General features: G+C 67.4%; 56 protein-coding genes, 1 tRNA gene, 1 other RNA gene, 1 pseudogene and 1 riboswitch (1 of these 60 only partly in view). Of the genes and pseudogenes, 32 read left to right on the forward strand and 27 right to left on the reverse strand.

Annotated elements, in window-relative coordinates:
• The 3 genes from LGM71_RS21455 to nadC all read left to right on the forward strand — a co-directional run.
• Positions 1–469: the final stretch of an acyl-CoA desaturase gene (locus LGM71_RS21455; protein WP_059468287.1), read on the forward strand. It extends 728 nt beyond the left edge of the window; only the last 469 of its 1,197 coding nucleotides appear in the window; the start codon falls outside the window, past its left edge; it ends in the stop codon at positions 467–469.
• Between the two features lie 355 nt (positions 470–824).
• Positions 825–1,961: a quinolinate synthase NadA gene (nadA, locus tag LGM71_RS21460; protein WP_059511738.1), complete on the forward strand. Its 1,137-nt coding sequence runs from the start codon at positions 825–827 to the stop codon at positions 1,959–1,961.
• Positions 1,958–2,839: a carboxylating nicotinate-nucleotide diphosphorylase gene (gene nadC / locus LGM71_RS21465; RefSeq protein WP_226116316.1), complete on the forward strand. Its 882-nt coding sequence runs from the start codon at positions 1,958–1,960 to the stop codon at positions 2,837–2,839. The genes nadA and nadC overlap by 4 nt, the downstream gene beginning before the upstream one ends.
• Positions 2,840–2,928: 89 nt before the next feature.
• Here nadC and nadB read toward each other — a convergent pair whose 3' ends face one another.
• The 4 genes from nadB to radC all read right to left on the reverse strand — a co-directional run bounded on the left by nadB (position 2,929) and on the right by radC (position 6,132).
• A complete protein-coding gene (gene nadB / locus LGM71_RS21470) occupies positions 2,929–4,515 on the reverse strand; it encodes an L-aspartate oxidase (protein ID WP_059603954.1) in 1,587 nt (528 codons plus the stop codon).
• 180 nt (positions 4,516–4,695) lie between these two features.
• Positions 4,696–4,863, reverse strand: coding sequence for a 50S ribosomal protein L33 (rpmG, locus tag LGM71_RS21475; protein ID WP_006478046.1), 168 nt, complete (start codon positions 4,861–4,863; stop codon positions 4,696–4,698).
• A 17-nt stretch (positions 4,864–4,880) separates the two neighbouring features.
• A complete protein-coding gene (rpmB, locus tag LGM71_RS21480; RefSeq protein WP_004186391.1) occupies positions 4,881–5,114 on the reverse strand; it encodes a 50S ribosomal protein L28 in 234 nt (77 codons plus the stop codon).
• A gap of 238 nt (positions 5,115–5,352) precedes the next feature.
• Positions 5,353–6,132, reverse strand: coding sequence for a RadC family protein (gene radC, locus LGM71_RS21485; protein WP_226116318.1), 780 nt, complete (start codon positions 6,130–6,132; stop codon positions 5,353–5,355).
• A gap of 135 nt (positions 6,133–6,267) precedes the next feature.
• Here radC and LGM71_RS21490 point away from each other — a divergent pair, with 135 nt between their 5' ends.
• From LGM71_RS21490 to LGM71_RS21525, 8 genes and pseudogenes are all read left to right on the forward strand, one after another.
• Positions 6,268–6,723, forward strand: coding sequence for an FKBP-type peptidyl-prolyl cis-trans isomerase (locus tag LGM71_RS21490; RefSeq protein WP_059468284.1), 456 nt, complete (start codon positions 6,268–6,270; stop codon positions 6,721–6,723).
• 2 nt (positions 6,724–6,725) lie between these two features.
• A complete protein-coding gene (gene ispH / locus LGM71_RS21495; protein ID WP_226116320.1) occupies positions 6,726–7,706 on the forward strand; it encodes a 4-hydroxy-3-methylbut-2-enyl diphosphate reductase in 981 nt (326 codons plus the stop codon).
• A 270-nt stretch (positions 7,707–7,976) separates the two neighbouring features.
• Positions 7,977–8,815, forward strand: a pseudogene (locus LGM71_RS21500) (branched-chain amino acid ABC transporter).
• 210 nt (positions 8,816–9,025) lie between these two features.
• The gene (locus LGM71_RS21505; RefSeq protein WP_059468282.1) at positions 9,026–9,976 is read left to right on the forward strand and encodes a branched-chain amino acid ABC transporter permease; all 951 of its coding nucleotides are present in this window, start codon (positions 9,026–9,028) and stop codon (positions 9,974–9,976) included.
• 19 nt (positions 9,977–9,995) lie between these two features.
• Positions 9,996–11,165: an ABC transporter permease subunit gene (locus tag LGM71_RS21510; RefSeq protein WP_124901020.1), complete on the forward strand. Its 1,170-nt coding sequence runs from the start codon at positions 9,996–9,998 to the stop codon at positions 11,163–11,165.
• A gap of 24 nt (positions 11,166–11,189) precedes the next feature.
• Positions 11,190–11,966 carry an ABC transporter ATP-binding protein gene (locus tag LGM71_RS21515; RefSeq protein ID WP_011352945.1) on the forward strand — a complete coding sequence of 259 codons (777 nt, stop codon included), beginning with the start codon at positions 11,190–11,192 and terminating at the stop codon, positions 11,964–11,966.
• Complete coding sequence (locus tag LGM71_RS21520; protein WP_059603937.1) at positions 11,966–12,682, forward strand: ABC transporter ATP-binding protein; 717 nt, start codon at positions 11,966–11,968, stop codon at positions 12,680–12,682. The genes LGM71_RS21515 and LGM71_RS21520 overlap by 1 nt, the downstream gene beginning before the upstream one ends.
• Positions 12,683–12,999: 317 nt before the next feature.
• Positions 13,000–13,671 carry a DUF2278 family protein gene (locus LGM71_RS21525; protein ID WP_226116322.1) on the forward strand — a complete coding sequence of 224 codons (672 nt, stop codon included), beginning with the start codon at positions 13,000–13,002 and terminating at the stop codon, positions 13,669–13,671.
• Positions 13,672–13,689: 18 nt separating this feature from the next.
• Here the strand turns inward: LGM71_RS21525 and LGM71_RS21530 are convergent, their stop codons facing one another.
• The 3 genes from LGM71_RS21530 to LGM71_RS21540 all read right to left on the reverse strand — a co-directional run bounded on the left by LGM71_RS21530 (position 13,690) and on the right by LGM71_RS21540 (position 16,669).
• Positions 13,690–14,145 (reverse strand): GNAT family acetyltransferase, encoded by a 456-nt coding sequence (locus LGM71_RS21530; protein WP_175816119.1) that lies wholly within the window; start codon positions 14,143–14,145, stop codon positions 13,690–13,692.
• A gap of 13 nt (positions 14,146–14,158) precedes the next feature.
• A complete protein-coding gene (locus tag LGM71_RS21535) occupies positions 14,159–15,343 on the reverse strand; it encodes an acetylornithine transaminase (RefSeq protein ID WP_226116323.1) in 1,185 nt (394 codons plus the stop codon).
• A 294-nt stretch (positions 15,344–15,637) separates the two neighbouring features.
• On the reverse strand, positions 15,638–16,669 hold the full coding sequence (locus tag LGM71_RS21540) for a CDP-6-deoxy-delta-3,4-glucoseen reductase (protein WP_059682074.1): 1,032 nt from the start codon (positions 16,667–16,669) through the stop codon (positions 15,638–15,640).
• A 105-nt stretch (positions 16,670–16,774) separates the two neighbouring features.
• On the opposite strand from LGM71_RS21540, the gene LGM71_RS21545 reads away from it, so the two are divergent.
• Complete coding sequence (locus LGM71_RS21545; RefSeq protein ID WP_175816121.1) at positions 16,775–17,812, forward strand: NAD-dependent epimerase/dehydratase family protein; 1,038 nt, start codon at positions 16,775–16,777, stop codon at positions 17,810–17,812.
• On the opposite strand, the gene LGM71_RS21550 is transcribed toward LGM71_RS21545, so the two are convergent.
• Entirely contained in the window at positions 17,795–17,983 is a 189-nt protein-coding gene (locus tag LGM71_RS21550) for a hypothetical protein (protein ID WP_059682071.1), read from the reverse strand. The two genes, LGM71_RS21545 and LGM71_RS21550, sit on opposite strands and share 18 nt — an antisense overlap.
• 105 nt (positions 17,984–18,088) lie before the next feature.
• On the reverse strand, positions 18,089–18,805 hold the full coding sequence (locus LGM71_RS21555) for a pseudouridine synthase (protein WP_059682068.1): 717 nt from the start codon (positions 18,803–18,805) through the stop codon (positions 18,089–18,091).
• Between the two features lie 195 nt (positions 18,806–19,000).
• Here LGM71_RS21555 and LGM71_RS21560 point away from each other — a divergent pair, with 195 nt between their 5' ends.
• From LGM71_RS21560 to LGM71_RS21570, 3 genes are all read left to right on the forward strand, one after another.
• Positions 19,001–19,501, forward strand: a complete 501-nt coding sequence (locus LGM71_RS21560; protein WP_226116325.1) for a DinB family protein — start codon at positions 19,001–19,003, stop codon at positions 19,499–19,501.
• Between the two features lie 193 nt (positions 19,502–19,694).
• On the forward strand, positions 19,695–20,468 hold the full coding sequence (locus LGM71_RS21565; RefSeq protein ID WP_226116335.1) for an SDR family oxidoreductase: 774 nt from the start codon (positions 19,695–19,697) through the stop codon (positions 20,466–20,468).
• A gap of 179 nt (positions 20,469–20,647) precedes the next feature.
• Positions 20,648–21,577 (forward strand): LysR family transcriptional regulator, encoded by a 930-nt coding sequence (locus LGM71_RS21570; protein WP_226116337.1) that lies wholly within the window; start codon positions 20,648–20,650, stop codon positions 21,575–21,577.
• Between the two features lie 249 nt (positions 21,578–21,826).
• Here the strand turns inward: LGM71_RS21570 and LGM71_RS21575 are convergent, their stop codons facing one another.
• The 4 genes from LGM71_RS21575 to LGM71_RS21590 all read right to left on the reverse strand — a co-directional run bounded on the left by LGM71_RS21575 (position 21,827) and on the right by LGM71_RS21590 (position 24,503).
• Positions 21,827–21,997 (reverse strand): hypothetical protein, encoded by a 171-nt coding sequence (locus LGM71_RS21575; RefSeq protein ID WP_179955272.1) that lies wholly within the window; start codon positions 21,995–21,997, stop codon positions 21,827–21,829.
• Positions 21,998–22,162: 165 nt separating this feature from the next.
• Positions 22,163–22,247, reverse strand: a tRNA-Leu gene (locus LGM71_RS21580).
• Positions 22,248–22,339: 92 nt separating this feature from the next.
• Complete coding sequence (locus tag LGM71_RS21585) at positions 22,340–23,497, reverse strand: ABC transporter substrate-binding protein (RefSeq protein WP_226116339.1); 1,158 nt, start codon at positions 23,495–23,497, stop codon at positions 22,340–22,342.
• 64 nt (positions 23,498–23,561) lie between these two features.
• Positions 23,562–24,503 carry a CysB family HTH-type transcriptional regulator gene (locus tag LGM71_RS21590; protein WP_009689198.1) on the reverse strand — a complete coding sequence of 314 codons (942 nt, stop codon included), beginning with the start codon at positions 24,501–24,503 and terminating at the stop codon, positions 23,562–23,564.
• A 214-nt stretch (positions 24,504–24,717) separates the two neighbouring features.
• On the opposite strand from LGM71_RS21590, the gene LGM71_RS21595 reads away from it, so the two are divergent.
• The 6 genes from LGM71_RS21595 (at position 24,718) to cobA (ending at position 30,907) form a co-directional block, all read left to right on the forward strand.
• Positions 24,718–26,397 (forward strand): nitrite/sulfite reductase, encoded by a 1,680-nt coding sequence (locus LGM71_RS21595; RefSeq protein WP_124901030.1) that lies wholly within the window; start codon positions 24,718–24,720, stop codon positions 26,395–26,397.
• A gap of 25 nt (positions 26,398–26,422) precedes the next feature.
• Entirely contained in the window at positions 26,423–26,965 is a 543-nt protein-coding gene (locus LGM71_RS21600; RefSeq protein ID WP_226116341.1) for a DUF934 domain-containing protein, read from the forward strand.
• On the forward strand, positions 26,962–27,705 hold the full coding sequence (locus LGM71_RS21605) for a phosphoadenylyl-sulfate reductase (protein ID WP_151048974.1): 744 nt from the start codon (positions 26,962–26,964) through the stop codon (positions 27,703–27,705). Before LGM71_RS21600 ends, LGM71_RS21605 begins: the two co-directional genes overlap by 4 nt.
• A 75-nt stretch (positions 27,706–27,780) precedes the next feature.
• On the forward strand, positions 27,781–28,743 hold the full coding sequence (cysD, locus tag LGM71_RS21610; protein ID WP_059603846.1) for a sulfate adenylyltransferase subunit CysD: 963 nt from the start codon (positions 27,781–27,783) through the stop codon (positions 28,741–28,743).
• 22 nt (positions 28,744–28,765) lie between these two features.
• Entirely contained in the window at positions 28,766–30,082 is a 1,317-nt protein-coding gene (locus LGM71_RS21615; protein ID WP_059603843.1) for a sulfate adenylyltransferase subunit 1, read from the forward strand.
• Between the two features lie 75 nt (positions 30,083–30,157).
• Entirely contained in the window at positions 30,158–30,907 is a 750-nt protein-coding gene (gene cobA, locus LGM71_RS21620; protein ID WP_226116342.1) for a uroporphyrinogen-III C-methyltransferase, read from the forward strand.
• 77 nt (positions 30,908–30,984) lie between these two features.
• On the opposite strand, the gene LGM71_RS21625 is transcribed toward cobA, so the two are convergent.
• Genes LGM71_RS21625 through lptF form a run of 3 tightly spaced genes read right to left on the reverse strand, consistent with a single transcriptional unit; the run spans position 30,985 to position 33,637 of the window.
• Positions 30,985–31,368: a sirohydrochlorin chelatase gene (locus LGM71_RS21625; RefSeq protein ID WP_059603835.1), complete on the reverse strand. Its 384-nt coding sequence runs from the start codon at positions 31,366–31,368 to the stop codon at positions 30,985–30,987.
• 25 nt (positions 31,369–31,393) lie between these two features.
• A complete protein-coding gene (gene lptG, locus LGM71_RS21630) occupies positions 31,394–32,542 on the reverse strand; it encodes an LPS export ABC transporter permease LptG (RefSeq protein ID WP_059603833.1) in 1,149 nt (382 codons plus the stop codon).
• Positions 32,543–32,545: 3 nt separating this feature from the next.
• Complete coding sequence (lptF, locus tag LGM71_RS21635) at positions 32,546–33,637, reverse strand: LPS export ABC transporter permease LptF (protein ID WP_059603829.1); 1,092 nt, start codon at positions 33,635–33,637, stop codon at positions 32,546–32,548.
• Positions 33,638–33,759: 122 nt separating this feature from the next.
• Between lptF and LGM71_RS21640 the strand changes: the two genes are divergently transcribed.
• The 3 genes from LGM71_RS21640 to LGM71_RS21650 are packed head-to-tail and all read left to right on the forward strand — an operon-like array spanning position 33,760 to position 36,437.
• Positions 33,760–35,271, forward strand: a complete 1,512-nt coding sequence (locus LGM71_RS21640) for a leucyl aminopeptidase (protein ID WP_226116344.1) — start codon at positions 33,760–33,762, stop codon at positions 35,269–35,271.
• Between the two features lie 34 nt (positions 35,272–35,305).
• Positions 35,306–35,722: a DNA polymerase III subunit chi gene (locus tag LGM71_RS21645; protein ID WP_059603821.1), complete on the forward strand. Its 417-nt coding sequence runs from the start codon at positions 35,306–35,308 to the stop codon at positions 35,720–35,722.
• Between the two features lie 25 nt (positions 35,723–35,747).
• On the forward strand, positions 35,748–36,437 hold the full coding sequence (locus tag LGM71_RS21650) for a DUF2486 family protein (protein WP_124621596.1): 690 nt from the start codon (positions 35,748–35,750) through the stop codon (positions 36,435–36,437).
• Positions 36,438–36,580: 143 nt separating this feature from the next.
• On the opposite strand, the gene LGM71_RS21655 is transcribed toward LGM71_RS21650, so the two are convergent.
• Positions 36,581–36,910: a c-type cytochrome gene (locus LGM71_RS21655; protein WP_059603815.1), complete on the reverse strand. Its 330-nt coding sequence runs from the start codon at positions 36,908–36,910 to the stop codon at positions 36,581–36,583.
• Between the two features lie 125 nt (positions 36,911–37,035).
• Entirely contained in the window at positions 37,036–38,709 is a 1,674-nt protein-coding gene (ilvD, locus tag LGM71_RS21660; RefSeq protein WP_059603812.1) for a dihydroxy-acid dehydratase, read from the reverse strand.
• Positions 38,710–38,844: 135 nt separating this feature from the next.
• Between ilvD and LGM71_RS21665 the strand changes: the two genes are divergently transcribed.
• Together LGM71_RS21665 and lgt are read left to right on the forward strand one after the other, a co-directional pair.
• Complete coding sequence (locus LGM71_RS21665) at positions 38,845–39,762, forward strand: LysR family transcriptional regulator (protein ID WP_124901037.1); 918 nt, start codon at positions 38,845–38,847, stop codon at positions 39,760–39,762.
• Between the two features lie 89 nt (positions 39,763–39,851).
• Positions 39,852–40,742: a prolipoprotein diacylglyceryl transferase gene (lgt, locus tag LGM71_RS21670; RefSeq protein WP_059603806.1), complete on the forward strand. Its 891-nt coding sequence runs from the start codon at positions 39,852–39,854 to the stop codon at positions 40,740–40,742.
• A gap of 167 nt (positions 40,743–40,909) precedes the next feature.
• Here lgt and LGM71_RS21675 read toward each other — a convergent pair whose 3' ends face one another.
• The 5 genes from LGM71_RS21675 to LGM71_RS21695 form a co-directional block, all read right to left on the reverse strand.
• The gene (locus tag LGM71_RS21675) at positions 40,910–41,650 is read right to left on the reverse strand and encodes an SIMPL domain-containing protein (protein ID WP_059603803.1); all 741 of its coding nucleotides are present in this window, start codon (positions 41,648–41,650) and stop codon (positions 40,910–40,912) included.
• Between the two features lie 208 nt (positions 41,651–41,858).
• Positions 41,859–42,320 (reverse strand): EVE domain-containing protein, encoded by a 462-nt coding sequence (locus tag LGM71_RS21680; protein ID WP_059603800.1) that lies wholly within the window; start codon positions 42,318–42,320, stop codon positions 41,859–41,861.
• 69 nt (positions 42,321–42,389) lie between these two features.
• Positions 42,390–42,571, reverse strand: a non-coding RNA gene (gene ssrS / locus LGM71_RS21685) — 6S RNA.
• 80 nt (positions 42,572–42,651) lie between these two features.
• A complete protein-coding gene (locus LGM71_RS21690) occupies positions 42,652–42,966 on the reverse strand; it encodes a cell division protein ZapA (RefSeq protein ID WP_011885730.1) in 315 nt (104 codons plus the stop codon).
• On the reverse strand, positions 42,963–43,313 hold the full coding sequence (locus LGM71_RS21695; protein ID WP_059603797.1) for a hypothetical protein: 351 nt from the start codon (positions 43,311–43,313) through the stop codon (positions 42,963–42,965). Before LGM71_RS21695 ends, LGM71_RS21690 begins: the two co-directional genes overlap by 4 nt.
• A gap of 176 nt (positions 43,314–43,489) precedes the next feature.
• Positions 43,490–43,743, forward strand: a riboswitch (cobalamin riboswitch).
• A 697-nt stretch (positions 43,744–44,440) separates the two neighbouring features.
• On the opposite strand from LGM71_RS21695, the gene LGM71_RS21700 reads away from it, so the two are divergent.
• From LGM71_RS21700 to cobC, 5 genes are read left to right on the forward strand one after another with little or no spacing between them, the layout of a single operon-like run.
• Positions 44,441–45,439, forward strand: coding sequence for a FecCD family ABC transporter permease (locus tag LGM71_RS21700; protein ID WP_124621602.1), 999 nt, complete (start codon positions 44,441–44,443; stop codon positions 45,437–45,439).
• Positions 45,436–46,248 carry an ABC transporter ATP-binding protein gene (locus LGM71_RS21705; protein WP_226116346.1) on the forward strand — a complete coding sequence of 271 codons (813 nt, stop codon included), beginning with the start codon at positions 45,436–45,438 and terminating at the stop codon, positions 46,246–46,248. The genes LGM71_RS21700 and LGM71_RS21705 overlap by 4 nt, the downstream gene beginning before the upstream one ends.
• Before the next feature lie 52 nt (positions 46,249–46,300).
• Positions 46,301–47,356: a nicotinate-nucleotide--dimethylbenzimidazole phosphoribosyltransferase gene (cobT, locus tag LGM71_RS21710; RefSeq protein ID WP_175816129.1), complete on the forward strand. Its 1,056-nt coding sequence runs from the start codon at positions 46,301–46,303 to the stop codon at positions 47,354–47,356.
• Entirely contained in the window at positions 47,346–48,122 is a 777-nt protein-coding gene (locus LGM71_RS21715; RefSeq protein WP_226116348.1) for an adenosylcobinamide-GDP ribazoletransferase, read from the forward strand. The genes cobT and LGM71_RS21715 overlap by 11 nt, the downstream gene beginning before the upstream one ends.
• On the forward strand, positions 48,107–48,691 hold the full coding sequence (gene cobC, locus LGM71_RS21720) for an alpha-ribazole phosphatase (RefSeq protein ID WP_124621607.1): 585 nt from the start codon (positions 48,107–48,109) through the stop codon (positions 48,689–48,691). The genes LGM71_RS21715 and cobC overlap by 16 nt, the downstream gene beginning before the upstream one ends.
• A gap of 47 nt (positions 48,692–48,738) precedes the next feature.
• Here cobC and LGM71_RS21725 read toward each other — a convergent pair whose 3' ends face one another.
• The 4 genes from LGM71_RS21725 to cobU are packed head-to-tail and all read right to left on the reverse strand — an operon-like array spanning position 48,739 to position 52,163.
• Positions 48,739–49,656 carry a cobalamin-binding protein gene (locus LGM71_RS21725; RefSeq protein ID WP_226116350.1) on the reverse strand — a complete coding sequence of 306 codons (918 nt, stop codon included), beginning with the start codon at positions 49,654–49,656 and terminating at the stop codon, positions 48,739–48,741.
• A complete protein-coding gene (gene cobD / locus LGM71_RS21730) occupies positions 49,653–50,672 on the reverse strand; it encodes a threonine-phosphate decarboxylase CobD (RefSeq protein ID WP_226116352.1) in 1,020 nt (339 codons plus the stop codon). Before cobD ends, LGM71_RS21725 begins: the two co-directional genes overlap by 4 nt.
• On the reverse strand, positions 50,665–51,609 hold the full coding sequence (gene cbiB, locus LGM71_RS21735; RefSeq protein ID WP_226116354.1) for an adenosylcobinamide-phosphate synthase CbiB: 945 nt from the start codon (positions 51,607–51,609) through the stop codon (positions 50,665–50,667). The genes cobD and cbiB overlap by 8 nt, the downstream gene beginning before the upstream one ends.
• The gene (gene cobU, locus LGM71_RS21740; protein ID WP_059604003.1) at positions 51,603–52,163 is read right to left on the reverse strand and encodes a bifunctional adenosylcobinamide kinase/adenosylcobinamide-phosphate guanylyltransferase; all 561 of its coding nucleotides are present in this window, start codon (positions 52,161–52,163) and stop codon (positions 51,603–51,605) included. The genes cbiB and cobU overlap by 7 nt, the downstream gene beginning before the upstream one ends.
• Positions 52,164–52,238: 75 nt before the next feature.
• On the opposite strand from cobU, the gene LGM71_RS21745 reads away from it, so the two are divergent.
• Entirely contained in the window at positions 52,239–53,744 is a 1,506-nt protein-coding gene (locus LGM71_RS21745; RefSeq protein WP_226116356.1) for a cobyric acid synthase, read from the forward strand.
• Positions 53,745–53,817 lie beyond the last annotated feature (73 nt).

Below are 53,817 nucleotides of genomic sequence, written 5' to 3' on the forward strand. Positions count from 1 at the left end.
GGCATTCGGCCTCGCGAAGGTGAAGAAGGTCGCCCCGACCCCGCGTCTGAACAAGCCGAAGACGGTGCTCGACCAGGAAACGCTGCAGGCCGTGCTGTCGAACCGCTACGAAGTGATGGCGCGCTACGGCAAGGCCGTGAAGCGTGCGTACCGCCAGGAGCTCGCGCACCTGAAGGAACTCGGTTCGAGCGAGAAGTACCAGCTGATGCGTGGCGCGCGCAAGTGGTTCCACAAGGATGCCGACGGCCTCGACGAGCCGCAGAAGAAGCTGCTGCCGGAGATTTTCGCGAACAGCCAGAAGCTGCATACGTACTTCCAGCTGCGCCAGGATCTGGCCGCGATCTGGGATCGTTCGACCGCCTCGCGCGAACAGCTGCTCGCGCAATTGCAGGATTGGTGCCATCGCGCGGAACAAAGCGGCATCAAGGCGCTGCAGGAATTCGCGACGCGCCTGCGCCGCTACGCCTGATTCGAAATCGATTAGAATCTCAGGACGTCACAAACCCCGCGTTGGCGGGGTTTTTTCATTTGGGCGGCTGGTTTTCGAAGGGCGACCGGAAGTGCCGGAATTCGTGTGAGGCTTGGGGCGCGGCGACGTGGCGCTCCGGGTGATAGCGTAGAGGATGGGGCTGGAGTGCGCGCTGAAGCGCTGACTCGGACCGACCGCGAAGCATGGGGCCCGAGTAAGTGCTGAAGGACTTACTCGGGCCGACCGCGAAGCATGGGACCCGAGTAAGTGCTGAAGGACTTACTCGGGCCGACCGCGAAGCATGGGACCCGAGTAAGTGCTGAAGCACTAACTCGGGCCGACAGGAGATATGGAGATGCAATCGACGATCAAATCCGTCGAGTACGACCGGCCGGTCTCGGCAGGAACCGTCTGTGGCGTCGGGCAAGCGTGGGCCAAGGTGCCCGATGCACCGTCGGCCGAAGAACGCGCCGCCCTGAAGGCGCGCATCAAGGCGCTGCTCGCACGTGAAAAGGCCGTGCTCGTCGCTCACTACTACGTGGACGCCGAGCTGCAGGAACTGGCCGACGAAACCGGCGGCTGCGTCGCCGATTCGCTTGAAATGGCCCGCTTCGGCCGCGACCACGACGCACAGACGCTCGTCGTCGCCGGCGTGCGCTTCATGGGCGAAACCGCCAAGATCCTGAGCCCCGGGAAACGCGTACTGATGCCCGATCTCGACGCGACCTGCTCGCTCGATCTCGGTTGCCCGGTCGACGAATTCTCCGCGTTCTGCGATGCGCATCCCGATCGCACCGTCGTCGTCTATGCAAACACCAGCGCCGCCGTGAAGGCGCGCGCCGACTGGATGGTCACGTCGTCGATCGGCCTCGAGATCGTCGCTGACCTGCACGCACGGGGCGAGAAGATCATCTGGGCACCCGATCGCCATCTCGGCAGCTACATCCAGAAGAAAACCGGCGCGGACATGCTGTTGTGGCAGGGTTCGTGCCTCGTCCACGACGAATTCAAGGGCATCGAGCTCGACCTGCTGCGCGCCGAGTATCCGGACGCGAAGGTGCTCGTGCATCCCGAGTCGCCGGAAAACGTCGTCGCGCAGGCGGACGTCGTCGGCTCGACGACGCAACTGATCGACGCAGCCGTGAAGTTCGACGCGACGCACTTCATCGTCGCGACCGACCTCGGCATCCTGCACAAGATGCAGCTCGCGGCGCCCGGCAAGACCTTCATCGCCGCGCCGACGGCCGGCAACAGCGCGACCTGCAAGAGCTGCGCCCATTGCCCGTGGATGGCGATGAACGGTCTCGCGAACCTCGCCGACGTGCTCGAGCGCGGTCACAACGAGATCTTCGTCGATCCCGCGATCGGCGCGCGCGCGCGTCTGCCGATCGACCGGATGCTCGATTTCGCAGCGGCGCACAAGAAGCGCGTGCAGGCGAGCGGCGATCTGCAGCGCGATCAGCAACTGTTCGCGAACGTGGGGGCTGCATGAACGGCGCAGTTTCTCCACTGTTCGAAGCCGTGCGCGCACAATACGGCGCGGCATTCGACGAAGCGATCGCACGCAACGTCGCCGATGCGATCGCCGAAGACGTCGGCACCGGTGACCAGACCGGGCGACTCGTGCCGGCCGGGGAGCGGCGCCGTGCGCGCATCATCGTGCGTGAGGAAGCGGTGTTGTGCGGCGTGCCGTGGTTCGAGGCCGTCATCTCGCGCATCGATCCGTCGATTGTCGTGCAGTGGCGGTATCGCGAAGGCGACCGGATGACGCCGGATTCGACGGTCTGCGAACTCGAAGGACCGGCGCGCGCGCTGTTGACGGCCGAGCGCAACGGGCTGAACTTCCTGCAACTGCTGTCGGGCGTCGCGACCGCAACGCGTCGTTACGTCGATCGCGTCGAAGGCACGCGCGCGAAGATCCTCGATACGCGCAAGACGCTGCCGGGCCTGCGGCTCGCGCAGAAGTACGCGGTGCGGGTCGGCGGCGGCGAGAACCAGCGTCTCGCGCTGTACGACGGCATCCTGATCAAGGAAAACCACATTGCGGCAGCCGGCGGCGTCGGCGAAGCGCTCGATGCGGCGTTCGCCCTCGATTCAGGCGTGCCGGTGCAGGTCGAGGTCGAGACGCTCGCGCAGCTCGACACGGCGCTCGCGCATGGCGCGCAATCGGTGCTGCTTGACAACTTCACGCTCGACATGATGCGCGAAGCGGTGCGTGTCGCGACTGGCAAGGCCGTGCTCGAAGTGTCGGGCGGTGTCAATTTCGATACGGTGCGCACGTTCGCGGAGACGGGCGTCGACCGCATCTCGATCGGCGCGCTGACGAAGGACGTGCGCGCGACCGACTATTCGATGCGGATCGTCGACTGACCGTGCGATAGTCCGTTTGATGAAAAAAGCCGCTGGCGCGCAAACGCCAGCGGCTTTTTTGTGGGCCTCAAGCCGGAAGGGTCTGCCGCTCAGCGGCGCGAGCGGGGCGTGAGCACGCTCGGCAGCGCCTTCGGCAGCGTGTGCGGCCAGTCGCGGCTGTAGTGAAGCCCGCGGCTTTCGCGGCGCGAGTACGCGCTCTTCACGATCAGTGTCGCGACGTCGACGAGATTGCGCAGTTCGAGCAGGTCGCGCGTCACGCGGAAGTTTGCGTAGTACTCGTGGATCTCGTCGCGCAGCAGCGACAAACGATGCTTCGCGCGCTCGAGACGCTTGTCGGTGCGCACGATGCCGACGTAGTTCCACATCAGCCGGCGCAGTTCGTCCCAGTTGTGCGCGACGACGACTTCCTCGTCCGCATCCGACACGCGGCTTTCGTCCCATGCGGGCAGCGTGCCCGGCGTTTCGGCGTCGAAGCCGGCGGCCTCGATTGCCTCGGCCGCCGCGCGGCCGATCACGAGGCATTCGAGCAGCGAATTGCTCGCGAGCCGGTTCGCGCCGTGCAGCCCCGTGTACGACGTCTCGCCGACCGCATACAGGCCCGCGAGATCGGTGCGTCCCGCGAGGTCGGTGACGACGCCGCCGCACGTGTAGTGCGCGGCCGGCACGACCGGAATCGGCTGCTTCGCGATGTCGATGCCGAATTCGAGGCAGCGCGCGTGGATCGTCGGGAAGTGTTCGCGCAGGAATGCTTCCGGCTGATGGCTGATGTCGAGATACACGCAGTCGATCCCGCGCTTCTTGATCTCGAAGTCGATCGCGCGCGCGACGATGTCGCGCGGCGCGAGTTCCGCGCGCGGATCGTGCGCGGGCATGAAGCGCGTGCCATCCGGCAGTTTCAGCAGGCCGCCTTCGCCGCGCACGGCTTCCGAAATCAGGAACGATTTCGCGTACGGATGGAACAGGCAGGTCGGGTGGAACTGGATGAATTCCATGTTCGACACGCGGCAGCCCGCGCGCCACGCCATCGCGATGCCGTCGCCGGTCGCGGTGTCGGGGTTCGTCGTGTACAGGTAGACTTTGCCGGCGCCGCCGGTCGCGAGTACCGTGTGCGGTGCCTCGATCGTGATCGTGCGATCGTTGTCGACGTCGAGCGCATACAGCCCGTGACAGCGGCGGCCGGGCAGTCCGAGCCGGTCCGACGTGATCAGGTCGATCGCATGGTGGTTTTCGAAGAACGTGATGTTCGGATGCTGGCGCGCGCGGTCGGACAGCGTCGCGAGCACCGCATGGCCGGTTGCGTCGGCCGCGTGGATGATTCGGCGGTGACTATGGCCGCCTTCGCGCGTCAGATGGAAGCCGAGTTCGGCCGCATCGTCCTTCGTGAACGGCACGCCCTGCGAAATCAGCCATTCGATCGCTTCGCGGCCGTGCTCGACGATGTAGCGCGTCGCGCCTTCGTCGCACAGCCCGCCGCCGGCGACCAGCGTGTCGTCGACGTGGTTCTCGATGCTGTCCGCCGAATCGAGGACGGCCGCAATGCCGCCTTGCGCGTGATCGCTTGCCCCCTCCATCATCGAACGTTTAGCGATCAGCGCGACACGTCGCGTGCTGGCCAGGTTGAGTGCGACCGACAGCCCTGCCAGGCCGCTGCCGACGATCGCCACGTCGAATTTCATGCTGCATCTCCATCGTTACGCTTTAGCTCTTGTGCGTTCCGTCGGCCGTGGCCGGGGAAAGAGGAGAGCATACCGCGTCGGGCTCGCGCGTGCGCGCAAAACCCCACGCGTGCGCGCAAAACAAAAAGCCCCGCATGTGCGGGGCTTTTTGGTCGCCGTCAGGCTGGCAGAAACCGGAGATTACTTGATCTTGGTTTCTTTGTATTCCACATGCTTGCGGACGACGGGATCGAACTTCTTGATCGCCATCTTTTCCGGCATGTTGCGCTTGTTCTTCGTGGTCGTGTAGAAGTGACCCGTACCAGCGGTCGACTCCAGCTTGATCTTGTCGCGTGCGCCTTTTGCCATGATTGTGCTCCTTGGGCTTAGGCTTCGCCGCGTGCGCGCAGGTCAGCGAGCACGGAATCGATGCCGTTCTTGTCGATCAGGCGCAGGCCGGCGTTCGAGACGCGCAGGCGCACCCAGCGGTTTTCGCTCTCCACCCAGAACCGGCGGTTTTGCAGGTTCGGGAGGAAGCGGCGCTTCGTCTTGTTGTTGGCGTGGGAAACGTTGTTGCCGCTCATCGGCGCTTTCCCAGTTACTTGGCATACGCGTGCCATGAGAGCACTCCTAATACGCTAAATTCGGGGTTCGATCGCCGATGAAGGTTCCATCGTACCGCCACGTGATCCATGGCTGCACTCAGAACGCCGAAGCCTTTACAGACAAGGCCCTTCGATGGCTAGAACTGGTTGGAAAAAAGACAGACGACGATTCTAGCAGAAAAAGTTCAGAAAAATCAAACCCAATTTCGCTTCGTCGTTGCGGAGACCCCGGGGCGGGTCGCCGGGCCACAGTCTACAGCCAACCGGCGCGTGCGAACGAAAATGTATCGTCGGTGCCGACGACGACGTGATCGAGCAGCTTCGCGTCGACGAGCGTGAGCGCTTCGTGCAGCATGCGCGTCAGGCGGCGATCTTCCGCGCTGGGCTGCACCGCGCCGGACGGGTGATTGTGCGCGATGATCAGCGCGGCGGCATTCAGCATGAGCGCGCGCCGCACGATCTCGCGCGGATAGACGACCATCCGTGTCAGCGAGCCGCGTGCGCTCTCTTCCACGTCGATGAGGCCGTGACGGGCGTCCAGGTACAGCGTGACGAATACTTCGTGCGGACGCGTGCCGATCCTGAGCCGCAGATAGTCCTCGACCGCGCCTGGCGAGCCGATCTGCATCCGCTCGCGGGCTTTCTCGGCCAGCGCGCGCTGAACGATCTCGGTCACCGCGATCAGTACCGCCGAGCGAGCGGGGCCAATGCCGGGGTGCATGGCGAACGCGCCGGGCTCCGCGTCGAGCATGTTGCGCAGCGAATCGCCGAAACGTGCGAGCAGCGCGCGGGCGCTGGCGAACACGTCGTGGCCGCCGCCGCCCGTGCCGAGCAGCAGCGCGATCAGCTCCGCGTCGGTCAGCGCGGCCGGCCCGCGTTCCAGCAACCGCTCGCGCGGCAGATGGGGTTTCCAGTTTCGCGTGCGGCGCGTGCGCGACGGCGTGGCTGCGTCGATGCGGCGGGCCGGAGCGACGGGCGCATCGGCGATGTCGCGACATTCGGTCGCCGGGGCGGTGAGACAGGGTGACGGCATGATCCAGACTCCATTGGCGGCGTGCGCGGGCGCGATGTCGTCGCACTTTCAGCCTTGCGCGCTCAGGTGACTTACAATATTGGCTTTGCGCCGGGCCTTTCGGCCAGTTCGGGCGCCGACGAACACGAGTCATTCATGAGCATCATCGACCTATCCGAAGTGAAGCCCGGTTCCCATGTCACGCTGCATTACCGGCTTGCGTTGGCCGACGGCGCCGACATCGTCAACACCTTCTCCGACAAGCCCGCCACGCTGCTGCTCGGCGCGGGGCAACTGGCGCCCTCGCTGGAACAGATTCTGATCGGGCTCAGGGTGGGCGACCATTCGACTTATCAGCTAACGCCCGAGCAGGGGTTCGGTCCCCGCAATCCCGACATGCTCCAGCGCGTGACGCTGTCGACGCTGCGGGAGAACGGGATGGTCGGCGACGATTTCACGCCGGGCGACCTGATCGAGTTCAACGCGCCGGACGGCGGCCGCTATGCAGGGGTGCTGAAGGAAGTCAGCGAAACCTCGGCGCTGTTCGACTTCAATCATCCGCTCGCGGGCCAAGCGCTCACGTTCGAAGTGAAAATCATCGGAATCCTGTAATCATGAGCACCACCGATACGCTGTCCGGGCAGACCGTCGCCGCCGATGCCGAAATCCTGCTGGCCCAGCCGCGTGGCTTCTGCGCGGGCGTCGATCGTGCGATCGAGATCGTCGAGCGCGCGATCGCGATGCACGGTGCGCCGATCTACGTCCGTCACGAGATGGTCCACAACAAGTACGTGGTCGAGGATCTGAAGAAGAAAGGCGCGATCTTCGTCGAGGAACTCGAGGAAGTGCCGGCCGGCAACACCGTGATCTTCAGCGCGCACGGCGTGTCGAAGGCCGTGCGCGACGAGGCGGACGTGCGCGGGTTGCGCATTTACGATGCAACGTGCCCGCTCGTCACGAAGGTGCACGTCGAAGTGGCGAAGATGCGCCAGGACGGTGTCGACATCGTGATGATCGGCCACAAGGGCCACCCGGAAGTCGAAGGCACGATGGGGCAGGTCGAGCGCGGCATGCATCTCGTCGAAAGCGTCGAGGACGTGCAGAAGCTCGAGCTCGCCGATCCCGAGCGCATCGCACTCGTCACGCAGACGACGCTGTCCGTCGACGACGCCGCCGAGATCATCGGCGCGCTGAAGGCGAAGTATCCGAAGATTCGCGAACCGAAGAAACAGGACATCTGCTACGCGACGCAGAACCGCCAGGATGCGGTGAAGTTCATGGCGCCGCAGTGCGACGTCGTGATCGTCGTCGGCAGCCCGAACAGCTCGAATTCGAGCCGGCTGCGTGAAGTGGCCGAGAAGCGTGGCGTGGCCGCGTACATGGTCGACGCACCGGACCAGATCGATCCGGCATGGGTCGCCGGCAAGCGCCGCATCGGCGTGACGGCCGGGGCATCGGCGCCGGAAGTGCTCGCCCAGGCCGTGATCGCGCGGCTGCGCGAGTTGGGTGTGCGCAACGTCCGTGCACTCGAAGGCATCGAGGAAAACGTGTCGTTTCCGCTGCCGCGCGGGCTGAACCTGCCGCCTGCCGCCTGATTGCCGCATCGCACCCGCGATACCCCGAAGCGCGCCGTTTGGCGCGCTTTTTTTTGCGTTGCGAAAACGAGATCGCAACCATTATTCACATCAATGGTGCAACCCGGTTGCTATCGCCGCGCTGAACCGTCTCTCAAAATTGGTTGCAATGCAGGAAAACCCCATCGAATCAGGATTATTGGCGTCCTATAAATGGAGTTACAATGCGCCCGTTTTCAGGCCGGAATGGCTTTGAAATCGGGTTTTGGCAAGGCGCGGGAGACCTACTCGATGCATGTGAAGTTGGCTTACGCCATGTCCGTCGCCGCACCGGTTGCAATGATTGCCGGCTGCAGCAAAAAGAGCGACGACGAGGCGGGCAGGGACGCTGCGGCACGCGCAGCACTGGCAGCCAGCGACGTGCGCGCTGCCGGAACCGGTCGTGCGGTGCCGTTGGTGTGCCGCATTGCGCAATCGGACAGTGACAAGGACTACGGGGCACGTTTGGCGATCGAGGAAATCAACGCGCAGGGCTCGAAGATCGGCATGCATTCGGTACGGCGGGCAGCACGCGCCGGCGCCGCCGCCATCGACCGGGCGACGGGCCTGCAGATTGTCCGACAACGAGCCGCGGACCGCGATGCGGCAACGGCAGGGCGCGTCGAACGACGGACGCCCGGGTTTCGGGGCAACGCAGGCGACGTGCAGATGTCACGGGTCCCCTTTCATTTCGATTCGACGAAACAGCGTGTCGCCGCGACCCATCGCGTCGCGGCGGGCGGTCTGCTTCGTTTCACGGATTCCGACGCAGTCCTGACGAGAGTCGGGCGCCACCTTCGCGATGCCGGTTCGGGCGCCGCGGGGGCGGCGGCGGACGGCCCGCCTGCAGCGCAGGCGACGGCGTCCGGCATCGGAGCGCAAACCCTTGGTGACAACGGCATGTGCGTCGCCAAGGTGGTCGAGCCCGCGGGCGACGCGGCGCGCAACCTGATCTGTCCGGATGCAGGGTTCGTCCCGGCCCGGACGGAAAAAGGCATGGCGTTCGGGAAACCGGACACCGGCCGTTGCGGCACGTGCCTTACGACTTCAAGGAGGCCAAGTACACCGTCCTCGATGTCGTGACGATTTAGCGACGGGACTCATGATGGCACCGAAACAGTGCGGTGCCGTTCTGTATCCGCTCCGGCGGCAGGTCCGGCCGTACAGGCCGGGCGGCGCGCGCCGGAACGATCCACCCTTACCGGTATCGACTAGTACCCGCAGTGTCGCCGAGAAGGCGCGATTCCTCGCTTACCCGCGGGGCGCAACGTCCTCCGGCAGCATGGGCCAAGGAGCTTTAAATGGATATTTTCATCCAGCAGATCCTCAACGGGCTGGTGCTCGGCAGTGTCTACGCCATCATCGCGTTGGGCTACACGATGGTGTACGGCATTCTCGGCATCATCAACTTCGCGCACGGCGACGTGCTGATGATCGGCGCGATGGTCGCCCTGTCGGCGATCACCGTGCTGCAGAACCACTTCCCCGGACTCGGCAACGTCGCGACGCTGACGATCGGCCTTGGCATCGCCGCGGTCGTCTGCGCATGCGTGGGCTACACGATCGAGCGTGTCGCGTACCGGCCGCTGCGCCGCGCGCCGCGTCTCGCCCCGCTGATCACCGCGATCGGCGTGTCGATCCTGCTGCAGACGGCCGCGATGATCATCTGGTCGCGCAACCCGCTGCCGTTCCCGCAATTGCTGCCGACCGATCCGATCAACGTGATCAAGGCGACCGACACGACGCCCGGCGCCGTGATCTCGGTGACTGAAATCGTGATCATCGCGGTGGCGTTCATCGTGATGGCAGGTCTCCTGCTGCTCGTGCACAAGACCAAGCTCGGCCGCGCGATGCGTGCGATCGCCGAAAGCCCGAACACCGCGAGCCTGATGGGCGTGAACCCGAACTTCGTGATCTCGGCGACGTTCATGATCGGCTCCGCGCTCGCCGCGCTGGCCGGCGTGATGATCGCGTCCGAATACGGCAACGTGCACTTCTACATGGGCTTCATCCCCGGCATGAAGGCGTTCACGGCGGCGGTGCTCGGCGGGATCGGCAACCTCGGCGGCGCGATGGTCGGCGGCGTGGTGCTCGGCCTGATCGAGCAGCTCGGCGCGGGCTACATCGGCAACCTCACGGGCGGCGTATTCGGCAGTAACTACCAGGACGTGTTCGCATTCATCGTGCTGATCATCGTGCTGGTGTTCCGTCCGTCGGGCCTGCTGGGCGAACGTGTCGCGGACCGCGCGTAACGGAAGGGGAGCAAACAACATGACATCCATTCAACCGATCGAATCCTCGACGTCGCTCGTCGAAGAACGCAACACGGCCAAGACCGTCATCATCGGCATCCTGACCGCGGCCTTCGTGATCGCGGCGCCGATCATCATCGGCTCGGCAGGCGGCAATTACTGGGTCCGCGTGCTCGACTTCGCGATGCTGTACGTGATGCTCGCGCTGGGGCTGAACGTGGTGGTCGGCTTCGCCGGCCTGCTCGACCTCGGCTACATCGCGTTCTACGCGGTGGGCGCGTATACGGCGGCACTGCTGAGCTCGCCGCACCTGACCTCGCAGTTCGAGTGGATCGCGGCGCTCGCGCCGAACGGCCTGCACATCCCGTTCCTGATCATCGTGCCGATCGCGATGGCGCTGGCGGCGACCTTCGGGATCCTGCTCGGCGCGCCGACGCTGCGCCTGCGCGGCGACTACCTGGCGATCGTCACGCTCGGCTTCGGTGAAATCGTCCGAATCTTCATGAACAACCTCGACCGTCCGGTGAACATCACCAACGGCCCGAAGGGGATCACGGGCATCGATCCGGTGCACGTCGCCGGCTTCAACCTGTCGCAGACGCACTCGCTGTTCGGCTTCCAGCTGCCGTCGGTGTACATGTACTACTACCTGTTCGTGCTGTGCTCGCTGCTGGTGATCTGGGTGTGTACGCGCCTGCAGCACTCGCGTATCGGCCGCGCATGGGCCGCGATCCGCGAGGACGAAATCGCGGCGAAGGCGATGGGCATCAACACCCGTAACGTGAAGCTGCTCGCGTTCGCGATGGGCGCGTCGTTCGGCGGCCTGTCGGGCTCGATGTTCGGCGCGTTCCAGGGCTTCGTGTCGCCCGAGTCGTTCACGTTCTGGGAATCGATCGTCGTGCTCGCCTGCGTGGTGCTCGGCGGCATGGGCCACATCCCGGGCGTGATCCTGGGCGCGGTGCTGCTCGCGATCTTCCCGGAATTCCTGCGCTCGACGATGAGCCCGCTGCAGCATGCGATCTTCGGTCACGACATCGTCGATACCGAAGTGATCCGTCAGGCGCTGTACGGCCTCGCGATGGTCATCATCATGCTGTACCGCTCGGAAGGCCTGTGGCCGGCGCCGAAGCATGAGGACAAGATCGCGAAACTGGCGAAGCGCAACAGCAAGAAGCCGGTGCGCGCTTAACCAACGGACAAGGGGATATCACACATGAGCGACAAGCAAATCCGACTGTCCGTCAAAGGCGTGAACAAGCGCTTCGGCGGCTTGCAGGCACTGTCCGACGTCGGCCTCGAGATCAAGGAAGGCGAGATCTACGGCCTGATCGGCCCTAACGGCGCCGGCAAGACGACGTTCTTCAACGTGATCACGGGCCTTTACACGCCGGACTCCGGCGAGTTCAAGCTCGACGGCACGGAATACAAGCCGACCGCGGTGCACCAGGTCGCGAAGACGGGCATCGCGCGTACGTTCCAGAACATTCGACTGTTCGGCGGGATGACCGCGCTCGAGAACGTGATGGTGGGCCGCCACGTGCGGACCAAGCACGGGCTGCTCGGCGCGGTGTTCCAGACGCCGGCGGAACGCCAGGAAGAGCGTGAGATCAAGGAGCGCGCGATCGAGCTGCTCGAATACGTGGGCGTGCTGCAGTACGCGGACTACACGTCGCGCAACCTGTCGTACGGCCACCAGCGCCGGCTGGAAATCGCCCGCGCGCTGGCGACCGACCCGAAGCTGCTCGCGCTCGACGAGCCGGCGGCCGGGATGAACGCGACCGAGAAGGTCGAACTCACGCGCCTGCTCGACAAGATCCGCTCGGACGGCCGCACGATTCTCCTGATCGAGCACGACGTGAAGCTCGTGATGGGGCTGTGCAACCGGATGACGGTGCTCGATTACGGCAAGGTGATCGCCGAGGGTCTGCCGCAGGACGTGCAGAAGAATCCGAAGGTGATTGAGGCATATCTCGGCGCAGGGGTGCACTGATGGCAGCGGCAATGTTGAAAATCAAGGGCTTGCAGGTCAACTACGGCGGCATCCAGGCCGTCAAGGGCGTTGACATGGAAGTCCGCCAGGGCGAACTCGTGACGCTGATTGGCGCGAACGGTGCCGGCAAGACCACGACGATGAAGGCGATCACGGGTCTCAAGCCGTATTCGGCGGGTGACATCGAGTACGACGGCAAGTCGATCAAGGGCGTGCCGTCGCACGAACTGCTCAAACGCGGGCTCGCGATGGTGCCGGAAGGCCGCGGGATCTTCGCGCGGATGTCGATCATCGAGAACATGCAGATGGGCGCGTACCTGCGCAACGACAAGGAGCAGATCAAGAAGGACGTCGACCGGATGTTCGGCTTCTTCCCGCGTCTCAAGGAGCGTGCGACGCAGCTCGCGGGCACGCTGTCGGGCGGCGAGCAGCAGATGCTGGCGATGTCGCGCGCGATCCTGAGCAAGCCGAAGCTGCTGCTGCTCGACGAGCCGTCGATGGGGCTGTCGCCGATCATGGTCGAGAAGATCTTCGAAGTGGTTCGCGAGATCTCGAAGGAGGGCATCACGGTGCTGCTGGTCGAGCAGAACGCACGCCTCGCGCTGCAGGCGGCCGACCGCGGTTATGTGATGGACTCGGGTGTGGTCACGATGGAAGGCGATGCGAAGCAGATGCTCGACGATCCGAAGGTGCGGGCCGCGTATCTGGGTGAATGAGCGGGCCCGGTGTGGCGCGGCGGCGGATGCCGGCGTGCCGCACAAGGGCTTCGAAAGGCTGTCACGGGATGCCGTGACAGCTTTTTTTTCGTGCGGCGCGCCCGGCGACGAACTGTGCGTGCGGAGGCGACTCCATTCATTCGGCGGTGACGCCGACCATGCGGTGCGCGACTCGGTAGCAGGCCGTCCGCGACCGGCCGTCCGCGACCGGCCGTCCGCGACCGGCCGTCCGCAACCGGCCGTCCGCAACCGGCCGTCCGCAAACCGACACGCGGGCTGCGTAGCATGGTCGATCCATCGGGACACGGAGAGCACGCATGAGTCTGGACTACGGTTTCGTGAAGGCGAAGGTGACGTCGGTGGCGCAGCTGAAGGGCTCGCCGCACGGCGGCGAGATCCAGTATCACATCCACCTGACGCTCGCATTGCCGACCGGCGACTGGGACGTCGCGATCAACGTCGGCACCAACGACTCGGACGACCTGCTGAACTACAAGCTCGTCTACGATTTCCATCATCCGGTCACGGCGACGCTCGCGGCCGCGGCCGAAGGCTACAACGATCTCACCGGGCAAACCGCGCTGCCGGCGCTCGACTATCTGCGCAGCGACATCCTGAACGAGACCGGGGCATGGCGCGCCAGCGCCGTGATGGACGGCACCGAAAACGCGGAGCCGATCCCGTCTCTGCTGCGGCTCGTCAACGCCGCGCAGTCGCAGGGGCTCGCCGTCGTCGTGTTCGGCCGCACGTATTCGGAAGGCAACGGCATCCACGATACGCACATGAACCAGGGTTCGACGGGCTCGAACTACCTGCACCGCGCGGGCGACGACCACAACGATCACAACGACGTGTGGCAGGACGGCGCGCTGATCGTGCGCGTGAGCGGGACGCAATGGGCCGCGTATTTCGCGGCGTTCGAGCAGCAGGCCGTGCCGACCGACGCGCTCGGCAATCCGCTGCCGGACGCGGGGCCGATCACGCGCTGATGGGGGCTGCCGGCGGCGTCAGGCGGCCGGCAGCGTCTTGCCGAACGAGATGCGTTCCTCGACGCGATAGCCGAGCGCCGCATAGAAGCGGCACGCATCGTCGTTGCCGGGCAGCACCTGCAGATTGATCTTGAGGCAGCCGCGCGCGGCGAGCGCGCGTTCCGCATGCGCGATCAGCGCGCGGCCGATGCCGAGTCGCCGAGCATCGTTCGACACGCCGAACGAGTAAAGCCAGCCGCGATGACCGTCGAAACCCGCCATCAGCGTGCCGACGACCCGCGCGCCGCTGGTCGCGACGAAGAACAGTTCCGGCTGCGTCGCGAGCTTCAGCTCGATCGATCGCAGCGGATCGCGGTGCGGCGGCGCGTCGGCTTCGTCGTAGTGCGGGAACGCGTCGCGCCAAACCGCGAGCACGGCATCGGTGTCGGCGCGTTCGAACGGGCGGATAGCAACAGCCTCGGCGGCGGCATCCATCGCGGCGGTCTCCTCAGAGCGTGTCGAGGATCGACCGCAGCATCGCCATCATCTGGTCGATTTCCTCGGTCGTGACGTTCAGCGCGGGCATGAAGCGCAGCAGGTTCGGGCGCGCCGCGTTCAGCAGCAGGCCATCGGGCTGCATGTCGCGCGCCTTCTCGACGATCTGCGGGCCGATGTCCTTGCCGAGCAGCAGCGCGCGCAGCAGGCCTTCGCCGCGTTCGCCCTCGAAACCGCGCTCCTCCGACAGCTCGAGCAGCTGGCGCTTCAGGTATTCGCTGCGCTCACGCACGCCTTCGAGGAAACCGGGCGCGACGAGCTGCGAGATCACCGAATAGCCGACCGCCGTCATCAGCGGGTTGCCGTTGTAGGTGCCGCCCTGGTCGCCGGCCTCGAACACCGCGACGTCGGCCTTCGACAGCAGCGCGCCGAGCGGTGCGCCGCCGCCGATGCCCTTCGCGAGCGTCATGATGTCCGGCTCGATGCCCGACAGCTCGTACGCGAACAGCGTGCCCGCGCGGCCGCAGCCGCTCTGCACTTCGTCGACGATCAGCAGCAGGTCGTGCTGCTTCGTCAGCGCGCGCAGCGCCTGCATGAATTCACGCGTCGCCGGAATCACGCCGCCTTCGCCCTGGATCGGCTCGAGCATCACCGCGACGGTCTTGTCGGTGATCAGCTTCTCGACCGAGTTGATGTCGTTCAGCTCGGCCTTCGGGAATCCCGGCACCTGCGGTGCGTAGATCGTGTCCCAGCCCGGCTTGCCGCTGGCCGACATCGTCGCGAGCGTGCGGCCGTGGAAGCTGTGGTCGAACGTGATGATCTCGTACGCGCCGTTCTTGAACTTGCGGCCCCACTTGCGCGCGAGCTTGATCGCGCCTTCGTTGGCTTCCGCGCCGCTGTTCGTGAAGAACACCTTGTCGAACACGCTGTGCTGCGTCAGCAGCCCCGCGAGCTTCGCCATCGGCTCGTTGTAGAACGCGGGCGACGGGTTCAGCAGCTTCTCCGCCTGCGTCTTCAGCGCTTCGACGATGCCGTCGTTGCAGTGGCCGAGGCTGTTGACGGCCCAGCCCTGAATGAAGTCCAGATAGCGCTTGCCCGTGTGATCGTAGAGCCACGAACCCTTGCCGTGCGTAAACACGATGTCGGGGCGGTTCGTGATGTACATCAGCGAGTCGATCGGGTAATCGTTCAGGGGCATGACAGCAGACTCCAGCGGACGTTGAAAGGGAAACGGGCAACAAAAAAGCCACGGGAGGCCGTGGCTGGTAGGTCGAACAGCTTGTGCGTAACCGGTGAAGCGGAGGAGGGTTACGCGCGAGTCCGTGACGAGCCGGCGGCATCCGGGCGGAGCGGCGAGCGGCGACGTCGGAGAGCGGACAGGAAGCGGTTCATGTGCGCAAGCATAAGGCATCCCGCGCCCCACTGTAAACCGCCGCGATGCCACGAATGTGTCACGGCGGCGCGCAGGAGGGGACGCGGGCGCGCCCGGTGCTCAGACCGGATGCGCGAGATCGGCGGCGCTCGTGAACGAGTCCGCGTAAAACTCGTCGGCCGGCAGCGCGTGGTGCTGGGTGAAGTCGCGCTGCGCGGATTCGACCATCACCGGCGCGCCGCATGCGTACACCTGGTGGCCCGACAGATCGGGCAGGTCCTCGATCACCGCGCGGTGGACGAAGCCGGTGCGGCCGGTCCACTGGTCGGCGTCGTCCGGCTCGGACAGCACCGGCACGTACTTGAAGTTCGGGATCTCGCGCGCCCATTGCTCGGCGAGCTCGCCGAGGTAGATGTCCTTCTTGCGGCGTGCGCCCCAATAGAGCGTCATCGGGCGCGTGATGCCCGAATGCCTGACGTGCTCGATGATCGCCTTGATCGGCGCGAAGCCGGTGCCGGACGCGAGCAGCACGATCGGCTTGTCGGAATCCTCGCGCAGGAAGAACGTGCCGAGCGGGCCTTCGAAGCGCAGGATGTCGCGCTCCTTCATCGCGCCGAACACGTGGTCGGTGAACTTGCCGCCCGGCATGTGGCGGATGTGCAGCTCGATCGGGCCTTCCTCGTGCGGCGCATTCGCCATCGAGTAGCTGCGGCGCGAGCCGTCCTTCAGGATGAACTCGACGTACTGGCCCGCGAGGTATTGCAGGCGCTCGTTGGCGGGCAACTGCAGCTTCACGATCATCACGTCGTCGGCGCGGCGCTCGAGCGCCGCGATCCGGCACGGCAGCTTCTTCACCTGCACGCCGTCGACGCCGGCGATTTCGCGCACGTCGATCTCGAGGTCGCATTGCGCCTTCGAACAGCAGAGCAGCGCGAGGCCGCGCGTACGTTCGTCGTTGGACAGTGCCGACGCGGCGTGCGGGCCCTGTTCGATCTGGCCCGACACGATCTGGCCCTTGCAGGAGCCGCACGCGCCGTTCTTGCATCCGTACGGCAGATGGACGTTCTGGCGCAGCGCCGCCGCCAGCACGGTTTCGTCCGACTCGACCTGGAACTGCCGGCCGCTTTGCTTGAGAGTAACGTTGAATGCCATAGAACCAAATAGAACAAAATGTGGGGACCGTGCATGTCGGCACGGCAGCTACAATGCAAACCCGTTGCGCGCCGCGCAACGGTGGCTACTGATTTCGCAACCAACATGATCGCGACTCGAATCCTGCGCCGGCCGCGCGTACTGATCGTCGGCTGCGGCGACGTCGGCCTGCGCTGCGTCGCGCAATGGCGCGCCGCGCGCCGCAACCTGCGCATTGTCGCGCTGACGAGCCATCCGGGCCGCTGCGACGAATTGCGCGCGGCAGGCGCGACGCCGATCGTCGGCGACCTCGATCGCCGGGCGACGCTCGGACGTCTCGCGGGGCTCGCCCGCACGATCCTGCATCTCGCGCCGCCGCAATCCGACGGCCGCGACGATCGCCGCACCCGCGCGCTGATCGCCGCATTGTCCGTGCCTGCACGGCGGCCATCCGCACCGCCGGTGTCGTCGGTCGGCCGGCTCCGCACGCTGCGTGCCGCGACCCGACAGGCCGGCGTGCCGGTGCGGGCAGCGCGTATTGTACCCGACGCCCTTCGCGCGCCGACGCTCGTCTACGCCAGCACGACGGGCGTATACGGCGATTGCGGCGGGGCGCGAATCGACGAAACGCAGCCGCTGCGCCCCGCGAATCCGCGCGCGTTCCGGCGCGTGTCGGCCGAGCGTCAGCTGCGGGCGGCCACGGTGCGCGGCGTGCTGTCCGCGCGCATCGTGCGCATTCCCGGCATCTACGCGGCGAACCGGCTGCCTCTCGCGCGGCTCGAGCGCGGCACACCGGCGCTCGACGCGGCCGACGACGTCTACACGAACCATATCCACGCGGACGATCTCGCGGCAATCCTGCGGCGCGCGGCCGTGCGCGGCAAGCCGGCGCGCGCCGTGCATGCGTCGGACGACAGCGAACTGCGGATGGGAGAGTATTTCGACCGGGTCGCGCAGGCGTTCGGCCTGCCGCTGCCGCCGCGGATCAGTCGCGCGGACGCCGAGCATCGGCTCGAGCCGACGCTCCTGTCGTTCATGCGCGAGTCGCGGCGCCTGTCCAATGCGCGGCTCAAAGCCGAATTGTGCGTGACGTTGCGCTATCCGACCGTAGACGAATTCCTTCAAACGGTCGCGCCGCGCGGCGCGTCAGGTCAGCGCCGGTAACGCCTCGATCAGCAGGAAGCACAGCAACGCGCCGATCAGCGCGCCGATCAGGTTCGGATGATACTTGTGCTTCATGTGCATCGTGGCCAGCAGCCCGCCGATCACGATGGCACCCACGATCGCGAACGCGATCGTCACGTACGACAGTTCGAAAGAATGGTTGATGTTCATGATGTCTCCCCTGCATCGCTGCTCGTACAGCTTGTGATTTCAGTATAGCGGGGGATCGTGCGGCCGCGATGCGGCCGGACACCGAACGGTCGTGCGGATTTTCCCTTACAGGGTTTTGACGGAATGGCGCAGTGCTGAAAGGTCGTCTTCCCCGAGCCAGCGCCATGCGCCGGGCGCCAGGTCGTCCGGCAGCGTGAAGCCGCCGATGCTTTCGCGGTGCAGCGCCTCGACGCGGTTGCTGGCCGCGGCGACCATGCGTTTCACTTGATGATATTTGCCTTCGAGGACGGTCAGCGCGAGCGCGTGCGTGTCGCGCGCGTCGGCGGCGACCGCCGCGATCGGCTTCGGCTCGCCGTGGAGCTGCACGCCGGCGCGCAGCGCGTCGAGCTGGGCGTCGTCGAGCGGGTGGCGCACGGTCGCGACGTAGGTCTTCGGCACCTTGCGCTTCGGCGACGTGTACGCGTGCACGAACTGGCCGTCGTCGGACAGCAGGAGCAGGCCCGTCGTGTCCTGGTCGAGGCGGCCGACGCACTGCACGCCGCGTGCGACGAGCGGCGCGGGCAGCAGGCTGAACACGCTCGCATGGTGTTGCGGCTCGCGCGAGCACTCGTAGCCGGCCGGCTTGTTGAGCGCGAGATACGCGCGGGCGTGGAACGGCCAGGCGGTGTCGTCGACCGTGAACACGAGGCCGTCGGTGTCGAACGACGCGTCGGGGTCGGTCGCGCTCGCGCCCGCGACGGTGACGCGGCCCGTTTCGATCAGTCCGCGGCACTGGCGGCGCGAGCCGAAGCCCTGCGTGTAGAGAATGCTTTCGAGATCCATAGCGCGCGCATTCTATCAAGCGGCGCGCCGGCGTCGGCACGAACCCGCCCGCGCTGGTAAGCTGCGGAGCGCCGCGCGCGACGCGGCGCACGTTCCTTCTTCACGGAAAGACGGTGTCAGCGTGAAGTAGCGCCAGGGCGGCGGCCGGTCCGTGCGAGGGCTGCCACCGTTCTCATCCGACACGGAGTTTGCCGCATGAATCCGACGACGCTCGATGCACTCGCCGATTTTCCCCGCCAGCTCGAAGCCCATTTCGCCGCCGTGCCGGACGGCTATGCACGCTGGACCCCCGACGACTGGAACGGCATCCCGAGCGAGCACTTCTCGCCGCTTGGGCAACTCTGCCACGTGCGCGACATCGAGATCGACGGCTACCACGTGCGGTTGAGGCGGATGCTCGATGAGGATCATCCGCTGCTCGTGTCGGTTGACGGCGAGGCGCTCGCGATCGAGCGCCGCTATGACACCGCGTACGCATCCGACGTGCTCGCGGCGATTCGCGACGCGCGGCGCGAGACGCTCGACCTCGTGTCGCGCCTGACACCCGAGCAGCTTGCTCGCACCGGCGAGTTCGAAGGCTATGGCGCGCTGACCGTGCGCGGCCTGGTTCATTATCTGTGCAGCCACGACCAGCAGCATCTGGCCGGGATGCAGTGGCTGCTCGGCAAGATCGACGCGGCGCTTTACGCACGCTGACTCGCGCGTGGGCGGTGGCCGTGCGACGTGTCGCGTCCAGCAGATTTCGCCGCCCCTGTCGGTGGGGCAGCCCACCATTCCGGATGCCTGATTGGATCGTTTCTCTGGATAATCCATCCAGCCATGCCCGGCTGACCGGCGCGTCGCGCGTGCCTACACTCCTAGCTTCATTCAACGCAAAAAGGAGTCAACCGTGGCTACTCACACGCTCGCAGACAAGGTCGTCCTGATCGCAGGCGGCGCCAAGAATCTCGGCGGCTTGATCGCCCGGGATCTGGCCGGCCACGATGCGAAGGCGGTGGCGATTCACTACAACAGCGCGGCGTCGCAGGCGCAGGCCGAAGAGACGGCCGCCGCCGTGCGCGCGGCCGGCGCGCAAGCCGCGACGTTCCAGGCCGACCTGACGACGGCCGCCGCGGTGGAGAAGCTGTTCGGCGACGCGAAGCAGCGCTTCGGCAAGATCGACATCGCGATCAATACCGTCGGCAAGGTGTTGAAGAAGCCGATCACCGAAATCTCCGAGGCCGAATACGACGAGATGTTCGCGGTCAACAGCAAGTCCGCATTCTTCTTCATCAAGGAAGCGGGGCGGCATCTCGAGGATCACGGCAAGCTCGTCACGCTCGTGACGTCGCTGCTCGGCGCTTTCACGCCGTTCTACGCCGCCTACGAAGGATCGAAGGCACCCGTCGAGCACTTCACGCGCGCGGCGTCAAAAGAATACGGCGCGCGCGGCATCTCGGTGACGGCGGTCGGGCCGGGCCCGATGGACACGCCGTTCTTCTACCCGGCCGAAGGCGCCGACGCGGTCGCGTATCACAAGACGGCGGCTGCGCTGTCGCCGTTCAGCAAGACGGGCCTCACCGATATCGAGGACGTCGTGCCGTTCATCCGCCATCTCGTGACCGACGGCTGGTGGATCACCGGCCAGACGATCCTGATCAACGGCGGCTATACGACCAAGTAACGGGCCGTGCCGGCGGTCGTCGCGTGCACGCGGCGATCCGCAATGGACCGTTTGCATGGACAATGGGCGGGCGCGTGGGCACAAGGCCGCGCGCCCGTTTTTTCTGTGCCGCCGGGATCGGCCGCGACGCGCGGCGCTTGCCGGTGACGGTCGTCCGAACCCACGTTTTCCGCCCGCCGATGGACAAGCTGGATCAGGTCAGAATCTTCCTTCAGGTTGCCGAGATGGGCAGCTTCATCAAGGCCGCGCATGCGCTCGACGTGCCGCGCGCGACGGTGTCGGCCGCTGTCCAGCAGCTCGAGACCGCGCTCGGCACGCGCTTGTTGCACCGTACGACGCGGCAGGTGCAGCTGACGGCCGACGGCGCGCTGCTGCTGGAGCGCGGCCGGCGCCTGCTCGCGGAAGCCGACGAGCTCGACCGGCTGTTCCGGCGCCGCGATCGCGACGTGATCGGGCGGCTGAACGTCGATGTGCCGAGCCGGATCGCGCGCCGAGTGATCGCGCCCGCGCTGCCGTCGCTGTTTCGCCGCTACCCGAAGCTGCAGCTGTCGCTCGGCTCGACGGACCGCTCGATCGATCTCGTGCAGGAGGGCGTCGATTGCGCAATCCGGGTCGGGCGGCTCGCGGACAGCAGCCTCGTCGTGCGGCCGCTCGGGCAGTTCGCGCTGATCAACTGCGCGAGCCCCGACTACCTGCGCGAATGCGGCGTGCCCGAGCACCCCGATGCGCTCGCGCACGGGCACTGGGCGATCGGCTATGCGTCACCGACGACCGGCCGCGAGCTCCGGTGGGAATACTGCGCGGACGGCGGCCACCACACACTGGCGCTGCCGAGCCGCGTGACCGTCAACAACGCCGAAACCTATATCGCGAGCTGCATTGCCGGGATGGGGCTGATCCAGATTCCGCGCTTCGACGTCGTGCATCTGCTCGACAGCGGGGCATTGGTCGAGGTGATGCCCGGCCATCGGGCCGCGCCGATGGACGTGTCGGCCGTCTATCCGCATCGCCGGCACCGGTCGAGACGGCTCAACGCGTTCATCGAATGGTTCGCGGAGTTGATGGCGGATGCGTTGAACGACAAGGGCGCGACCGCGACCGGCGACTGAAAAGGGCGCCGCGCCCGCCCGCGCCGACTGCGATCGACGGCGGCATTCGACAGGTATTGCGGTATTGCGGCCGGCGCGCGCCTTCAGCCCGGTCGGCTGGGAAGCCGTGGTCGAAACGCTGGCCGCGCGCGGCTACCGCGTGCTCGCCCGGCGTTGCGCGGCTTCGCGCCGACTCGCTTTGCGACCCGCGGTTCTGCGAGCAGGGCTGAACGCGCGGTGCACGCGTGGGGGCGAGATCGGTCGAGCCGGTCACTCGGTGCGGTGGGGAATGTTGTCCGGGAACGGGTAGGGCGCATGCGGCCCGGGCCATTCGGGCACGGGTGGCTGGCGGAGCAGGTCGCATCCGCCCAGCATGATCGACAGCAGCGCGACGAGCATGCCTCGGGCAATCCGGCTCGAAAAGAGGACGCGCGTGGACATGGGGGCCTCCGTGCTTGCGTGTCCTGATACTTGGACTGCCGAGGGAGGGCGCGCGTTGCAGTGTGCGATGCGCGCGGGAAAAACGCGCGGGAAAAAACAAAAAACCCGCGAAGCGGTGAGCTTGCGCGGGTTTCGACAGGTGCAGCGCATGACGCTGCGAAATACTGGTGCCCAGGGCCGGAATCGAACCGGCACGCCTTGCGGCGGGGGATTTTGAGTCCCCTGCGTCTACCAATTTCACCACCTGGGCTTTGATCCTGGCCGCGCATGCGATTGTGCGCGGCGAAACGCAAATTATGGCGGAAAACGGGGCACCGGGCAAGTTTTCCGGCGGCCGCCGTGTTACTGGCTCAGGTAGACGAACTGGCCGTGCTTCACGATCCCCATCACGCTCGCGCGTTGGTCGAGCCCCACATGATCCTTGTTGCTGGTGTTGACGACGCCGTTCGGCACGACGAGCTCGTGCGCGCGTTCGAGCTCGCGCCGCAGCGCCGCGCGGAAGGCCGGCGTGCCGGGCTGCGCGGTCTTGAGCGCGCGGCCGACTGCGTCGACGAGGCGCGGGTACACGCCCGCCGCGTCGCCAGCGAACTGCGTGACGGTGCCGGCACCGTATTTCGCTTCATATGCATCGACGAACGCGAGCGCGGCCCTGCGGGCCGGATGGTCTGCCGGCAGCGTGCGCGCGACGACGACCGGCTGGGTCGGAAACAGCGTCCCGTCGACGTCCTTGCCGCCGAGCTTGATGAATTCCGGCGTCGCGATCCCGTGCGTCTGGTAGATCGCGCCCTTGTAGCCGCGCTCGATCAGCGTGCGCTGCGGCAGCACGGCCGGCGTGCCCGAGCCCGCGATCAGGATCGCGTCCGGCTTCGCCGCGATCAGCTTCAGCGCCTGGCCGGTGACGCTTGCGTCGGTGCGGTTGAAGCGCTCCGTCGCGATCACGCGGATCTTGCGGACTTCGGCGAAGCGTGTGAATTCGTTCAGCCAGCTGTCGCCGTAGCTGTCCGCGAAGCCAATGAAGCCGACCGTCTTGACGCCGTGGTTGGACATGTAGCGCGTCATCACGTCGGCCATCGCGCTATCGCTCTGCGCCATCTTGAATGCCCAGGTCCGCGCGCCTTCCTGCGGCTCGACGATCGCGCCGGAGCCGACCAGCGTAATCATCGGCGTCTGCGCGGCCGCCACCGCGTCGAGCGCCGCGAGCGCGGCCGGCGTGATGTTCGGCCCGACCACGACGTCGACGTGATCCTCGTCGACCAGCTTGCGGATGTTGCGCACAGCGGCGCCCGGATCGGACGCGTCGTCGAGCACCGTCACCTGCAGCGGCTGCCCGGCGATCGTCTTGGGCCACATCAGGATTGCGTTCTTGCTGGTGATGCCGATCGCGGCGGCCGGGCCGGTCGACGACAGGTCGACGCCGACCTTCAGGTCGGCATGCGCGGCCGCGCAGGCGAGCACGAGGGCGGCGCCGGCGGCGCGGCGCAACAGGGCGGGAAGCGTCATGCGGGATTCTCCGTCGGACAGCAAAAAGGGGCGCGATATGCGCCCCCGTGGTTATACACGCCGCTCAGAGTTCGTACGATTCGGATTCGCCCTTGAGCGCCTGTTCGATCAGCTTGCGGTTCAGCGTCGGCGACAGCAGCTCGACGAGCGTATACACATAGCTGCGCAGGTAGGCGCCCTGCTTGAGCGCGACGCGCGTCACGTTGCTGCCGAACAGGTGGCCGACCGGGATCAGCCGCAGGTTGCGGTCGCGCTCGGGATTGAACGCGATGTCGGCCATGATCCCGACGCCGAGGCCGAGTTCGACGTAGGTCTTGATCACGTCGGCGTCGATCGCCTCGAGCACGATGTCCGGCGACAGTCCGCGCAGCGCGAACGCGTGATTGATCTTCTTGCGGCCCGCGAACGCGTCGTCGTACGTAATCAGCGGATACTGCGCCAGATCGTCCAGCGTGACCGGCTTGCGCTCCAGCAGCGGATGGTCGGCCGGCACGACGGCCGCGTGGTGCCACTGGAAGCAGGGCAGCGACACGAGTTCCTTGTAGTCGGCGATCGCCTCGGTCGCGATCGCGAGATCGGCCTGGTCGTGGATCACCATCTCGGCCACCTGCGTCGGGCTGCCTTGCAGGATCGACAGGTGCACCTTCGGGAAGCGTTTCTTGAATTCGGCGATCGCGGCGGGCAGCGAGTAGCGGGCCTGCGTGTGGGTCGCCGCGATGGTCAGGTTGCCCTGATCCTGCGCCGCATAATCCTTCCCGACCCTTTTGAGGCTCTCAACCTCCTGAAGAATCCGCTCGACCGACGCGAGGATGATCCTGCCCGGCTCGGTGAGCGAGCGCACGCGCTTGCCGTGCCGCGTGAAGATCTCCACGCCCAGCTCGTCCTCGAGCTCGATGATCGCCTTCGATACCCCTGGTTGCGACGTGTAGAGCGCCTTCGCGGCCTCGGTGAGGTTGAAATTCTGCCGGACGGCCTCGCGCACGAAGCGAAATTGGTGCAGGTTCATTTATAACCCTTCCGCATATCAACAGAATTTTTTAGTCGTTTGAAATATAAGGCGAGTTTATTACGATTCACCGGAGTTTTTCAAATATGGATATCTGTTTTCGTCATTAGCAATCCACCCGGCAGCGGATGGTGGCGGTGACGGCGGAACGGAGATTCGGGCGCGACGTGGCTAGGACGTCGCGCGGTCACCACGAAAACCCTGGGGTCCCCGAATGTATCAGTACGACCAGTACGACCAGACGATCGTCGACGAGCGAGTCGCGCAGTACCGCGATCAGGTGCGCCGCCGCCTGTCGGGCGAGTTGAGCGAAGACGAGTTCCGTCCGCTGCGCCTGCAGAACGGCCTGTACATGCAGCGCCACGCGTACATGCACCGCATCGCGATTCCGTACGGCAACCTGCGCAGCGAGCAACTCCGCATGCTGGCGCGCATCGCCCGCGAACACGATCGCGGCTACGGCCACTTCTCGACCCGCTCGAACATCCAGTTCAACTGGGTCCAGCTCGAGGAAACGCCCGAGATCCTGGCGAAGCTCGCGTCGGTGCAGATGCATGCGATCCAGACGTCGGGCAACTGCATCCGTAACATCACGGCCGACCAGTTCGCCGGCGTCGCTCAGGACGAGGAGATCGATCCGCGTCCGTGGTCGGAAATCCTGCGCCAGTGGTCGACGTTCCATCCCGAATTCGCATGGCTGCCGCGCAAGTTCAAGATCGCGGTGTCCGGTTCGAAGGACGATCGCGCGGCCGTGCAGATCCACGACCTCGGCGTGTACCTGAAGAAGAACGCACAGGGCGAAGTGGTCGCGAGCATCCTCGCGGGCGGCGGTCTCGGCCGCACGCCGATCGTCGGCGCGGTGATCAAGGAAGACCTGCCGTGGCAGCACCTGCTGACCTACTGCGAAGCCGTGCTGCGCGTGTACAACCGCTACGGTCGCCGTGACAACCTGTACAAGGCGCGTATCAAGATCCTCGTGAAGGCGCTGTCGCCCGCGAAGTTCGCGCAGCAGGTCGAGGAAGAGTGGCAGCACCTGAAGGACGGCCCGTCGACGCTCACGCAAGCCGAACTCGACCGCGTGTCGCAATACTTCAAGCCTCCCGTCTACGAGAAGCTCGCCGACACCGACGCGTCGTTCGAACAGCACCTGCTCGAGAACAAGGCGTTCGCGCGCTGGGTCGAGCGCAACGTCGCGCCGCACAAGGTGCCGGGCTATGCCGCCGTCACGTTGTCGCTGAAGGATCACCGCGTGGCCCCGGGCGACGCGACCGACGCGCAGATGGACCTGGTGGCCGACTGGGCCGACGCGTACTCGTTCGGCGAACTGCGCGTGTCTCACGAGCAGAACCTGATCCTCGCCAACGTGAAGAAGCGCGACCTGTTCGCGCTGTGGGAAAAGGCGAAGGCGGCCGGTTTCGCGACGCCGAACGTCGGCCTGCTGACCGACATCATCGCGTGCCCGGGCGGCGATTTCTGCTCGCTCGCGAACGCGAAGTCGATCCCGATCGCGCTGGCGATCCAGCAACGTTTCGACGATCTGGACTACGTGTACGACCTCGGCGACCTGTCGCTGAACATTTCCGGTTGCATGAACTCGTGCGGTCACCACCACGTCGGCAACATCGGCATCCTCGGCGTCGACAAGGACGGTGCCGAGTGGTACCAGGTGTCGCTTGGCGGCGAGCAGGGCACGGGCCGCAACGGCGCGCGCCTCGGCCGCGTGATCGGGCCGTCGTTCTCCGCGGAGGAAGTGCCGGACGTGATCGCGAAGCTGATCGACACGTTCGTCGAGGCACGCATCGACGGCGAGCGCTTCATCGACACGTACGACCGCATCGGCATCGCACCGTTCAAGGAGCGCGTGTATGCAGCGCGCCAGGCAGTGAACGCGTAACCAACCGGCTAGAAGGAATTTGCAGATGGCTTCGATTATCAAGAACCGCGCAGTGATCGACGACGCATGGCAGGTCGTGCGCGCGGCGGAAAACGGTGCGCTGCCCGCGGTCGACGCGTTGCCGGCCGGCAAGGTGCTGGTGCCGTTCGCCCTGTGGCAGGCCGAGCGCGCGGCGCTCGTCGCCGCGAAGACGAAGGACGAACTCGGCGTGTGGCTCGCGCCGGACAGCGAGCCGGCCGATCTCGTGGCCGACTTCGGTGCGATCTCGCTGATCGCCGTCGATTTCCCGCGCTTCGCGGACGGCCGCGGCTACAGCATCGCGCGCCTGCTGCGCGAGCGCCACGGCTGGACCGGCGAGCTGCGCGCGATCGGCGACGTGCTGCGCGACCAGCTGCTGTACATGTCGCGTTGCGGCTTCGACGCATTCGCGGTGCGTGCAGACAAGGACATCCGCGACGCGCTGAACGCGTTCGGCGAATTCACGCAGCGTTACCAGGGCGCGTTCGACGAGCCGGCACCGCTGTTCCGCCGCCGCGCCGCCGCGGCCGACGCCAAGGTGAGCGCATGAGCACCGCGACCGCACTGACGCCGGAACTCGCCGCGAAGGTCGAGCGCCTCGACGCACTGCTTGCGCAGATCGGCGCGCGCCACGAGAAGGTGAAGTTCGCGAGCAGCCTCGCCGCGGAAGACATGCTGCTCACGCACGCGATCCTGTCGAAGGGCGTGTCGATCGGCATCTTCTCGCTGAACACCGGCCGCCTGCACGCGGAAACCGTGGGCATGATCGACCGCGTGCGCGAGCGCTACGGCTACGAGATCGAGCAGTTTCACCCGCGCCAGGACGCGGTCGACCAGTACGTCGCCGAGCACGGCCTGAACGCGTTTTACGAAAGCGTCGAGCTGCGCAAGTCGTGCTGCCACATCCGCAAGGTCGAGCCGCTGAACCGCGCGCTGGCCGACGTCGGCGCGTGGGTCACGGGCCAGCGCCGCGAGCAGTCGGTCACGCGTGCCGAGCTGCACGAGGAAGAGCAGGACGAAGCGCGCGGGATCGCGAAGTACAACCCGCTCGCCGACTGGACGGAAGCCGACGTATGGGCGTACCTGAAGGCGTTCGACGTGCCGGTCAACCCGCTGCATGCGCGCGGTTACCCGAGCATCGGCTGCGAGCCGTGTACGCGCGCGATCCGCCCCGGCGAGGACAGCCGGGCGGGCCGCTGGTGGTGGGAGTCGCGCGACACGAAGGAATGCGGGCTGCACATCACGATCACGCCGATTCCCGCGAATGCCGAAGCCGGCGCCGCGCACTGAAAGCCGACAAGAAACCGAATATTGCGCCGCCTGCGACAGCGGGCGGCACGAACCCAGAAGAGAAGGACTGAAATCATGAGCACGACGCTCGAGCAATCCGCCTTTGCCCCGCCCACCGGTGCCGACGACCGCATGGGCCACCTCGACTGGCTCGAAGCCGAGTCGATCCACATCCTGCGCGAACTCGTTGCCGAATGCAGCAAGCCGGCGCTGTTGTTCTCGGGCGGCAAGGACTCGGTCGTCGTGCTGCACCTCGCGCTGAAGGCGTTCGGCCTCGGCGCGAACCGCAAGACGACGCTGCCGTTCCCGCTCGTGCACATCGACACGGGCCACAACTACGAGGAAGTGATCGACTTCCGCGACCGCCGTGCGCAAGAGCTCGGCGCCGAGCTGGTGGTCGGTCACGTCGAGGATTCGATCCGGCGCGGCACGGTCGTGCTGCGCCGCGAAACCGATTCGCGCAACGCCGCGCAGGCCGTCACGCTGCTCGAGACGATCGAACAGCACGGCTACACGGCGCTGATCGGCGGTGCGCGCCGCGACGAAGAGAAGGCGCGCGCGAAGGAGCGGATCTTCTCGTTCCGCGACGAATTCGGCCAGTGGGATCCGAAGGCGCAGCGCCCGGAACTGTGGAGTCTGTTCAACGCACGCCTGCACAAGGGCGAGCACCTGCGCGTGTTCCCGATCTCGAACTGGACCGAGCTCGACGTGTGGCAGTACATCGCGCGCGAGAACCTCGAACTGCCGTCGATTTACTACGCGCACCAGCGCGAGATCGTGCGCCGCAACGGTCTGCTCGTGCCGGTCACGCCGCTCACGCCGATGCGTGACGGCGAGACGAGCGAACTCGCGCAGGTGCGCTTCCGCACGGTCGGCGACATCAGCTGCACGTGCCCGGTCGAGAGCGATGCGGACGACGTCGAGAAGATCATCGCCGAGACGGCGGTGACCGAGATCACCGAACGCGGCGCGACCCGGATGGACGACCAGGCATCCGAAGCCGCGATGGAACAGCGCAAGAAGCAAGGTTATTTCTGAAGCACACGAGGACATTCACATCATGAGCATCATCGAGAACACCGAAGACCTCGGCGTGTTGCGTTTCATCACCGCGGGCAGCGTCGACGACGGCAAGAGCACGCTGATCGGCCGCCTGCTGTACGACAGCAAGGCCGTGCTGTCCGACCAGCTGTCCGCGCTGTCGCGCGCGAAGAACAAGCGCACGGTCGGTGACGAGATCGACCTCGCGCTGCTGACGGACGGGCTCGAAGCCGAGCGCGAGCAGGGCATCACGATCGACGTCGCATACCGCTACTTCGCGACCGCGAAGCGCAAGTTCATCATCGCCGACACGCCGGGCCACGAGCAGTACACGCGCAACATGGTGACGGGTGCATCGACCGCGCATGCGGCGATCATCCTGGTCGACGCGACGCGCGTGACGGTCGAGAACGGCGTTGCGGAACTGCTGCCGCAAACGAAGCGCCACAGCGCGATCGTGAAGCTGCTCGCGCTGCAGCACGTGATCGTCGCGATCAACAAGATGGACCTCGTCGACTACAGCGAAGCGCGCTTCAACGAGATCCGCGATGCGTACGTTGCGCTCGCGAAGCAGCTCGGCCTGAAAGACGTGCGTTTCGTGCCGGTGTCGGCGCTGAAGGGCGACAACATCGTCGGCGCGAGCGAGCGCATGCCGTGGTATGCGGGCGAGCCGCTGCTCGACGTGCTCGAATCGCTGCCGGTCGAGACGCAGGCCCATGACGCGCTGCGCTTCCCGGTGCAGTGGGTCGCACGCCAGGACGGCAGCTCGGCCGACGATTTCCGCGGCTACATGGGCCGGATCGAATCGGGCGAGGTGAAGGTCGGCGACGAAATCGTCGTGCTGCCGTCGAACCGCACCGCGACGATCGCGGAGATCGTCGCGCCGGTGCCGGGCGGCACCGCGTCGGTTGCGCACGCATTCGCGGGCCAGACGGTGACGATTCGCCTTGAACAGGACGTCGACGTGTCGCGCGGCGACATGTTCGTCACGACCGCCGAGACGGTCGCGCCGGCGAAGAAGCTCGAGGCGGACCTGTGCTGGTTCGACGAGACGCCGCTGTCGCCGCACCGCAAGTATCTGCTGAAGCAGACCACGAGCACGGTGTTCGCGAAGATCGGCGCGGTGAAGGAAGTGCTCGACGTGCATACGCTGTCGCACGCGACCGACCGCCAGGAACTGAAGATGAACGACATCGGCCGCGTGGCGCTGACGCTGCAGAAGCCGATCGTCTGCGACACGTACGACGCGCACCCGGGCACGGGCGCGTTCGTGCTGATCGACGAGGCGACGCATCATACGGTCGCCGCCGGCATGATCCGGGCGTTCTCGGCATAACCGGCGTTGAGCGCCGCCCGTGCGGGCGGCGCGCGCCGGTTGCCGTCCACGAGCAGGACAAGCGAAGCGACAAACATGGGCAAGGTGTATCTGATCGGAGCAGGGCCGGGCGCTGCGGACCTCATCACGGTGCGTGGCGCGCGGATGCTCGAGCAAGCCGACGTCGTGCTGCACGACGCGCTCGTCGAGCCGGCGATGCTCGACTATGCGCCGAACGCGCGGAAAATCGCGGTCGGCAAGCGCTGCGGGCAGCGTTCGACCGCGCAGCACTTCATCAACAAGCAGATCGTCGACGCGGCGCGCGAGCATGCGTGCGTCGTGCGCCTGAAGGGCGGCGATCCGATGCTGTTCGGTCGCGCCGAAGAAGAAATGCGCGCGCTCGAGGCGGCCGGCATCGATTACGAGGTCGTGCCGGGCATCACCGCGGCGCTGGCCGGCGCGGCGACGCTGAAGCGCTCGCTGACGTTGCGCGGCGTGTCGCGCAGCGTCGCGTTCGCGACGCACAGCCGTGCACCGGGCAGCGACGAGATTCGCGAGACCGCGCGCGCCGATTCGATCGTCTACTACATGGGGCGCGACAGCGCGCCGGGCATCGCCCGCGAACTGATCGACGCGGGCCGTGCGCCCGCGACGCCGGTGGCGATCGTCGAGGCCTGCAGCACCGTGCGCGAGCGCACGCTGACGCTCACGCTTGCGCAGATGGCGGCGGGCGACGCGCAGGCGTGGCTCGACCCTGCGGAACCGAGCCTGCTGATGATCGGCGATGCGTTCGCCGAACGCGTGCGGCGCGTGAAAGAGGGCGATGCGCTGCAGGACGCCGCTTGAGTCGAACGCGTGGTTTGCAGGCAAAAAAAGCGCTGGCTTCGGAAGCCAGCGCTTTTTTGTTTGGGCCAACGATTCGCTTATGCGTCGCGGCCGAGCTGGTCGATGCAGTAGCGTGCGATCGCATCGAGCACGCCGTCGTCTTCCCCGACAGCCGTCGCGCAATGGATCTCGATGCCCGGATGCGCGGCACGGCACGCGTCGACGAGCTGCGGCAGGTCGCGGCGCACATGGCCGCCCTGGCCGAAGAACACGGGCACCACGGTGATGCGCGTGCAGCCGGCCGCGACCTGCGCGGCAACGGCCGTATCGAGCGACGGCGTCATCAGCTCGAGAAACGCGAGCGACACGTGCGGGGCAGGGGAGCCGGCCGCGCGCAGCCGTGCGGCGAGCCGCTCGAACGGCTCGGCCCAGCGCGGATCGCGTGCGCCGTGGCCGAACAGGACGATACCGTGCGAACTCATGTCGAAGCCTCCGTCGTGACGGCGCTCAGTGCCGGTCGACCCACTTGAGCGCGAACAGGCCGAGCGCGAGATAGATGAGGCCCGGTGTCGCCGCGGTCAGCGGCGCGGGCCACGTGTTCAGCGTGCCGATGTGCGAGAACAGCGTGTTGAGCAGCTGGAAGCTCATGCCGAGCATGATGCCGCCGAACACCTTCACGCCGACCACGCCGGCTCGCGTATGCAGGTACGCGAACGGCAGCGACAGCACGAGCATCACGAACACCGCGAACGGGTAGAGCAGCTTGCGCCACAGTGCGATGTCGTAGCGCTGCGTGTCCTGCTGGTTTTCGCGCAAGTGCTGGATGTAGCGGAACAGGTTGATGAGCGACATCCGTTCCGGCGACACGAGCAGCACCGACAGGATCTGCGGCGTCAGGTCCGAGCGCAGCCGGTATTCGGGCAGCATCACCTGCTGCGACCGGTATACGGGGTTCAGCGCGTCGGCCGGTTCGCCGCTGATCGGCTTGATCGGCGTCAGTTCGGTTTCCGTCACGCCCTTGAGCAGCCAGTGGCCGGGAGGCTCGTAGCGGCCGGTCTGCGCGATCCGCACGTTCTGCAGCTGGAATTTCGAGTCGAATTCGTAGATGCGCACGTTGCTGATCGTCGAATCGGGCGACAGGCTGCCGACGTTGACGAAGCGCGTGACCTGCTCGCCGTTCTCGCGGGCCGCGAGCGTGTCCTTCACCCACACGCCCGACTGGAAGTTCGACGACACCGACGCGCCGAGCGCCTGCAGCCGCACGCGTTCGGACAGCTGGTCGGCGTACGGGCCGACGAATTCGCCGATCAGGTAGGTGATGATCACGAGCGGAATGCCGATCTTCAGCAGCGAGCGCAGCGCCTGGTTGGTCGCGAGGCCCGACACGCGAAAGATCGTGAATTCCGAGTTCGCCGCCATTTGCGCGAACACGTAGATCGCGCTGATCAGCGCGGCGACCGGGATGATCTCGTAGAAGCGCGACGGGGTCTGCAGCGCGACGCGCAGCACCGCGTAGCCGAACTTGTAGTTGCCGTGCCCGACCGAGTTCAGTTCGCTGATCAGGTCGAAGAAGAAGAACAGGCCCGAGAACGCGAACAGGATGAAGACGAACGTGACGTAGATCTGCCGCGCGAAGTATTTTTCATAGAGCCGCATCGATCATGCTCCCGAGCGGCCGAACAGCGCGCGTGTAAACAGCGGACGATTGCGCACGCGCAACCAGAAGATGAACGCGACGATCGCCGCGACGACCAGGTGCAGGCCGACGAGGCCGACGCCGAACGACATCTTGCCCTGCTCGATCTGCGACTGCACGACGTTCAGCAGGTTCGAGTACGTGAGGTAGATCAGCACGGCCATCACGAGGTTGATCGTGCGGCTGCGGCGCGGGTTCTGGTACGACAGCGGAATGCCGAGCACCATCAGGTTGATCGCGATCAGCGGCAGCCCCGCGCGCCACGCGAATTCCGCGAGGTTGTCGCGCGTCGGGTTGCGCAGCAGGTCGGGCGTCGGCGTGCTGTTGGTGGTCGGTACGTTGGTGACCGGCGTGCTCGTGATCTTCACGCCGTAGCGCTGGAACTCCATGATCTTGAAGTTCGGCTGGCCGGGCGTGCCGTCGTAGCGGCGGCCGTCCTCCAGCACGACGAAGCGATCGCCGTCCTTCGTTTCCGTGTGGCCCGTGTGCGATACCACGACGTTGACCTTGCCGTTCTCGGTCGACGTGACGAACACGTTCTGCACCTTGCTCTGGTCCGGCGACATCTTCTCGATGAAGAACACGCGATGGTTCGACGCCGATTCGCGGAACTGGCCTGGCGCGAGCAGCGAGATCTCGTCGCGCTGCTGGAAGCGCGCCTTGATCATCTTGCTCTGCTGGTTCGACCACGGCCAGCCGACGAACGCGAAGAACGCGATCAGCAGGACGATCGGCGTGGCGAACACGCCGATCGGCTTGATCAGGCGCGTGAGGCTCACGCCCGACGCGAGCCAGACGACCATTTCGGAGTCCCGGTACCACCGGGTCAGCACGAACAGGATCGACACGAACAGCGTGACGACGAGCATCACGGCGAGATAGCCGATCACGGTCAGGCCGATCAGCACGAGCACGTCGCGCGGATCGATTTCGCCGGACGCGGCATAGCCGACGATGCGGATCATCATCGTCGTGAGCATGATCGTGAGCAGCACCATGAACACGGCGCCAGCCGTATACGCAAGCTCGCGCTGGAGGGAGCGTTCGAAGATCATTCTTGATGAGAAGAGGGCGGGAGGCTGCGCTCGCGTGGTGGAGCGCTCGCGCCGCCACGGGAAAAATAGCGGATAATTGCGGCTTTCATCCTTAGCCCAGATTTTATCCGAGGACAAGCGCGATGGACTTTAGCATAAAAGGCTGTGATTGGAGCAAAGGCGAGGCCAAGGGGTTCCTGACCGGGAAGTCCGACTGCATCGTGCTCGGCATCTTCGAGGCGCAGACTCTCTCGGGCGCGGCGCTCGACATCGACACGGCCACCAAGGGGCTGATCTCGCGCGTGGTGAAGGCCGGCGACATGGACGGCAAGCGCGGCAAGACGCTGTTCCTGCACGAGGTATCGGGCATCGGTGCGTCGCGCGTGCTGCTCGTCGGCCTCGGCAAGCAGGATGCTTTCAATCAGAAAGCCTACAACGACGCGGCGACGGCCGCATGGCGCGCGCTGCTGGCCACCAAGGTCGTGCAGGTCACGTTCACGCTCGCGCAACTGCCGGTCGACGAGCGCGGCTCCGACTGGGGCGTGCGTGCGGCGATTCTCGCGCTGCGCAACGAGACCTACCGCTTCACGCAGATGAAGAGCAAGCCGGAACCGGCGTCGCATGCGCTCAAGCGCGTCGTGTTCAGCGTCAATCCGGCCGATGAAAAGGCCGCGAAGCTGGCGGCCAAGCAGGCCGTCGCGCTGGCGAACGGGATGGACCTCACGCGTGACCTGGGCAACCTGCCTGGCAACGTGTGCACGCCGACCTATCTCGGCAATACCGCGAAGAAGATCGCGAAGGATTGGGGTCTGAAGGTCGAGGTGCTCGGCCTGAAGCAGATCCAGGCGCTCAAGATGGGCTCGTTCCTGTCGGTCGCGCGCGCGTCGGTCGAGCCGCCGCAGTTCATCGTGCTGCATTACCAGGGCGCCGCCGCGAAGGCCGCGCCGGTCGTGCTGGTCGGCAAGGGCATCACGTTCGACACGGGCGGCATCTCGCTGAAGCCGGGCGAGGGCATGGACGAGATGAAGTACGACATGTGCGGCGCGGGCTCGGTGCTCGGCACGATGCGTGCGGTCGCCGAAATGGGCCTGAAGATCAACGTCGTCGCGATCGTGCCGACCTGCGAGAACATGCCGGGCGGCAACGCGACGAAGCCGGGCGACATCGTCACCAGCATGAAGGGGCTGACGGTCGAGGTGCTCAACACCGACGCCGAGGGCCGCCTGATCCTGTGCGACGCGCTCACTTATGCGGAACGCTTCAAGCCCGCGGCGGTGATCGACGTGGCGACGCTGACGGGCGCTTGCGTGATCGCGCTCGGCGGGCACAACAGCGGCCTGTTCTCGAAGGACGATGCACTCGCGGGCGAGCTGCTCGACGCCTCGCGCGAAGCGAACGATCCGGCGTGGCGCATGCCGCTCGACGACGAATACCAGGATCAGCTGAAGTCGAATTTCGCGGACATCGCGAACATCGGCGGGCGTCCGGCCGGCGCCGTGACGGCGGCGTGCTTCCTGTCGCGCTTCACCGACAGCTATCCTTGGGCGCACCTGGACATCGCCGGCACGGCGTGGAAGGGCGGCGCGGCGAAGGGCGCGACCGGCCGTCCGGTGCCGCTGCTCGCGCAGTTCCTGATCGACCGCGCCGGCCAGTGATGGCAGGTCTCACGACGATGCGGGTGCGCGGGCAATGACGCGAATCGATTTCCATTCGAACGTCGGCGATTCGCTCGCGTACGCGTGCCGGCTGCTGCGCAAGGCCTACCAGGCCGGGCAGCCGGTCGTCGTGCTCGCGGAACCCGCGCGCCTGCGCGCGCTCGACGAGCAGCTCTGGACGTTCTCGCCGCTCGATTTCATTCCGCACTGCGGCGTCGACAGCGCGCATGCGGCCGGCACGCCGATCGTGCTGACCGCTGATCTCGACCAGGCGCCGCATCACCACGTGCTGCTGAACCTCGGCGCGGCCGTGCCCGCGCAGTTCGCGCGCTTCGAACGCCTGCTCGAGGTGGTCGGCAATGCGCCGGACGAACTGGCCGCGGGCCGCGACCGCTACCGCTTCTACCGCGATCGCGGATACGCGCTGAACAACTACAAGCAAGGCAGCTAGCCGAAACCGTCGACGGAGCGTCCCCGTGACACAAGCCGAATCCTCTTCGATCCCGACGCTGACCGACGTGCTGGTGCCGGGCAAGCCGGTGCCGGCGCGTTCGTCCGCGACCGATGTGCCGCCGCGCGACGATGCCGCCGCGCCGGAGCGCACGGGAACCGACCCCGAATTCGTGGTGGTCGAGCCGGTGCCGACGCCGGACGTCCCGACCGTCGAACTGCCGGGCGACAGCGATGCGCCGGCGCAACCCGGTGCCGCCGGACACGTCGTCGCCGAGGAATCGGCTGCGGCGCAGGCGCCGTTGCGCTCCGCGCTGGCCGATGACGAGGGGCAGCAGGCCGGCGTTGCCGCGACGCCGCGCGAGCCCGGTGAAGCGATGCCGTCCCACGCGGGCGCACCGGCTGCCGACGGGCTGGCCACCGATCATCCTGCTCGCGCAGCGCTCCCGGAGTCGCGTGCGGCCGCCGCGCTGACACCGGAGGACGCGCACCATATCGCCGAGCGTCTGCGCGATCGGCTGACGAATTATCTGACCGGGGAAGGGCGCGAGGCCATCGAGGCACGCTGCCGCGACGCGCTGCACGACCATACGGCCTGGCTGGTCGGCCAGATCACGCGCGAAGTGGCGCTGGCGCTCGAAACCGAAGTGATGGAATGGGTTCGCGACGCGGTCGACGAAGAGATCGCTCGCCGCCGGACGGGTCGTTCAGGCTGAGCGCACGGCGAGTGTCGTGCGCTGGCGCCGCGGGCGCGGCTCCGATCGTCGTCGCTGACGATCGCCGATCCGGTTGCAACGAGAGGCATGGAATCGTGCCGGGCGCCAGGCGCGGCGCGCGTGCGCGCGCCCGGTCACCGGGCTCAGTGGAGCGATAGCACCCACTGCGCGAGCGTGTGCGCCTCGACGCTCGTCAGCTGCGTATTGGCGGGCATCGGCACGCCCCCCCACACCCCGACGCTGCCCTTCACGATTGATTGCGCGAGGTAATCGACGGCGTCGGCGCGTGCCGCGTACTTGCCCGCGATGTCGTGGAACGACGGGCCCATCAGCGGCTTGCCGACCGCATGGCAGGCCATGCAGTTCTTGCGCTGCGCGAGCACGAGTCCGTCGCTGGCCTGGTCGGCGTGTGCCGCCGCCGCGCCGCCGGTCAGCAGCGCCACGAGCAGCGCGCGCGATATCGTCTGTTTCATGCGGTTCTCCGCCGGCGGGAACGGCCGGCTTCACGGTCCGCGCATTATAAAAGCAAAGGGAATGCGCGTTTTGCGCGTTTCCCCGGCGGCCGTCTGCAATGGGGTCGCATGACCTGCGTGCCGCATCAGCCGGTGACGGCACCCTTGTTCGCCGGGCGGGCGAGGGCCGCGTACTTGGCGAGCACGCCGCGCGTGTAGCGCGGTGCCGGCTGCTTCCACGCGGCGCGCCGGCGCGCGAGCTCGGCGTCGTCGACGTTCAGCTGCAGCACGAGCCGGTGCGCATCGATCGTGATCGAGTCGCCTTCCTGCACGAGCGCGATCGTGCCGCCGACGAAGGCCTCGGGCGCGACGTGCCCGACCACCATCCCCCAGGTGCCGCCCGAGAAGCGGCCGTCGGTGATGAAGCCGACCGATTCGCCGAGCCCCTTGCCGATGATCGCCGACGTCGGCGCGAGCATTTCCGGCATGCCGGGGCCGCCCTGTGGACCGAGATAGCGCAGCACCAGCACGTCGCCTGCACGGATCCGGTCGCCGAGGATCGCGTCCATCGCGCTTTGCTCGTCGTCGAACACGCGCGCCGGGCCCGTGATCACCGGGTTCTTCAGGCCGGTGATCTTCGCGACCGCACCGTCTTGCGCGAGGTTGCCCTTCAGGATCGCGAGATGCCCTTCCTTGTACAGCGCGCGGTCGATCGGGAAGATCACCTTCTGGTCCGCGCGCGGCACGCCCGGCACGTCCTTCAGCTCCTCGGCGATCGTGCGGCCGGTGATCGTCATGCAGTCGCCGTGCAGCAACCCCGCATCGAGCAGGATCCGCAGCACCTGCGGGATGCCGCCGGCCTGGTGCAGATCGGTCGCCACGTACTGGCCCGACGGCTTCAGGTCGCAGATCACCGGCACGCGCTTGCGGATGCGCTCGAAGTCGTCGATCGTCCAGTCGATCTCGGCCGCGTGCGCGATCGCCAGATAGTGCAGCACCGCGTTGGTCGAGCCGCCGGTCGCCATGATCAGCGACACCGCGTTCTCGATCGACGCCTTCGTGATGATGTCGCGCGGCTTCAGGTCGCGCTTCACGGCCTCGACCAGCACGCGTGCCGATTCGGCGGCCGAGTCGACCTTCTCCTGATCAGGGTTCGCCATCGTCGACGAATACATCAGCGACATGCCGAGCGCCTCGAACGACGAGCTCATCGTGTTCGCGGTGTACATCCCGCCGCACGACCCCGACGTCGGACACGCGTTCTGCTCGACACCCTCGAAATCTTCCTGCGACATCCGGCCCGCGGTGAACTCGCCGACCGCCTCGAACGACGACACGATCGTCAGGTCGCGGCCCTTCCAGTGGCCGGGCCGGATCGTGCCGCCGTACACGTAGATGCCCGGCACGTTCAGGCGCGCGAGCGCGATCATCCCGCCCGGCATGTTCTTGTCGCAGCCGCCGACCACCACCACGCCGTCCATCCACTGGCCCTGCACGCAGGTCTCGATGCAGTCGGCGATCACTTCGCGCGACACGAGCGAATACTTCATGCCCTCGGTGCCCATCGACATGCCGTCCGAGATCGTCGGCGTGCCGAAGATCTGCGGGTTCGCATCGGCCGCCTTCACGGCCGCGACGGCCGCGTCCGACAGCCGCTGCAGGCCCGAGTTGCACGGCGTGATCGTCGAGTGGCCGTTCGCGATGCCGATCATCGGCTTGTCGAAATCGTCCTTCTGGTAGCCGAGGGCGTAATACATCGAGCGATTCGGCGAACGGGCCACGCCTTGCGTGATGTGCTTCGAGCGACGGTTGTACGGCATGGGGGACTCCATCGTTGTATTGGCGACTCCCGCGAACGGCGCGCCGGTTCGGATCAATCAAGAATGGAGTTTCCGGTTTGGAATGTCCAATATATTATTTGTCGATTATTAAGTCGTTTTGCGAATGAGTGAGACATGGCCGACCCGACGCCCGATCTGCGCCAGTGGCGCTATTTCGTGACCGTTGCCGACGAGCGCCATTTCGGCCGCGCGGCCGAGCGCCTGTCGATGACGCAGCCGCCGCTGTCGCAGGCGATCCGGGCGCTGGAGGAGGCGCTCGGCGTCGCGCTGTTCGCGCGTACCAAGCGCTCGGTCGCGCTGACGGCGGTCGGCGCGGCGCTGCTGCCCGACGTCCGCCGGCTGCTCGCGTCGGCTGACGCGCTGCCGCCGCTCGCGCGGCGTCTCGCGCGCGGCGAAGCCGGTTCGCTGTCGCTCGCGTTCGTGTCGACCGCCGATTACGGGCTGCTGCCGTCGCTGCTGCGCGCGTTCGGCGCACGCTATCCGCACGTGCGGCTGCAGCTCGCGGAAGCGACGAGCGACGTGCAGATCGACGAACTCGTCGCCGGCCGCATCGACGCGGGGCTCGTGATTCCGCCGGTGCCGCCGCGCCACGCGGCCGGGCTGTCGTACCTGCCGGTCGTGCGCGAGCCGCTGGTGGTCGCGATGCCGGCGGCCGCGGCCCCCGGCGTGCCCGAAGACGAACCCGTGCATCTGGCCGAGCTGTCCGCGCTGCCGCTCGTCATCTTCCCGCGTCGTTTGGCGCCCGGCTTTTATGACATCATTACGGGCTGCTACGGCGCGGCGGGGGAAACCCCGCGCATCGGCCAGGAGGCAATCCAGATGCAGACGATCGTCAGCCTCGTGTCGGCCGGCATGGGCGTCGCACTGGTGCCGCAGTCGTTGCGTAACCTGCGGCGCACCGGCGTGGTCTATCGGCCGCTCGCCGGCGACGCACCGGTCGTCGAGACTGGCCTCGTGTGGCGCACGGGCGATGTCAGCCCGGTGCTCGCCGGCTTCATCGACGTCGTGCGCGCGCACGGTCTTGCCGCATGATGCGAACGATGGCGCGCCAGCGCCGTCCAATGCGCGGTGCGGCGCCGGTGCGAGCGCCGTACCGCATTCGAAAACTTCATCGCTAACCCATGATCATTCACCCGAATTTCGACCCCGTAGCGATCCATCTCGGGCCGCTGGCCGTGCGCTGGTACGGCCTCATGTATCTCGTCGGCTTCATCGCGGCGATCGTCGTCGGCCGGATCCGCCTGAAGCTGCCGTACGTCGCCGCGCAGGGCTGGACCGCCAAGGACATCGACGACATGATGTTCTACGGTGTGCTCGGCACCGTGCTCGGTGGCCGGCTCGGCTACGTGCTGTTCTACAAGGCCGACTTCTACTTCTCGCATCCGCTCGACGTGTTCAAGGTGTGGGAAGGGGGAATGTCCTTCCACGGCGGCTTCCTCGGCGTGACGCTCGCGATGGCCCTGTTCGCGTGGCAGCGCAAGCGTCACTGGCTGCAGGTCACCGATTTCGTCGCGCCGATGGTGCCGACGGGGCTCGCGGCCGGGCGGCTCGGCAACTTCATCAACGGCGAGCTGTGGGGCCGCGTGACCGATCCGAGCGCGCCGTGGGCGATGCTGTTCCCGGGTGCGATGCGTGACGACGCGGCGTGGCTGCCGAGGCATCCGGCGCTCGTCGAGAAGTGGCATCTCGCCGACGTGTTCATGCAGTACCAGATGTTGCCGCGCCATCCTTCGCAGCTCTACGAAATCGCACTCGAAGGCATTGCGCTGTTCTTCGTGCTCTTCTTCTTCTCGCGCAAGCCGCGGCCGATGGGCGCGATATCCGCGCTGTTCCTGATCGGCTACGGGCTCGCGCGCTTCACGGTTGAATTCGCGCGTGAACCGGACGACTTCCTCGGCCTGCTTGCCCTCGGCCTGTCGATGGGGCAGTGGCTGTCGCTGCCGATGATTCTCGCGGGCATCGCGCTGCTGGTGTGGGCATACCGTCGCCGCGCGGCGAGCGTGGCGGCGTGATGTTGCTGCGTCATGCGGTTGCGTCACGCGCGAGCTGTGTGACGCATGACGCGTGATGCGATGCGGATGCGCACGATCGGCGTGCGCATCGATCGCAGGATCTCGAACGAAAAACGCCGGCCCGAAGGCCGGCGTTTTCGCATCTGCCGCGCGTTGCGCGACGTGCGTTACTTCATCTGCACCGAGCCGTTGACCGTGACCGACACGGTCGCCTTGCCGCCTTCGACCGAGATCGGCGCGCTCATCTTCGCGCTGTCCGTCGGTGCCGCGGCCATCGCCAGCATGCGCGGGTACGGCTGCACGTTGCGGCTGCCGCCGACGTTCACGTCGCGGATCGAGTAGCTGTTGTAGCCGAAGGCCTTCGCGGCTTCGTCCGCGCGCGCGCGGAACGACTTGATCGCTTCGGTCGTGAGCTTCTGCTCGGCCGTGCGCTGTGCTTCGGGCGACAGCGAGAACTCGACGTTCGCGACCTGCATCTGGTTCGACAGCTGGCCCGCGAGCTTCGACGCCGCCGCGAAATCGCGCGATTCGAGCACGACTTCGGTACGGCCGCGCCATGCGGAGATCTTGCCGTCGCGATCGGTGCTCGGATACACGGAGAACGCACCGGTGTGCGCGGTGACGCCCGATACGCCCTTCGCCTGCGCGAGCGCCGCGTCGGCCCGCTGGTTGAGCGCGGACGTCAGGCTGCCCGGGTCCTTCGCCTGCTGTTCGTAGAACAGCGTGATGTGGATGATGTCCTGCGGCACGTCGGCGCTGGCCTGCGACGACAGCGACAGTACGCCCGCCGGTTCCGGAAAGTGCGGGTTCGCGGTCTGCGCGTGCGCGGCCGGTGACGCGAGCGTCAGCGCGACGGGCACGGCGGCGGCGAGGGCGAGCGACAGCGCGAGTGCGGATTTCTTGGTCATTGTTGGACTCCTTGTGCGAGGGCGCGCATGCGGATCACGCGTGCGCGACGCGGGCGTACCGCGCGACGAAAAAACGGCCGTCGTCCCGATCGGGCGACAGCGGTTGCTTAGGCCGCACGAACGCGTCGCGAGTTCCGTGGCGGCGGCGCGTCTTGACGGGATTTGACCTTTGCTGTTTGTCTGTTGCGCGTGCCGCGACTGCGTGCGCCTACTTCATCAGCCTTTCGGTGATGAAGCGCCACTCGGCGCGCGTGACGGGCGTGATCGACAGCCGATTGCCGCGTGCGAGCACGCGCATGTCGGCGAGTTCGTCATGCTCGCGCAATGCGGCGAGCGGCACGAGCGGCGACTTCTTCACGAAGCGCACGTCGACGAGCAGCCAGCGCGGTGCTTCCTGCGTCGACTTCGGATCGTAATACGGGCTTTTCGGATCGAACTGGGTGGGGTCGGGGTAGGGCGTCGACGAGACTTCGGCGAGGCCCGCGATGCCCGGCTCAGGGCAGCTCGAGTGATAGAACAGCACGCCGTCGCCGATCTTCATCGTGTCGCGCATGAAATTGCGCGCCTGATAGTTGCGCACGCCGGTCCATGGCAGGGAGTGCTGCGGTGCGTGCGCGAGATCGTCGATGCTTGCTTCGTCCGGTTCGGACTTCATCAGCCAGTATTGCATGGATCGTAATCGACGCAGAAAGGGCTGCTACAAAAGGAAACGGCATCGGGGATCCCCGATGCCGTTGGATAGGCCCCCGCCTTGGCCGCTAGGCCGGCATCCTGAACCTGGGGTTCAGAATTGGTCGCAGTTAGCAGCACTTCGGGTACATCAGACAGAGTGACGCGCGCGCCCGTGCTACAAATTTCCGCAACCGTGCACATGGCATTGGTTCAAGGAATATATGACCTTGGCGAACCAGGCAGGGAAGCTGACTGAACTGTGTTTCGTTGCGCCAATTTGACCACCGTTGATCGCCGAGATCAAGGGGAATCGACGCATCGATCAAACGTTACTGCGTCTCGTGCTGTGCGAGCACCGCGCCGAGCTGTTCGTTCATCTGGTGCATTGTACGACGGATTTCTTCCGCCGGAAATGCTTCACCGTGACGCACGCTCGTTTGCAGTCGCAGCAATTCGGATGCGAGCGACAGTGCCGCCATCACCGCGATACGGTCGGTGCCGCGCACCGAACTGTTCGCGCGGATCTTCGACATTTCAGCGTCGACGCGTGCGACGGCCTCGAGCAACGCCGCTTCGGTCTCGGCCGAACAGGCGAGCCGATAGGGCTGACCGAGAATCGAGACTTCGATCTGCTTGGTGCTCATGCATGTTCTCCGTGGCTGGCCGCGTCGTCGCCATCCGTGCGCGCCTGCGCATCGAGCAGGTCGAGCTGGTTGTCGGCTTGCTCTGCGTTCTTCGTGCGCGGCAGCTTTTCGAGAATCGCGTTCAGTTTGACCTGGGCGTCGTCGATCTTTGCCGACAGCGTGTCGCGCTCGGCCGCGAGCGCATTGCGTTCGTCGCGCAGTTGCGCGAGTTCCGCGCGGACCGTGTCCGCTTCCGCGCGCATTTGCGCGACTTGCTCCTCGAGCGCGAGCCGTTCCGCGTGATAGCGCTTGTTCAGCGAGATCAGACGGCCAATATTTTGAGATAAGGTTTCGAGTTCGTTGAGCATTTGCTGCGTCCTCTAAAGACCCAGCATTTTAGCGCGGAATAACGCGCATTCCGACATCTGTAACGTTTCCAGTCGTAACACCCCGGCTTCTTGCCGCGAATACGCGGCTCCGGCGTGTTCGCGGCGTGCTCCCGGCATACGTCCGGCCGCTTTCTTGACGCTTGCGCGACCCGCTCCTAAACTGGCGCCGCCTCGGTGCTCGCGCGCGTGTCGCGCGGTTAAACGGGAAGCAGGGCGCGTGCTCCGCATGGAGATCGCCAACCTGCGCTGCCCCCGCAACGGTAAGCGGCCGCGTCGGACGACGCAGGCCGGCTCGGGCGCGTTTCGCGTGCAGGTCGCACGCGGGCGCGGGCCACTGCGCGTGATACGCGCGGGAAGGCGAGCCGGTACGCCGCCAGCCCGGATACCGGCCGAGGCGGGGAGCCTGTACGGCTTCATGACGCGCGGCCTGCGGGGACGCGGGGCGCGCAGTGCTTCACGGGACTTGTCTTCGATGCTGACCCCAATCGTCCGCACGGCCTCCGGCGCACGCCGCGGCGCGCCGCATCTCGCCGTCGCGCACACTGCGGCGGCGGCTGGTTCGCCCGGATCGGCGACGACGCAGGCCGTTGCGGCGCCGGCACCTGTCGCGCCGCGCGCCGACGCGCCTTTGCCGCCGGATGTCGCGGTCGCCGCGCCGAACATGCCTGATGGCTACGACGCAACCGCGATGCCGATCGACCCGATGCGGCGGCTTCCTCTATATTGCGCAGAATGTCGACCGCACGCAGGTGCGGCTCGATGGATCGTGGCCGTGTCACGCCGGTGCGACCGACGTTCGGCCGGCCGAATGCTTGCGGGACGCGATCGGCCAAACGTGGGAATCGGGGTATCGATCGTGGTGCGCGCTATGGTGCGCCGCAGGCCGTGCATCGCTCGCTCTGCCGCACATGGGATGGCATCCGAGCCGCGCGCGCGATGACATCACCGGGTCGCTGTTCGTCCGTGCACGCATCAACAACCTGTTCGACGAGGATGACGAGCTTGCGTAAGTCTGCAACACACCGGAGCGCGACGCTGGTGCCGCGCCTGGCCGGCAACGATGGTCGGCGGAAGCATCGCGCGTCGTGCGCGATGCCGTGCGGCGCATGAGCGCCGCGCGTGCCGCCGCGATCTGGCTAGCGCTCGCGGCCGTGGTCGCGTTGCTGTTCGTCGCATCGCTGTCGATCGGCAGCGTGCCGATGTCACCGTGGCAGGCGCTCGCGTCGCTTGTGCCGCACGGCGGCGACGCACTGTTCGCCGACATCGTGCGCACGCTCCGGCTGCCGCGTGCGCTTGCGGGGTTCGCGTGCGGCGCGCTGCTTGCGCTGGCCGGTGCGCTGCTGCAGGTGCTGCTGCGCAATCCGCTCGCGGAGCCGTATGTGCTCGGCGTGTCCGGCGGCGCGGCCGGCTTCGCGCTCGTCACGATGATCGCGGGCGGCGCGTGGTGGCTCGTCGATGCGTCCGCGTTCGCCGGCGCGCTCGTTTCCGTCGCGCTCGTGCTCGGGCTTGCTCGCCGCGAGCTGTGGCGCGGCGACTCGCGCGATGCGTCGCCGCGGCTGCTGCTCACGGGTGTCGTGATCGCGGCCGGGTGGGGCGCGCTCGTCACGCTGCTGCTGTCGCTCGCGCCCGATGCGCGACTGCGCGGCATCATCTTCTGGCTGACGGGCGACCTGAACGGCGTGACGGCGCCGTGGTTCGCATGGGGCGCGCTGCTGGTGGCCGCATGCGTCGCGCTGCCGGCCGCGCCGCAGCTCAACGTGCTGCTGCGCGGCGACGCGACCGCACTCGCGCTCGGTGTGCCGGTCGCGCGAGTTCGCGTGCGGATCTACCTCGTCGCGTCGCTGGCCGCCGCGGCCGCGGTGACGACGGCCGGCACGATCGGCTTCGTCGGCCTCGTCGTGCCGCATGCGTTGCGGCTCGCATTCGGAAACGACCAGCGCATGCTGCTGCCCGCCGCGATGCTTGCGGGCGGCGGCGGCGTGATGGCCGCCGACCTGCTCGCGCGCACGGCGATCGCACCCGCGCAATTGCCGGTCGGCGTGATGACCGCGTTGATCGGCGTGCCGGTGTTCCTGTGGATGTTGCTGAGGAGACCGATGCGATGACGCACGCCGCACCGCACACTGCCGGCGACATGACCTACGCAGCGATCGCTCTCACGCTGAAGGCCGGCGAACGGACGCTGCTCGACGGCTTCACGCAGGCGTTCCGTTCCGGCGAGATCTGGTGCGTCGCGGGGCCGAACGGCGCGGGCAAGACGACGCTGCTCGCGACGCTCGCGGGCCTGCAGCGACCGGCCGGCGGCCACGTCGAGATCGACGGCCGGCCGCTCGCCGCATGGCCGCCCGAACAGCTCGCACGGCGCCGCGCACTGATGCCGCAGCAATTGCACGATGCGTTCAGCGCGACGGTATTCGACACGGTGCTGCTCAACCGCTTCCCGTATCTCGGCGGCTGGGGATGGGAGCGCGACGGCGACCGCGCGGCCGCGCGCGACGCGCTCGCGACGTTCGGGCTGACCGCACTCGCGTCGCGCGACGTGCTGTCGCTGTCGGGCGGCGAGCGGCAGCGCGTCGCGCTGGCCGCGACGCTGTGCCAGGACGCGCCGCTGATGCTGCTCGACGAACCGCTCGCCCATCTTGACCTGCATCACCAGATCGACGGCCTGACCGCGCTGAGCGCATGGCTCGACGGGGGCCCGCGCACTGTACTGTTCTCATGCCACGACCTGAATCTCGCGCGGCGTTTCGCGACGCACGCGTTGTTGCTCGACGGCCGCGGCCATGCGTGGGCGGGCCCCGTGCACGATGTACTTACGCCGGCGCGCGCGAGCGACGCGTTCGGCTACCCGCTCGTGCTGATCCGCGAGAACGGCCGCGACGCGCTGCTGCCTGCGTGGCCCGAGCGACGATGAACTTCATTCTTTCGATGCGCGGCACCGGCCGCGCCAACAAGGCAACCTTCCGATGACGAATCCGACCGACTTCCCGCCCGCAATCGCGCCGCTCGACGACACGCTGCGAAAGCGCCTGCAGCATGTGATCGATCACAAGACCAAGCCGCCCGGCAGCCTCGGCCAGCTCGAGGCTCTCGCGCTGCAGATCGGCCTGATCCAGCGCACCGAGAAGCCGCACGTACAGCGTCCGGTGACGATCGTGTTCGCCGGCGACCACGGGATCGCGGCCGAGGGCGTGAGCCCGTATCCGCAGGCGGTCACCGCGCAGATGGTCGCGAACTTCCTGGCCGGCGGCGCGGCGATCAATGCGTTCTCGGGCGTCGCGCAGAGCGTGCTCGAGATCGTCGATGCGGGCGTCGCGTCGCCGCTGCCGGTGTCCGATCGGCTCGTGTCGCTGCCCGTCGCGCACGGCACGCGCAACTTCGCGGTTGAACCGGCGATGACGCCCGACGAAGCGAAGACGGCGCTCGCCGCCGGCGCGGCGCGCGTGCGCCTGCACGCCTCGCTAGGCACGAACGTGATCGGCTTCGGCGAAATGGGGATCGCGAACACGTCGTCGGCCGCATGCCTGATGAGCCGTCTGCTCGACGTGCCGATCGACGCGTGCGTCGGGCGCGGCACGGGCCTCGACGACCAGGGGCTCGCGCACAAGCGCGCGGTGCTCGGCCGCGCGCTCGTCCGGCATTCGCACGCGATCGCGCCGCTCGATGTGCTCGCGACGTTCGGCGGTTTCGAGATCGCGATGATGACGGGCGCGTATCTCGCGGCCGCGAGCGAGCGGATGACGATCCTCGTCGACGGCTTCATCGCGACGGCCGCGCTGCTGGTCGCCGAGCGCATCGCGCCCGGCGTGCGCGACTACTGCGTGTTCTCGCATGCGTCGCACGAGGCCGGGCACCGGCGCATGCTCGAGCATTTCGGCGCGAAGCCGCTGCTCGCGCTCGACCTGCGCCTCGGCGAAGGCACGGGCGCCGCGCTCGCGCTGCCGCTGGTGCGCGCGGCGGTCGCGTTCCTCACCGAGATGGCGAGCTTCGAATCCGCGGGCGTAGACAATCGTGACGCCTGAGCGCGCGAGCGGTGTACGCGCCGAACTGCGCTATTTCTTCGTCGCGCTCGGCTATTTCACGCGCGTGCCGGTGCCGCGCGCGATCGGCTACGCAGCCGGCGATCTCGATCAGGCCGCACGTTACTTTCCGCTGGTCGGCGCGTGCGTCGGCGCGTGGGGCGCGCTCGTTTATCTCGCAACACTGCGCGTGTTGCCCGCGTCGATCGCGGTCGGCCTGTCGATGGCCGCGACGCTGCTCGCGACCGGCGCGTTCCACGAGGATGGCCTGGCCGACAGCTGCGATGCGTTCGGCGGTGGCTACGCGCGAGACGACGTGCTGCGCATCATGCACGATTCGCGCATCGGCACGTTCGGCGCGGTCGCGCTCGTGATCGCGCTCGGCCTGAAATGGCAGGCGCTCGCGGCCATGCCGCCGCTGCGCGCCGCGTGGACGATGATCGCCGCGCATGCGGCGAGCCGCGCGGGGGCCGTGAGCCTGCTGATGTCGCTCGACTATGTCCGGCCGGAAGGCAAGGCGAAACCGGTCGCGCAACGCATGGGCGCACGCGCGGCCTGGATCGCGGCCGCATTCGGGCTGCCGTGGCTGTTCTGGCCGGACTGGCGCGCGGGTCTCGCGGCTCTCGTCGCGCTCGTGCTCGTGCGCGCATGGGCGGCCCGCTATTTCGTGAAGCGGATCGGCGGTTATACGGGCGACTGCCTCGGCTTCGCGCAGCAGTTGAGCGAGCTGGCGATTTATCTCGTGGTGCTCGGATGGATCTCGTACTGATTCGCCATCCGGCCGTCGATGTCGAACCGGGCGTTTGCTACGGACGCAGCGACGTGCCGCTCGCCGCATCGGCCGAGGCGGGGGCGCGGGCCGTGCGCGAGCGTCTGGCGGCGCTCGGGGCGCCGTTGCCCGAGCAGGTATGGACGAGCCCGTTGACACGGTGCACGTCGGTCGCCGAGCGGCTCGCACAGACGTTCGACGTGCCGCTGCGGCGTGATGCCGGCTGGCAGGAAATGGACTTCGGCGCGTGGGAGCTGCGGCGCTGGGACGATATCGACCGCGCGGCGCTCGATGCATGGGCGGCCGACCTGATGCATGCGTGCGCGCATGGCGGCGAAAGCGTCGCACGGTTCGCCGCGCGCGTCGCACGGATCGCGGACGCGGTCGCGCGGACCGACGCGCAGCAATGGGCGCTCACGCATGCAGGCGTGATTCGCGCATTCGCGTCGCATGCGTTGCGCGTGCCGCTCGATACGCTGCTGTCGCGACCGGTGCCGACGGGCGGCGTCGTCTGGTTGCGGACGGAGGATGCTGCGCGCACATGGGAAGTCGTCCACTGGGACGAATAGGCGAGCGCTTGCTCGTCTGACGTGCGCAAGGGCATCGAGGCCCGGAGTCAGCGCGCCGGCCGCCGCGCCCGTGCGGCGTCGAGATCCTCGCACAGCGCGGCCGCGCCTTGCGCGATGCGCGGCGACGGCCGGGTCAGCAAATCGCCGTCGATCGCGAACAGGTTGTTGCGCGCCACGGCCGTCAGCGCAGGCCACGCACGCCAGCGCGCGAGGCTCGGCAGCGGTGCGTCCGAACGTGTCGCGCCGGCACTCGTCGTCACGATCGCTTCCGGATTCGCCGCAAGCACGGCCTCGTCGGTGACGGTCGGCGCGAGCGGCTTCAGCGCCGCGAACACGTTGCGACCACCGCACAGCGTGATGACTTCGTTGAGCAGATGCGCGCCGTTGAGCGTCGTCAACGGGCGATCCCAAACCTGGAAGAACATCGTGACGGGCGGGCGTGCCGCGTACCGCGCCCGCAGCGCGGCGATATCGTGCGAGAACGATGCCGCGGCTGCGTCGGCGACCGGTTCCGTGCCGAGCAGCGTGCCGAGCCGACGCAGCGACGTGGCCACGTCGTCGAGATGTTTCGGTTCACTGAAGAACAGCGGAATGTGCAGTGCACGCAGCGCGTCGGTTTGCCGCTCGGCGTTGCCGTGTCGCCAGACGACGATCAGGTCGGGCTTCAGCGCGGCGATTCGCTCGAGGTCGAGCGCCTTGTTGTCGCCGACGCGCGGCACGGCTTGCGCGGCGGGCGGGTAGTCGCTGTACGTGACCGTGCCGACCAGTTTCGCACCGCCGCCGGCCGCGTAGACCAGCTCGGTCGCATGCGGCGCGAGGCTGATCACGCGTTGCGCCGGCGCGGGCAGCGCGACCGTATTACCGGCATCGTCGCGGGTCGTCACGTCCGCGTGAGCGAAGGGCGCGTGCGCGAGCGCGACCAGCGACGCGAGGGCCGGCAACCGACGGAACAGGCACGCGTTCATGCGGATGCCTGTGACACCGTCGGGACGCACTGCGAGAGTGCGTCGGCGACGCGCTGCCATTCGGCTTCGTTGCCCGGCAAGCCGACGCGCACGCTCGACGGTCGTGCAAAGTACCGCGTCCAGATCCCGTGTGCGGCGAGCGCCGCGTGCAGCGCGGCGGCGCGCGGATCGTCGGTCCAGCTGAACAGCGGCGTCGCGTGCACCTCGAAGCCGTGCGTGCGCAGCAGCGCGGCGAGGCGCTGGCCGTCGGCCGCGAGCCGCGCGCGCGCGGCGGCCTGCCATGCGCGATCGGCGAAGGCGGCGGCGACCGCGTGACGCGCGGGGCCGCTCACGGTCCATGCGCCGAGCATGTCGCGCAGCGCGGCGACCCGCTCGGGACAGGCGAGCACGAAGCCGGCTCGAATGCCGGCGAGTCCGAAGAACTTGCCGACCGAGCGCAGCACGACGAGGCCCGGACGATCGGTGAACTGCGCGAGCGACGGCGTGGCGCCCGTATCCGCGAATGCCTCGTCGACGATCAACGTGCCGCCGCGTGCCGACAGCTGAGCATGCCAGCCGAGCAACCGTTCGGCCGGAACGAATTCGGCGGTCGGATTATTCGGATTCCCGACGATGGCGTGGCGCAGGGTTGCGGGCAGCACGTCCGCGTCGATGTCGAGCGGGACGACGCGATGGCCGTGGCGCGCGAATGCAGGTGCGTATTCGCCGTACGCGAGCGCAGCGACGCCGGCGTCGCCAGTCGGCAGCAGCGCGGGCAACGCGCGGATCGCGGCCTGGCTGCCGGCGACCGGCAGCACGTGCGCGGCATTGGGTGCGCCGTAGTAGCCGGCCGCGCATGCGGCGAGCGTATCGCCGTCGTCGGGCAGCCGGCGCCATGCGTCGGCCGGGACCGGCGGCACCGGATAGCCGACGGGATTGATGCCGGTCGACAGGTCGAGCCAGGCGTCGTACGGAATGCCGTGGCGGCGCGCGGCTTCGTGCAGGTTGCCGCCGTGCGGGATGCGTGCGTCAGACATGATGGGTAGCGAGAATGAGTGCGCCGCTCGCGACGAGCAGCGCGAGCCACAGCGCGAGCGTGCGCGTGACGAGCGACAGCGCGGCGACGACGTGCACGGCCGTCGCCGGCGCGCCGGTGCCGAGCGCGGGACGGTCTTCGATTTCGCCATGATAGACGGCCGGGCCGCCGAGCTGCACGTTCAGGCTGCCGGCGCCGGCAGCCATCACGGGGCCTGCGTTCGGGCTGTCCCAGTGGCGCGCCTGGGTGCGCCAGCAGCGCCACGCGGCGGCCGTGTCGCCGAGCAGCGCGTAGCTCGCGGCGGTGAGGCGCGCGGGAATCCAGTTGAGCGCGTCGTCGAGGCGCGCGGCGGCCCAGCCGAACGTCAGGAAGCGCGGTGTGCGGTAGCCCCACATCGCGTCGAGCGTGTTCGCGAGCCGGAACAGCAGCGCGCCGGGGCCGCCCGCGACGACGAACCAGAAGAGCGCGCCGAAGATCGCGTCGTTGCCGTTCTCGAGCGCCGATTCGACGGCCGCGCGCGACAGTGCGCCTTCGTCGGCTTCGCTCGTGTCGCGCGAGACGATGCGTGCGGTCAGCGCGCGCGCGGCGTCGAGGTCGTGCCGCAGCAGCGCGGCGGCGATCGGTGCGACATGGTCGGCGAGGCTTTTCGCGCCGAGCGCGAACCACAGCAGCGCGACGTGCAGCGCGGCCGCGAGCGGCCAGGGCAGCACGGCCGCGAGCCACGCGGCGACGGCCACCGGTGGCACCACCGCCGCGAGCCATGCGGCGACGCCGACCATGCGGCCGCGCCGGCCCGTGTTCAGCGCGCCTTCGATACGCGCGGCGAGCCGGCCGAACGCGACGAGCGGATGCCAGCCGGCCGGTTCGCCGACGATGCGATCGACGATCGCGGCCGCGACCGCGAGCATCGCGACGACCGGCGCCGACAGCATCAGCATGACGGCGCTCCGGCCTTGAGTTCGAGCGGCAGCCCGGCGACCAGCAGCGTCACGCGCGTCGCGAGCGCGGCGATGCGCTGGTTCAGGCGCCCGAGTTCGTCGACGTAGCGGCGCGTGACCGACCCGAGCGGCACGACGCCGAGCCCGATTTCGTTGCTGACGACAATCACCTTCGCGCGCGCCCCGCACAACGCGTGCTCGAGCCGCTCGACCTGCGCCGCATACTGCGCATCGTCGAGCGGTTCGCCGTCGAGCGGGCACAGCAGGTTCGTGAGCCACAGCGTCAGGCAGTCGACGAGCAGGCACGCGCGCGGATCGTCGAGCCGCGCGAGCGTGCCGGCGAGGTCGACGGGCGCGTCGGCGAAGCCCCAGTCGGCCGGCCGGCGCGCGCGGTGATGCGCGATGCGCCGTTCGAATTCGGCATCGGCGGCCGTCGCGGCCGCGGTCGCGATATAGGTGACGGGGCGGCCGCTGTCGGCGGCGAGCCGCTCGGCGTGCGCGCTCTTGCCCGAGCGCGCGCCGCCGAGGACGAAGGTGAGGTCGTGCGGAATCATCGCGTGATTGTAACGGCGCACGCGTGGCGGCGCGGGCGATAATGCGGCCTTTGCTTCGCCACGACCTTGCATACGATGAACGCACCCGAACCGCAGCCGCGCGGCACGTTGATGATCCAGGGCACGACGTCCGACGCGGGCAAGAGCACGCTCGTCGCGGGCCTGTGCCGCCTCGCGCGTCGCGCTGGCGCGCGCGTCGCGCCGTTCAAGCCGCAGAACATGGCGCTGAACAGCGCGGTGACGGCCGATGGCGGCGAGATCGGCCGCGCGCAGGCGTTGCAGGCGCTCGCCGCGGGTGTCTTGCCACATACCGATTTCAACCCGGTGCTGCTGAAGCCGACGAGCGATCGCGGCGCGCAGGTGATCATCCACGGCAAGGCGCGCATGAACCTCGATGCGCGTGCGTACCATGACTACAAGCCGGTCGCGTTCGACGCGGTGCTCGAGTCGTACGCGCGGCTGCGTGCCGGCTACGACACGGTGCTCGTCGAAGGCGCGGGCAGCCCTGCCGAAATCAACCTGCGCGAAGGCGATATCGCGAACATGGGCTTCGCCGAACGCGTGGACTGCCCGGTCGTGCTGGTGGCCGACATCGACCGCGGCGGCGTGTTCGCGCACCTGGTCGGCACGCTCGCGTGCCTGTCGGACAGCGAGCGCGCGCGCGTGCGCGGCTTCGTGATCAACCGCTTTCGCGGCGACATCAAGCTGCTCGAACCGGGCCTCGACTGGCTGCGCGCGCAGACGGGCAAGCCGGTGTTCGGCGTGCTCCCGTACCTGCACGGCTTGATGCTCGACGCGGAAGACATGCTGCCATCGCAGGCGCGCAGCGCCGCCGCCTTGCGCGGCGACGCCGGCGTGCTGCGCGTGGTGGTGCCCGCGCTGCCGCGGATCAGCAACCATACCGATTTCGATCCGCTGCGCGCGCATCCGCAGGTCGAGTTCACGTACTGGAAGAGCGGCCCGGTGCCCGATGCCGACCTGCTGATCCTGCCCGGCTCGAAAAACGTGCAGCGCGATCTCACGTGGTTGCGCGACGCAGGCTGGGACGCGCTGATCCGCCGGCACCTGCGCTATGGCGGCAAGGTGATCGGCATCTGCGGCGGCATGCAGATGCTCGGCCGCACACTGGACGATCCGCTCGGCCTCGAAGGCGCGCCCGGCAACATGCCGGGGCTCGGGCTGCTCGATTTCGACACGACGCTGCAGCCGGACAAGACGCTGAAGAACGTGACCGGGCATCTCGCGCTGCCCGGTGCGGCCGCCGTGCACGGCTATGAGATCCATATGGGCGACACGCGCGGCCCTGCGCTCGCGTCGCCCGCGCTGGAACTGGCGGCGGGCGACGCACTGGGCGGCGTGCGCACGGACGGCGCACGGTCGGCCGACGGGCAGATCCTCGCGACCTACGTGCACGGGCTGTTCGATGCGCCCGACGCGTGTGCGGCACTCCTCGCGTGGGCGGGGCTCGACGGGGCGGAGCGCATCGACTACCCGGCGCTGCGCGAGGCGTCGCTGGAGCGGCTGGCCGATTCGTTCGCCGAGCATCTCGACCTGCGCGCGCTGTACGCGGAGTTCCGCTGACGCAGGGCGTGCCTGGCCTGGCATTTTGCGGCGGAGCGTGTACAACTCAGATGGGCGGAGGTCCGCCGAAGGA

It is taken from the genome of Burkholderia sp. AU33545, assembly GCF_020419685.1.
In the GTDB taxonomy this organism is placed as follows: Bacteria; Pseudomonadota; Gammaproteobacteria; order Burkholderiales; family Burkholderiaceae; genus Burkholderia; species Burkholderia diffusa.

Excerpts from the sequence above, each read along its gene's own strand:
- nadA (WP_059511738.1), top strand. The coding sequence starts at position 825 with ATGCAATCGACGATCAAATCCGTCGAGTACGACCGGCCGGTCTCGGCA.
- nadC (WP_226116316.1), top strand. The coding sequence starts at position 1,958 with ATGAACGGCGCAGTTTCTCCACTGTTCGAAGCCGTGCGCGCACAATAC.
- nadB (WP_059603954.1), bottom strand. The coding sequence starts at position 4,515 with ATGAAATTCGACGTGGCGATCGTCGGCAGCGGCCTGGCAGGGCTGTCG.
- rpmG (WP_006478046.1), bottom strand. The coding sequence starts at position 4,863 with ATGGCAAAAGGCGCACGCGACAAGATCAAGCTGGAGTCGACCGCTGGT.
- rpmB (WP_004186391.1), bottom strand. The coding sequence starts at position 5,114 with ATGGCACGCGTATGCCAAGTAACTGGGAAAGCGCCGATGAGCGGCAAC.
- radC (WP_226116318.1), bottom strand. The coding sequence starts at position 6,132 with ATGCCGTCACCCTGTCTCACCGCCCCGGCGACCGAATGTCGCGACATC.
- LGM71_RS21490 (WP_059468284.1), top strand. The coding sequence starts at position 6,268 with ATGAGCATCATCGACCTATCCGAAGTGAAGCCCGGTTCCCATGTCACG.
- ispH (WP_226116320.1), top strand. The coding sequence starts at position 6,726 with ATGAGCACCACCGATACGCTGTCCGGGCAGACCGTCGCCGCCGATGCC.
- LGM71_RS21505 (WP_059468282.1), top strand. The coding sequence starts at position 9,026 with ATGGATATTTTCATCCAGCAGATCCTCAACGGGCTGGTGCTCGGCAGT.
- LGM71_RS21510 (WP_124901020.1), top strand. The coding sequence starts at position 9,996 with ATGACATCCATTCAACCGATCGAATCCTCGACGTCGCTCGTCGAAGAA.
- LGM71_RS21515 (WP_011352945.1), top strand. The coding sequence starts at position 11,190 with ATGAGCGACAAGCAAATCCGACTGTCCGTCAAAGGCGTGAACAAGCGC.
- LGM71_RS21520 (WP_059603937.1), top strand. The coding sequence starts at position 11,966 with ATGGCAGCGGCAATGTTGAAAATCAAGGGCTTGCAGGTCAACTACGGC.
- LGM71_RS21525 (WP_226116322.1), top strand. The coding sequence starts at position 13,000 with ATGAGTCTGGACTACGGTTTCGTGAAGGCGAAGGTGACGTCGGTGGCG.
- LGM71_RS21530 (WP_175816119.1), bottom strand. The coding sequence starts at position 14,145 with ATGGATGCCGCCGCCGAGGCTGTTGCTATCCGCCCGTTCGAACGCGCC.
- LGM71_RS21535 (WP_226116323.1), bottom strand. The coding sequence starts at position 15,343 with ATGCCCCTGAACGATTACCCGATCGACTCGCTGATGTACATCACGAAC.
- LGM71_RS21540 (WP_059682074.1), bottom strand. The coding sequence starts at position 16,669 with ATGGCATTCAACGTTACTCTCAAGCAAAGCGGCCGGCAGTTCCAGGTC.
- LGM71_RS21545 (WP_175816121.1), top strand. The coding sequence starts at position 16,775 with ATGATCGCGACTCGAATCCTGCGCCGGCCGCGCGTACTGATCGTCGGC.
- LGM71_RS21550 (WP_059682071.1), bottom strand. The coding sequence starts at position 17,983 with ATGAACATCAACCATTCTTTCGAACTGTCGTACGTGACGATCGCGTTC.
- LGM71_RS21555 (WP_059682068.1), bottom strand. The coding sequence starts at position 18,805 with ATGGATCTCGAAAGCATTCTCTACACGCAGGGCTTCGGCTCGCGCCGC.
- LGM71_RS21560 (WP_226116325.1), top strand. The coding sequence starts at position 19,001 with ATGAATCCGACGACGCTCGATGCACTCGCCGATTTTCCCCGCCAGCTC.
- LGM71_RS21570 (WP_226116337.1), top strand. The coding sequence starts at position 20,648 with ATGGACAAGCTGGATCAGGTCAGAATCTTCCTTCAGGTTGCCGAGATG.
- LGM71_RS21575 (WP_179955272.1), bottom strand. The coding sequence starts at position 21,997 with ATGTCCACGCGCGTCCTCTTTTCGAGCCGGATTGCCCGAGGCATGCTC.
- LGM71_RS21585 (WP_226116339.1), bottom strand. The coding sequence starts at position 23,497 with ATGACGCTTCCCGCCCTGTTGCGCCGCGCCGCCGGCGCCGCCCTCGTG.
- LGM71_RS21590 (WP_009689198.1), bottom strand. The coding sequence starts at position 24,503 with ATGAACCTGCACCAATTTCGCTTCGTGCGCGAGGCCGTCCGGCAGAAT.
- LGM71_RS21595 (WP_124901030.1), top strand. The coding sequence starts at position 24,718 with ATGTATCAGTACGACCAGTACGACCAGACGATCGTCGACGAGCGAGTC.
- LGM71_RS21600 (WP_226116341.1), top strand. The coding sequence starts at position 26,423 with ATGGCTTCGATTATCAAGAACCGCGCAGTGATCGACGACGCATGGCAG.
- LGM71_RS21605 (WP_151048974.1), top strand. The coding sequence starts at position 26,962 with ATGAGCACCGCGACCGCACTGACGCCGGAACTCGCCGCGAAGGTCGAG.
- cysD (WP_059603846.1), top strand. The coding sequence starts at position 27,781 with ATGAGCACGACGCTCGAGCAATCCGCCTTTGCCCCGCCCACCGGTGCC.
- LGM71_RS21615 (WP_059603843.1), top strand. The coding sequence starts at position 28,766 with ATGAGCATCATCGAGAACACCGAAGACCTCGGCGTGTTGCGTTTCATC.
- cobA (WP_226116342.1), top strand. The coding sequence starts at position 30,158 with ATGGGCAAGGTGTATCTGATCGGAGCAGGGCCGGGCGCTGCGGACCTC.
- LGM71_RS21625 (WP_059603835.1), bottom strand. The coding sequence starts at position 31,368 with ATGAGTTCGCACGGTATCGTCCTGTTCGGCCACGGCGCACGCGATCCG.
- lptG (WP_059603833.1), bottom strand. The coding sequence starts at position 32,542 with ATGCGGCTCTATGAAAAATACTTCGCGCGGCAGATCTACGTCACGTTC.
- lptF (WP_059603829.1), bottom strand. The coding sequence starts at position 33,637 with ATGATCTTCGAACGCTCCCTCCAGCGCGAGCTTGCGTATACGGCTGGC.
- LGM71_RS21640 (WP_226116344.1), top strand. The coding sequence starts at position 33,760 with ATGGACTTTAGCATAAAAGGCTGTGATTGGAGCAAAGGCGAGGCCAAG.
- LGM71_RS21645 (WP_059603821.1), top strand. The coding sequence starts at position 35,306 with ATGACGCGAATCGATTTCCATTCGAACGTCGGCGATTCGCTCGCGTAC.
- LGM71_RS21655 (WP_059603815.1), bottom strand. The coding sequence starts at position 36,910 with ATGAAACAGACGATATCGCGCGCGCTGCTCGTGGCGCTGCTGACCGGC.
- ilvD (WP_059603812.1), bottom strand. The coding sequence starts at position 38,709 with ATGCCGTACAACCGTCGCTCGAAGCACATCACGCAAGGCGTGGCCCGT.
- LGM71_RS21665 (WP_124901037.1), top strand. The coding sequence starts at position 38,845 with ATGGCCGACCCGACGCCCGATCTGCGCCAGTGGCGCTATTTCGTGACC.
- lgt (WP_059603806.1), top strand. The coding sequence starts at position 39,852 with ATGATCATTCACCCGAATTTCGACCCCGTAGCGATCCATCTCGGGCCG.
- LGM71_RS21675 (WP_059603803.1), bottom strand. The coding sequence starts at position 41,650 with ATGACCAAGAAATCCGCACTCGCGCTGTCGCTCGCCCTCGCCGCCGCC.
- LGM71_RS21680 (WP_059603800.1), bottom strand. The coding sequence starts at position 42,320 with ATGCAATACTGGCTGATGAAGTCCGAACCGGACGAAGCAAGCATCGAC.
- LGM71_RS21690 (WP_011885730.1), bottom strand. The coding sequence starts at position 42,966 with ATGAGCACCAAGCAGATCGAAGTCTCGATTCTCGGTCAGCCCTATCGG.
- LGM71_RS21695 (WP_059603797.1), bottom strand. The coding sequence starts at position 43,313 with ATGCTCAACGAACTCGAAACCTTATCTCAAAATATTGGCCGTCTGATC.
- LGM71_RS21700 (WP_124621602.1), top strand. The coding sequence starts at position 44,441 with ATGAGCGCCGCGCGTGCCGCCGCGATCTGGCTAGCGCTCGCGGCCGTG.
- LGM71_RS21705 (WP_226116346.1), top strand. The coding sequence starts at position 45,436 with ATGACGCACGCCGCACCGCACACTGCCGGCGACATGACCTACGCAGCG.
- cobT (WP_175816129.1), top strand. The coding sequence starts at position 46,301 with ATGACGAATCCGACCGACTTCCCGCCCGCAATCGCGCCGCTCGACGAC.
- cobC (WP_124621607.1), top strand. The coding sequence starts at position 48,107 with ATGGATCTCGTACTGATTCGCCATCCGGCCGTCGATGTCGAACCGGGC.
- LGM71_RS21725 (WP_226116350.1), bottom strand. The coding sequence starts at position 49,656 with ATGAACGCGTGCCTGTTCCGTCGGTTGCCGGCCCTCGCGTCGCTGGTC.
- cobD (WP_226116352.1), bottom strand. The coding sequence starts at position 50,672 with ATGTCTGACGCACGCATCCCGCACGGCGGCAACCTGCACGAAGCCGCG.
- cbiB (WP_226116354.1), bottom strand. The coding sequence starts at position 51,609 with ATGCTGATGCTGTCGGCGCCGGTCGTCGCGATGCTCGCGGTCGCGGCC.
- cobU (WP_059604003.1), bottom strand. The coding sequence starts at position 52,163 with ATGATTCCGCACGACCTCACCTTCGTCCTCGGCGGCGCGCGCTCGGGC.
- LGM71_RS21745 (WP_226116356.1), top strand. The coding sequence starts at position 52,239 with ATGAACGCACCCGAACCGCAGCCGCGCGGCACGTTGATGATCCAGGGC.